This is a genomic window from Pseudooceanicola pacificus (assembly GCF_009789075.1).
In the GTDB taxonomy this organism is placed as follows: Bacteria; Pseudomonadota; Alphaproteobacteria; order Rhodobacterales; family Rhodobacteraceae; genus Pseudooceanicola; species Pseudooceanicola pacificus.
The window spans coordinates 57,672-105,103 of the sequence record NZ_WNXQ01000012.1 but is presented as its reverse complement, the minus strand read 5'-3'; the positions used below and the strand labels follow the sequence as shown (position 1 = coordinate 105,103).

General features: G+C 68.5%; 45 protein-coding genes and 1 pseudogene (1 of these 46 only partly in view). 26 read left to right on the top strand and 20 right to left on the bottom strand.

The window, feature by feature from the left end:
- A pseudogene (locus GLS40_RS16370) lies at nucleotides 1–567 on the top strand (DNA repair protein RecN); the annotation flags it as partial.
- Between the two features lie 334 nt (nucleotides 568–901).
- On the opposite strand, the gene GLS40_RS16365 reads toward GLS40_RS16370, so the two are convergent.
- Both GLS40_RS16365 and GLS40_RS16360 read right to left on the bottom strand, forming a co-directional pair.
- A complete protein-coding gene (locus tag GLS40_RS16365) occupies nucleotides 902–2,719 on the bottom strand; it encodes an alpha/beta fold hydrolase (RefSeq protein WP_160383730.1) in 1,818 nt (605 codons plus the stop codon).
- Between the two features lie 149 nt (nucleotides 2,720–2,868).
- Nucleotides 2,869–4,245, bottom strand: coding sequence for an FAD-binding oxidoreductase (locus GLS40_RS16360; protein WP_160383738.1), 1,377 nt, complete (start codon nucleotides 4,243–4,245; stop codon nucleotides 2,869–2,871).
- A 96-nt stretch (nucleotides 4,246–4,341) separates the two neighbouring features.
- On the opposite strand from GLS40_RS16360, the gene GLS40_RS16355 reads away from it, so the two are divergent.
- The 3 genes from GLS40_RS16355 (at nucleotide 4,342) to GLS40_RS16345 (ending at nucleotide 8,118) form a co-directional block, all read left to right on the top strand.
- Nucleotides 4,342–6,024, top strand: a complete 1,683-nt coding sequence (locus GLS40_RS16355; protein ID WP_160383729.1) for a chloride channel protein — start codon at nucleotides 4,342–4,344, stop codon at nucleotides 6,022–6,024.
- A gap of 155 nt (nucleotides 6,025–6,179) precedes the next feature.
- On the top strand, nucleotides 6,180–6,914 hold the full coding sequence (locus GLS40_RS16350; RefSeq protein ID WP_160383728.1) for an FkbM family methyltransferase: 735 nt from the start codon (nucleotides 6,180–6,182) through the stop codon (nucleotides 6,912–6,914).
- A 10-nt stretch (nucleotides 6,915–6,924) separates the two neighbouring features.
- Nucleotides 6,925–8,118: a glycosyltransferase family 61 protein gene (locus GLS40_RS16345; protein WP_160383727.1), complete on the top strand. Its 1,194-nt coding sequence runs from the start codon at nucleotides 6,925–6,927 to the stop codon at nucleotides 8,116–8,118.
- A 159-nt stretch (nucleotides 8,119–8,277) separates the two neighbouring features.
- Here the strand turns inward: GLS40_RS16345 and GLS40_RS16340 are convergent, their stop codons facing one another.
- The 5 genes from GLS40_RS16340 to GLS40_RS16320 form a co-directional block, all read right to left on the bottom strand.
- On the bottom strand, nucleotides 8,278–9,297 hold the full coding sequence (locus GLS40_RS16340) for an NAD(P)/FAD-dependent oxidoreductase (protein ID WP_160383726.1): 1,020 nt from the start codon (nucleotides 9,295–9,297) through the stop codon (nucleotides 8,278–8,280).
- Nucleotides 9,298–9,312: 15 nt separating this feature from the next.
- Entirely contained in the window at nucleotides 9,313–9,654 is a 342-nt protein-coding gene (locus GLS40_RS16335) for a DUF427 domain-containing protein (protein WP_160383725.1), read from the bottom strand.
- 110 nt (nucleotides 9,655–9,764) lie between these two features.
- Nucleotides 9,765–11,567 carry an aminopeptidase P family protein gene (locus tag GLS40_RS16330; protein ID WP_160383724.1) on the bottom strand — a complete coding sequence of 601 codons (1,803 nt, stop codon included), beginning with the start codon at nucleotides 11,565–11,567 and terminating at the stop codon, nucleotides 9,765–9,767.
- A gap of 610 nt (nucleotides 11,568–12,177) precedes the next feature.
- Nucleotides 12,178–14,055, bottom strand: coding sequence for a cobaltochelatase subunit CobT (gene cobT / locus GLS40_RS16325; protein ID WP_160383723.1), 1,878 nt, complete (start codon nucleotides 14,053–14,055; stop codon nucleotides 12,178–12,180).
- 71 nt (nucleotides 14,056–14,126) lie between these two features.
- The gene (locus GLS40_RS16320) at nucleotides 14,127–14,474 is read right to left on the bottom strand and encodes a winged helix-turn-helix transcriptional regulator (protein WP_202076248.1); all 348 of its coding nucleotides are present in this window, start codon (nucleotides 14,472–14,474) and stop codon (nucleotides 14,127–14,129) included.
- A gap of 196 nt (nucleotides 14,475–14,670) precedes the next feature.
- Here GLS40_RS16320 and GLS40_RS16315 point away from each other — a divergent pair, with 196 nt between their 5' ends.
- Nucleotides 14,671–15,291 (top strand): NADPH-dependent FMN reductase, encoded by a 621-nt coding sequence (locus GLS40_RS16315; RefSeq protein WP_160383721.1) that lies wholly within the window; start codon nucleotides 14,671–14,673, stop codon nucleotides 15,289–15,291.
- 4 nt (nucleotides 15,292–15,295) lie between these two features.
- Here GLS40_RS16315 and GLS40_RS16310 read toward each other — a convergent pair whose 3' ends face one another.
- The 3 genes from GLS40_RS16310 to cobS form a co-directional block, all read right to left on the bottom strand.
- Nucleotides 15,296–15,616 (bottom strand): hypothetical protein, encoded by a 321-nt coding sequence (locus GLS40_RS16310; protein WP_160383720.1) that lies wholly within the window; start codon nucleotides 15,614–15,616, stop codon nucleotides 15,296–15,298.
- Nucleotides 15,595–15,981: a hypothetical protein gene (locus GLS40_RS16305; protein ID WP_160383719.1), complete on the bottom strand. Its 387-nt coding sequence runs from the start codon at nucleotides 15,979–15,981 to the stop codon at nucleotides 15,595–15,597. Before GLS40_RS16305 ends, GLS40_RS16310 begins: the two co-directional genes overlap by 22 nt.
- Before the next feature lie 256 nt (nucleotides 15,982–16,237).
- On the bottom strand, nucleotides 16,238–17,221 hold the full coding sequence (gene cobS / locus GLS40_RS16300) for a cobaltochelatase subunit CobS (protein WP_160383718.1): 984 nt from the start codon (nucleotides 17,219–17,221) through the stop codon (nucleotides 16,238–16,240).
- Nucleotides 17,222–17,355: 134 nt separating this feature from the next.
- On the opposite strand from cobS, the gene GLS40_RS16295 reads away from it, so the two are divergent.
- The 8 genes from GLS40_RS16295 (at nucleotide 17,356) to GLS40_RS17890 (ending at nucleotide 23,534) form a co-directional block, all read left to right on the top strand.
- Complete coding sequence (locus GLS40_RS16295; RefSeq protein WP_160383717.1) at nucleotides 17,356–17,898, top strand: sigma-70 family RNA polymerase sigma factor; 543 nt, start codon at nucleotides 17,356–17,358, stop codon at nucleotides 17,896–17,898.
- Entirely contained in the window at nucleotides 17,895–18,584 is a 690-nt protein-coding gene (locus GLS40_RS16290; RefSeq protein WP_160383716.1) for an anti-sigma factor, read from the top strand. Before GLS40_RS16295 ends, GLS40_RS16290 begins: the two co-directional genes overlap by 4 nt.
- Before the next feature lie 433 nt (nucleotides 18,585–19,017).
- Nucleotides 19,018–19,587 (top strand): fasciclin domain-containing protein, encoded by a 570-nt coding sequence (locus GLS40_RS16285; RefSeq protein WP_160383715.1) that lies wholly within the window; start codon nucleotides 19,018–19,020, stop codon nucleotides 19,585–19,587.
- Nucleotides 19,588–19,695: 108 nt separating this feature from the next.
- Entirely contained in the window at nucleotides 19,696–20,160 is a 465-nt protein-coding gene (gene msrB / locus GLS40_RS16280) for a peptide-methionine (R)-S-oxide reductase MsrB (protein WP_160383714.1), read from the top strand.
- An 87-nt stretch (nucleotides 20,161–20,247) separates the two neighbouring features.
- Nucleotides 20,248–20,670 (top strand): OsmC family protein, encoded by a 423-nt coding sequence (locus GLS40_RS16275; protein ID WP_160383713.1) that lies wholly within the window; start codon nucleotides 20,248–20,250, stop codon nucleotides 20,668–20,670.
- 334 nt (nucleotides 20,671–21,004) lie between these two features.
- Nucleotides 21,005–22,411: a cytochrome ubiquinol oxidase subunit I gene (locus GLS40_RS16270; RefSeq protein WP_160383712.1), complete on the top strand. Its 1,407-nt coding sequence runs from the start codon at nucleotides 21,005–21,007 to the stop codon at nucleotides 22,409–22,411.
- Nucleotides 22,408–23,433 carry a cytochrome d ubiquinol oxidase subunit II gene (gene cydB, locus GLS40_RS16265; RefSeq protein ID WP_160383711.1) on the top strand — a complete coding sequence of 342 codons (1,026 nt, stop codon included), beginning with the start codon at nucleotides 22,408–22,410 and terminating at the stop codon, nucleotides 23,431–23,433. Before GLS40_RS16270 ends, cydB begins: the two co-directional genes overlap by 4 nt.
- Complete coding sequence (locus GLS40_RS17890; RefSeq protein WP_202076243.1) at nucleotides 23,433–23,534, top strand: DUF2474 domain-containing protein; 102 nt, start codon at nucleotides 23,433–23,435, stop codon at nucleotides 23,532–23,534. The genes cydB and GLS40_RS17890 overlap by 1 nt, the downstream gene beginning before the upstream one ends.
- Nucleotides 23,535–23,576: 42 nt before the next feature.
- Here the strand turns inward: GLS40_RS17890 and GLS40_RS16260 are convergent, their stop codons facing one another.
- Nucleotides 23,577–24,206 (bottom strand): J domain-containing protein, encoded by a 630-nt coding sequence (locus tag GLS40_RS16260; RefSeq protein WP_160383710.1) that lies wholly within the window; start codon nucleotides 24,204–24,206, stop codon nucleotides 23,577–23,579.
- A gap of 74 nt (nucleotides 24,207–24,280) precedes the next feature.
- Between GLS40_RS16260 and GLS40_RS16255 the strand changes: the two genes are divergently transcribed.
- Nucleotides 24,281–24,538 (top strand): BolA family protein, encoded by a 258-nt coding sequence (locus tag GLS40_RS16255; protein ID WP_160383709.1) that lies wholly within the window; start codon nucleotides 24,281–24,283, stop codon nucleotides 24,536–24,538.
- 41 nt (nucleotides 24,539–24,579) lie between these two features.
- On the opposite strand, the gene GLS40_RS18240 is transcribed toward GLS40_RS16255, so the two are convergent.
- A complete protein-coding gene (locus tag GLS40_RS18240; protein ID WP_202076242.1) occupies nucleotides 24,580–25,188 on the bottom strand; it encodes a DUF4177 domain-containing protein in 609 nt (202 codons plus the stop codon).
- A 682-nt stretch (nucleotides 25,189–25,870) separates the two neighbouring features.
- Between GLS40_RS18240 and GLS40_RS16245 the strand changes: the two genes are divergently transcribed.
- The 6 genes from GLS40_RS16245 to GLS40_RS16220 all read left to right on the top strand — a co-directional run bounded on the left by GLS40_RS16245 (nucleotide 25,871) and on the right by GLS40_RS16220 (nucleotide 32,688).
- A complete protein-coding gene (locus GLS40_RS16245; RefSeq protein WP_160383737.1) occupies nucleotides 25,871–28,759 on the top strand; it encodes an error-prone DNA polymerase in 2,889 nt (962 codons plus the stop codon).
- Nucleotides 28,760–29,196: 437 nt separating this feature from the next.
- The gene (locus tag GLS40_RS16240; protein WP_160383708.1) at nucleotides 29,197–30,237 is read left to right on the top strand and encodes a cobalt-precorrin-5B (C(1))-methyltransferase; all 1,041 of its coding nucleotides are present in this window, start codon (nucleotides 29,197–29,199) and stop codon (nucleotides 30,235–30,237) included.
- Nucleotides 30,234–31,007, top strand: a complete 774-nt coding sequence (locus GLS40_RS16235) for a cobalt-precorrin-6A reductase (protein ID WP_160383707.1) — start codon at nucleotides 30,234–30,236, stop codon at nucleotides 31,005–31,007. Before GLS40_RS16240 ends, GLS40_RS16235 begins: the two co-directional genes overlap by 4 nt.
- On the top strand, nucleotides 31,004–31,633 hold the full coding sequence (locus tag GLS40_RS16230) for a DNA-3-methyladenine glycosylase family protein (protein ID WP_160383706.1): 630 nt from the start codon (nucleotides 31,004–31,006) through the stop codon (nucleotides 31,631–31,633). The genes GLS40_RS16235 and GLS40_RS16230 overlap by 4 nt, the downstream gene beginning before the upstream one ends.
- Nucleotides 31,630–32,295, top strand: a complete 666-nt coding sequence (locus GLS40_RS16225) for an alpha/beta hydrolase (protein ID WP_160383705.1) — start codon at nucleotides 31,630–31,632, stop codon at nucleotides 32,293–32,295. Before GLS40_RS16230 ends, GLS40_RS16225 begins: the two co-directional genes overlap by 4 nt.
- Before the next feature lie 93 nt (nucleotides 32,296–32,388).
- Nucleotides 32,389–32,688, top strand: a complete 300-nt coding sequence (locus GLS40_RS16220) for a putative quinol monooxygenase (protein WP_160383704.1) — start codon at nucleotides 32,389–32,391, stop codon at nucleotides 32,686–32,688.
- Nucleotides 32,689–33,030: 342 nt separating this feature from the next.
- Here GLS40_RS16220 and GLS40_RS16215 read toward each other — a convergent pair whose 3' ends face one another.
- Nucleotides 33,031–33,471, bottom strand: a complete 441-nt coding sequence (locus GLS40_RS16215; RefSeq protein ID WP_160383703.1) for a VOC family protein — start codon at nucleotides 33,469–33,471, stop codon at nucleotides 33,031–33,033.
- Nucleotides 33,472–33,684: 213 nt separating this feature from the next.
- Between GLS40_RS16215 and GLS40_RS16210 the strand changes: the two genes are divergently transcribed.
- Complete coding sequence (locus GLS40_RS16210; protein ID WP_160383702.1) at nucleotides 33,685–34,269, top strand: HNH endonuclease; 585 nt, start codon at nucleotides 33,685–33,687, stop codon at nucleotides 34,267–34,269.
- A 198-nt stretch (nucleotides 34,270–34,467) separates the two neighbouring features.
- Here GLS40_RS16210 and GLS40_RS16205 read toward each other — a convergent pair whose 3' ends face one another.
- From GLS40_RS16205 to bcp, 4 genes are all read right to left on the bottom strand, one after another.
- Nucleotides 34,468–34,998: a bactofilin family protein gene (locus tag GLS40_RS16205; protein ID WP_160383701.1), complete on the bottom strand. Its 531-nt coding sequence runs from the start codon at nucleotides 34,996–34,998 to the stop codon at nucleotides 34,468–34,470.
- A complete protein-coding gene (locus GLS40_RS16200) occupies nucleotides 34,988–36,322 on the bottom strand; it encodes a DUF5930 domain-containing protein (protein WP_160383700.1) in 1,335 nt (444 codons plus the stop codon). Before GLS40_RS16200 ends, GLS40_RS16205 begins: the two co-directional genes overlap by 11 nt.
- 175 nt (nucleotides 36,323–36,497) lie before the next feature.
- Nucleotides 36,498–37,331, bottom strand: a complete 834-nt coding sequence (locus GLS40_RS16195; RefSeq protein ID WP_160383699.1) for a ferritin-like domain-containing protein — start codon at nucleotides 37,329–37,331, stop codon at nucleotides 36,498–36,500.
- Between the two features lie 73 nt (nucleotides 37,332–37,404).
- Nucleotides 37,405–37,866 carry a thioredoxin-dependent thiol peroxidase gene (gene bcp, locus GLS40_RS16190; RefSeq protein WP_160383698.1) on the bottom strand — a complete coding sequence of 154 codons (462 nt, stop codon included), beginning with the start codon at nucleotides 37,864–37,866 and terminating at the stop codon, nucleotides 37,405–37,407.
- A 132-nt stretch (nucleotides 37,867–37,998) separates the two neighbouring features.
- Here bcp and GLS40_RS16185 point away from each other — a divergent pair, with 132 nt between their 5' ends.
- A complete protein-coding gene (locus GLS40_RS16185) occupies nucleotides 37,999–41,346 on the top strand; it encodes a YhdP family protein (RefSeq protein WP_160383697.1) in 3,348 nt (1,115 codons plus the stop codon).
- A gap of 27 nt (nucleotides 41,347–41,373) precedes the next feature.
- On the opposite strand, the gene GLS40_RS16180 is transcribed toward GLS40_RS16185, so the two are convergent.
- A complete protein-coding gene (locus GLS40_RS16180) occupies nucleotides 41,374–42,294 on the bottom strand; it encodes a LysR family transcriptional regulator (protein ID WP_160383696.1) in 921 nt (306 codons plus the stop codon).
- 117 nt (nucleotides 42,295–42,411) lie between these two features.
- Here GLS40_RS16180 and GLS40_RS16175 point away from each other — a divergent pair, with 117 nt between their 5' ends.
- The 4 genes from GLS40_RS16175 (at nucleotide 42,412) to GLS40_RS16160 (ending at nucleotide 45,475) form a co-directional block, all read left to right on the top strand.
- Nucleotides 42,412–43,344, top strand: a complete 933-nt coding sequence (locus GLS40_RS16175) for a VOC family protein (RefSeq protein ID WP_160383695.1) — start codon at nucleotides 42,412–42,414, stop codon at nucleotides 43,342–43,344.
- 5 nt (nucleotides 43,345–43,349) lie between these two features.
- The gene (locus tag GLS40_RS16170) at nucleotides 43,350–43,955 is read left to right on the top strand and encodes an alpha/beta hydrolase (protein ID WP_160383694.1); all 606 of its coding nucleotides are present in this window, start codon (nucleotides 43,350–43,352) and stop codon (nucleotides 43,953–43,955) included.
- Nucleotides 43,956–44,051: 96 nt separating this feature from the next.
- On the top strand, nucleotides 44,052–44,351 hold the full coding sequence (locus GLS40_RS16165) for a GNAT family N-acetyltransferase (protein ID WP_160383693.1): 300 nt from the start codon (nucleotides 44,052–44,054) through the stop codon (nucleotides 44,349–44,351).
- A 158-nt stretch (nucleotides 44,352–44,509) separates the two neighbouring features.
- Nucleotides 44,510–45,475, top strand: coding sequence for a pirin family protein (locus GLS40_RS16160; protein ID WP_160383692.1), 966 nt, complete (start codon nucleotides 44,510–44,512; stop codon nucleotides 45,473–45,475).
- Nucleotides 45,476–45,657: 182 nt separating this feature from the next.
- On the opposite strand, the gene GLS40_RS16155 is transcribed toward GLS40_RS16160, so the two are convergent.
- A complete protein-coding gene (locus GLS40_RS16155; RefSeq protein WP_160383691.1) occupies nucleotides 45,658–46,887 on the bottom strand; it encodes an MFS transporter in 1,230 nt (409 codons plus the stop codon).
- Nucleotides 46,888–47,023: 136 nt separating this feature from the next.
- A protein-coding gene (locus GLS40_RS16150; protein ID WP_160383690.1) for a cobyrinate a,c-diamide synthase crosses the window boundary here: on the bottom strand, nucleotides 47,024–47,432 show its end. The gene runs 872 nt beyond the window's last position; only the last 409 of its 1,281 coding nucleotides appear in the window; its start codon lies off the right edge, out of view; it ends in the stop codon at nucleotides 47,024–47,026.

Sequence of the window (47,432 nt, the reverse complement as noted above, 5' to 3'; positions counted from 1 at the left end):
GGGCTGAGCGCCGCGCGCAGCCGGTCCGCCGCCGCGCTCGACGCGGCTGTCGAGGCCGAGCTGGCGCCGCTGCGGATGGAGCGGGCGAAGTTCGAGACCCGGGTCACCCCCGGCGAACCCGGCCCCACGGGCGTGGACGAGGTGCAGTTCCAGGTCGCCACGAACCCGGGCGCCCCGGCAGGGCCGCTGGGGCGCATCGCCTCGGGCGGGGAACTGTCGCGCTTCCTGCTGGCGCTGAAGGTCTGCCTGTCGCGCGACCAGCAGGGTGTGACGATGATCTTTGACGAGATCGACCGGGGGGTCGGCGGGGCAACCGCCGATGCCGTGGGCCGCAGGCTGGTGGCGCTGGCCGAGGGCGGGCAGGTGCTGGTGGTGACCCATTCGCCGCAGGTCGCGGCCCTGGGCGCGCATCACTGGCGGGTGGAAAAGCGCGTGACGGGCGGGCAGACCCTGTCCACCGTCGTGGCGCTGGATGCCGAGGCCCGGGTGGACGAGATCGCGCGCATGCTCTCGGGCGACAGCATCACCGCCGAAGCCCGCGCCGCCGCCACGAGCCTGATCGGCTGAGGCCGGGACGGCGCGCTTTTCGGACGGCGTGCTTTTTCCATGTGACGGATGCGGCCGGTTCTCGGTCGCCGGCTGGGGCCGGCGACCGAAGGCGGCAGGTCTGTGTTGTGCGTCTGGTTGGGGGGGGACGCTCGCCGCGGACCCAATAGGGGGGGTAGCCCTGGGTCCGGCGGGTCCGCGGCGGCACACATATTTACCGCTTACACGCTGAAAATTAACAATACGCCATCGCCCGGTCATACCCCCGATAGGGTAGCCCGCATGCAGTGCAAGTCAGTCGCGCAGGGGTCGATTTTGCCGCAATGCCGGGATGATCGCGGGGGCCTGCGCAGGGTCAGACCGTCGCCTGCGCCGCCTTCTGCAACTGGCGGACCAGGAGGATCATTTCGCGCCAGCGGTGGAACAGCACCAGCTGGCCGGCATTCTCGTACTGGTTAAAGATGATCCAGGGATAATCGCGGCGCATCTCGGCCTGAGTGACGGCGGGCACGCGCAGATCCTGTTGCCCGTGCATGGCGATGATGGGCACCTTGCCTTGCATCGCCTTCAGCTCGTTCGTCCAGTCCCATTTCCGGTCCGGCAGCAGCTCGGCCGCAAAGGCGTCGGCGGCGTTGACCGTGTCGGACAGGGTGATCTCGGACCCGGACGACAGCGCATCCATCGCCTCCGGATTGCGGGCAAGCGCGTAATCGGAGGGCGAGCCGTGATAGATCGTCTCGATGAATCCCGGCTTTCCCAGACGCCGTGCCATGGCAAAGCCGGCGCGCACCATGAAGGGCATCAGCGACGGGGTGTAGCGGGCGCCGGTATAGATGAAGCGGTGCCATTTCCCCATCCGGTCGAACTGCACATGGCGGTTCATCGGGGCCATGGCGCTGGCGGCGAGCACGCCCATCAGACGGCCGGGATGGCGCAGGGCAAAGATGACCGCATAGCGCAGGTCGTCGTCCTGGGTGATCATTGGCACGCGGCGCACGCCCAGGTGATCGAGCAGCGCGGCCATGTCGCCGACCACGGTTTCGACCCGGCTTTCGGATCCGCGCAGCGGTGTGGAACAGCCATAGCCCGGGCGGATCGGCACGATCACCCGCAGCCCCTCGCGTTCGGCCAGGGCCTCGGCTTCGGCCATCCAGCGGGTGAGGCCGAACAGACCGGGCAGGTACATGACCGCGCGGCCCTCGGTATCCCCCAGAACCAGGAATTCCACTATGCGGCCATCGGGCCGCTGGATCGACTGCACGGGAATGGGGATCAGCCCGCTGTCGGGCCCGCCGCCATTGTAGCGCCCGCCCTTCGGCCCCGGGCCGGCAGGAGCGGTGAGGCCGGCATCCGACAGGTCCATCGCCGAAAGCGCAAAGCGCAGCAGGTCGCCCTGGCTGCGGGTCTCGGTCTTCTGCTGCAAGGACTTGATCTGTGCCCGCACGGTCTGGATCGAACGGTCGCGCAGATCGGCGATCTCGCGCGGGCTGCGGCTTTCGGTCAGGCTGCGCAGCACCTCGATCTCGGCCTCGGTCAGCCCGAAGCCCCGGCGCAGGGTCTCGTTCAGCCGGTCGGGCCATTTGAGCTCGGAGCTCACCGCGATCACGAAGGGCGCGGCGAAGGGCGGTTCCACCAGGCGCAATTGGAACAGGATCAGCCGCCCGGCGGCCGGGGAATCCTGCGCCCCCCGCATCCGCAGCAGGCCCGAGCGGCGCCCGGGCGCGCGGAACAGGGCCAGCACCCCGTCCTGCAGCAGGGGGATGTCCTCGGGCATCAGCGGCACCCGGTCGAGCCTGCCACCCGTCGCCAGCCCGAACAGCTGATGCGCCGCGTCGTTCACCGCCAGCAGGCGCAATTCGCTGTCGATGCAAAAGGCGGCTGCGCGGCGAAAGGCCGAGAGTTCGATCTCTTCGGGGCGCAGGGACGGGCCAAGGCTGCTGCGGTCCAGCAATTCGGCGAGGCGGCGGAAATGGGCCTGGAAATCGCGCCGGCCCAGGTCGATCGGCGCGACTTCGGGGGCGTTGCGGCGGCGCGGGCCGGTCATCCGCTCCCATGTATCCAGAAGGTCGCCGTAATGGGCGGGGTCGAGCGCAACATCGTAAAGACGCTCAAGGAACTCGTCCTCGATTCCCGTCTCAGCGAAATCGGACGCCGACGTTCGAACCTTCTGCATTCAGTTTGCCTCTTGACCCAGGAGGTTGCTCTGTACTTGCGATATCTAAACGAAATTCAAAGTAACTGGCGCCATTCAGCATCAGCTGAAGGTAATAATTTGTCATACATTAACCAGTCTGTGCACAAGTTGAAAGCGTTTTGATCGTTCTAGCGGCGTGCCGGGACGGTCTTTCCCGGGTTCAGCAGGCCCTGCGGATCCAGCGCGGACTTGATATCCCCCATGATCTGCCAGGATTCGCCATGTTCGCGCTCCATGTAGTCCAGCTTGCCGATACCGATTCCATGTTCGCCGGTGGCCGTGCCGCCCAGGTCGAGCGCCCGGCTCACCATACGTTCTGCAGCGGCCTTGGCGCGGGCGGCCTCGGCCTGATCGGCGGGGTCGAACATCAGGATGGCATGGAAGTTGCCGTCGCCCACATGGCCCAGAATCGGGCCGGACACGTTGTTTTCCTTAAGGTCTTCAATGGTTTCCTCGACCGCGCGGGCCAGGTTGGAAATCGGCACGCAGACATCGGTGACAATCGACCGGCAGCCCGGGCGCGAGGCGAGGATGGCGTAATAGGCATTGTGCCGCATGGTCCAGAGCGCCTTGCGGTCCTCGGCCCGGGCGGCCCATTGAAAGCCCTCTCCGCCATGCTCGGCCACCACCGCGCCAAAGCTTTCGGCCTGTTCGGCCACGGCGCTGTCGGACCCGTGGAATTCGATCAGCAGGTGGGGCATTTCCGGCAGATTGGTATGCGAAAAAGTGTTAACGGCGCAGACGGTTTCCGTGTCGACAAATTCAATCCGGGCCATGGGAATCCCGATCTGGATCGTGTCGATCACCGTGGCAACGGCGTCATGTATGGTGGCAAAGCCGCAGACCGCCGAGGTCACCGCCTCGGGCTGGCCGTGCAGGCGCAGCGTCAGCTCGGTGATCAGGCCCAGCGTGCCCTCGGCCCCGACGAACAGGCCGGTCAGGTCGTAGCCGGCCGAACTTTTGCGCGCGCGGGTGCCGGTGCGGATGACCCGGCCGTCGGCCAGCACGACCTCCAGCCCCAGCACATTGTCGCGCATCGTGCCGTAGCGCACCGCCGTGGTCCCGCTGGCCCGGGTCGAGGCCATGCCGCCGAGCGAGGCATTGGCCCCGGGATCGACCGGGAAGAACAGGCCGGTGGCCCGCAGCTCCTCGTTCAGCGCCTCGCGGGTGACGCCGGGCTGCACGCGCACGTCCATATCGGCCTGGTTGACCTGCAGCACACGGTTCATCCGGGTGAAATCGACACACAGCCCGCCGTGCAGCGCCTGGCTCTGCCCCTCCAGCGAGGTGCCGGTGCCCCAGGCGGTGACCGGGCAGCCGTGGCGCGCGCAGATCTGCACGATCTGCGCCACCTGTTCGGTGGAGTCGGGATAGGCCACCGCGTCGGGTGGCAGATCGGGCAGATAGCTTTCCGAACGGCCATGCAGGTCGAGATCGGACTTGGACCGCGTCAGTGCATCGCCTAAGACGGCGGAGAGTTCGTCGAGTGCGGCTGCAATGGTCATCTTGGCCTCGGTGCTGGACATCTACGGGCTGTCATAAGACATGCGCGACGGGCGCGAAAGGGCACCGGCGCGACAGGAACGGGGCGGAAGGAACGGATGCGGGACGGGCTGTGGCGCCGGACGCTGGACCATGCATGGCGACACGTCAGCCGGGCATGGGCGCTGCTGCTGCTGCGCGGGCCCAGCCAGTTCCAGTTCTGGGTGATCGCGCTGCTGGTGGGCATCGCGGCGGGCGGCGCGGCCCTCGGGTTCCGCCTTGGCATCAACTGGCTCCAGAGCACGGTCTATCGGCTGGAGGACGTGCACCTGCTGCACAGCCACGCCCAGACCCTGCCGTGGTATCTGATCCTCACGATCCCGATTGCCGGCGGGTTCATCGTCGGGCAGATCCTGCACCGTTTCACCCCCGATGCGCGGGTCCGCTCGGTTGCCGATGTGATCGAGGGCGCCGCCCTGCACGAGGGCCGGGTGGAGGGCAGGGCCGGGCTGGCCTCGGCCGCCGCCTCGATGATCACGCTGAGCACCGGGGGCTCCACCGGGCGCGAGGGGCCGGTGGTCCACCTGGCCTCGGTTCTGTCGACCTGGGTGCTGACGCGGATCCGGGCCGATGGCGTCACCGGGCGCGACCTGTTGGGCTGTGCCGTGGCCGCCGCCGTCTCGGCCAGTTTCAACGCGCCGATTGCCGGGGCGCTCTTTGCGCTGGAGGTGGTGCTGCGGCATTTCGCGATCCACGCCTTTGCCCCCATCGTCATCGCCAGCGTGGCGGGCACCGTGATCAACCGGCTGGAATATGGCGGGGTCCCGGAATTTGTCCTGCCCGCGCAATCCTTCCTGGAATTCTACCAGGAACTGCCGGCCTTTCTGATCCTGGGGGTGGTCTGCGGCATCGCCGCCGGGCTGCTGATGCTGGCGATCTTTGCGGCCGAGGATTTTGCCACCGCCGTGCAGGCGCGCACCGGCCTGCCGCGCTGGCTGCGCCCGGTGGCGGCGGGGGCGGTGCTGGGCGCCCTGGCGATCCCGTTTCCGCATATCATCGGCGTGGGCTACGAAACCACCTCGGCCGCGCTGACCGGCCAGCTGGTTCTGGGCCATGCGATCCTGTTCGCGGTGGTCAAGACGGTGGCCGTTTCGGTCACCTTCGGCGGGCGGATGGGGGGCGGGGTCTTTTCGCCCTCGCTGATGGTGGGCGCGCTGATCGGGCTGGCCTACGGGCAGATCGCCACCGGGTTCTTTCCCGATGTCTCGGGCTCGATCACGCTGTATGCTCTGGCCGGCATGGGCGCGGTGTCGGCCGCGGTGCTGGGGGCGCCGATTTCCACCACGCTGATCGTGTTCGAACTGACCGGCGACTGGGAGACCGCGCTGGCGGTGATGGTCACCGTCTCGACCTCCACCGCCATCGGCACGCGGCTGGTCGACCGCTCGTTCTTCCTGACCCAGCTGGAGCGGCGCAACATCCACCTGGCCGCCGGGCCGCAGGCCTATCTGCTGGGCGTCTTTCGCGCCGACACCCTGATGCGCCGCGCCGGAACCGAGGGCGCCGCCCCCGAGGACCGGTGCTGGGCGCTGATCGAGGCGGGCAGCTATGTCGATGCCTCAGCCACGCTGGAGGTCGCGCTGCCCTTGCTGGAACGCACCGGCGAACCCTTTCTGCCCGTCGTCACATTGTCGGCCGGGGCCGACAGACCGCCGGAACTGCTGGGCGCATTGTTTCATGTTGACGCGCTCAAGGTGTACAATCGGGCCCTCGCTGCAACCGCAGCGGAAGAGCACAGTTAATAGGCAACCGGCAAAAAGGTGCCGGAATGCCGCAGCCTGTGGACAATCCCGGGCCGCGCCGAACCCGTGCTGGCGCGATTGGCAACCAGATCTTAGCCTGTCTGCAATAACCTGAAAAAGGGGCAGTACACATGACAGGTAATCTGGCAATCAAGATGAGTCCTCAGTTTAACGCGTTGGACACCGGGTGGTCACCGACCTCCCTGTCCGAACCCGAGGTGGCGGCGACCTGCTACGGGGTGCGGTTTCCCATGTCGCCGATGCTGCATGACAAACGGATCGAACGGCTGAACGCCGGCACCTACGAGGGGCAGGAGATCCGCGGCGCGCTCCACGTCGTCCGCAAGGGCGACCGGGTGCTGGAACTCGGCGCCGGGATCGGCGCTGTCGGGGCCGTGGTGGCCAAGACTGCCGAACCCGCCGTGGTGGCGAGTTTCGAGGCCAATCCCGACCTGATCGAACATGTCGAGGCGCTCTATCGCCTCAACGGGCTGGACGACCGGATCGGCGTCACCAACCGCGTGCTGATGGCCCAGCCCGACCGGCCCGAGACGGTCAGCTTCTACATCGCGAATTCCTACCTCGGCTCTTCGCTGATCGACCGCGCCGACCGCGCCACCCGCAAGGTCAGCGTGCCCACCAGCAGCTTTGCCGACACGGTGGCCGTTCTCAGGCCCAATGTCCTGCTGATGGATATCGAGGGCGGGGAACTGGACATCCTCACCCATGCCGATCTTGGCGGGTTCCGCGCGCTGGTGCTGGAATTCCACCCCGCCGCCTATGGGGTCGAGGGGATGCGCCGCTGCAAGGACATGGTGAAGGAAGCGGGGTTCGAACGGATCGAAGGCCATTCCAGTCGCCTTGTCTGGACCTGCGAGCGGACCGGTTGAGGGCGGAGAGATGAACACCCATTCCCCGGCAGAAGCCGAAGACCAGGACGAAGACTCCGGCGGGTCAGACCTGCACCTGAGTGAACCCGACAACCCTTTGGGCCGGCCCATGCCGGGCGGGGGCTGGTCGGAAAGCATCACCGAACTGCGCGACGCCTATGTGGTGCCCCCGGTTGAAAGCAGCTTTGTCCAAGCCGCCGGCCTGCTGGCCGGCGATGGCAGCTATTGCCCGCAGGGCGCGCTCTGGCGCAAGTGGCGGCCGCTCACAACCGAACCGGCGATGCCCGAGGGCGAACTGCCGGTGCTCAAGGGCAAATGGCTCTGGGGCGGGGTGCTCTGGGCGCATTTCGGGCACTTCCTGGCCGAAAGCACCACGCGGCTCTGGGCGCTGGACAAGCTGGGAGAGGCCGAAGGCATCCTCTACATCCCCAAACGTCCCGCCGTGGGCGAAGAGGTGCGCGGCTTTCAGCTGGATTTCATCCGCCAGATGGGCACCGACCTGCCCGTCAAGGTGGCGAGCGAGCCGATGCGCGTCGAACATCTGGTGGTGCCCGGCCCCGGTTTCGGCCTGGGCGAGATCATCGCCGGCACGCAAAGCTATCGCGACGCGATCCATGCGCGCTACGGCAGCGACATTCCGGCGGAAGGCGGGCCCAAGATCTATATCTCGCGCTCGCTTCTGGGCGTCCAGCGCGGCGGCCTGGTGGGAGAGGAACGGCTGGAGGAACTGCTGACCGCCGAGGGTTACGAGATCTACCACCCGCAGAAATTCTCGATGGCCGAGCAGGTGGCCCGGTACAAGGCCGCGACCCATGTGATCGCCGCCGAAGGCTCGGCCCTGCATCTCTTTGCTATGGTGGCCCGGCCGGATCAGAAGGTTGCGGTGGTGCTGCGGCGGCAGTCCTCGGCTTCCAACTATATCGAACAGCACCTGGCCTCTTTCGGCGGGTCCGAGCCTTTGCCGGTTCAGGCCCTGCGCCGCATCTGGATGCCCGAAGGCACCAAGGCCAAACGGATGGGGCTGGGGGAGCTGGATTTCCCCGCGGTCGAAAAGCTGCTGGCCGAGGGCGGTTTCGTCTCGGGCACCGCGGGCTGGCCCGACATGCGCAAGGTCGAGGTACGCCGCCTGCTGGGCAAGCGCGCGGGCAACCTGCGCCCGATGAACCAGCGCAAGAAGGCCCAGGGCGGCGCGGCCGAGGACTAGCCCGCTGCGGCACTGCCGAACCAGCGGCCGGGCGCTGCCAGCGCCCGGCCTTTTGCATTCAGGACCTGGGTGACGATTCCGCCCCGGACAATCCCGCCCCGGACAGGCCAGCCCCGGACAGGCCCGCACTGGACAGGCCCGCCGCGCGGGGCGCGGGCGTCAGCTGTCCAGCAGGGCCGCGATACGATCCGACAGGAAGGGCGCGTTGATCACGCCCGGGTGCGAGACGGCGGCAAACAGCCCCTCGACCCCCGGAACCGGCCCGGCGATCAGCCCGCCTTGGGGCATCGGGCGGGCGGCGGCTGCGGTGGCCGTGACCCGCAGGTCCCTGAGCCCCGGCATCAGCGCAATCGCATCGGCACGGACACGGGCCGCGATATCGTCCAGCGACATCTGCGGGCCGCTGCCGTCCAGATCCACAGCCGACAACCAGTAGCCGGGGCCTGCGGGCCGGATCTCGACCTTGGGCGTGTCGAGGATGACGGCGGGCGCGGGCCCGGTTGCGGCCAGGCGCACCAGCCCGGCGGGGGAACTGCCGATCCGCAGCGCGCCCGGATCGGGCAGCAGGCGGGGAATGTTCGTGCCCGCGGCCAGCACCACGACATCGGCGGCGATCACGGTTTCGGCCAGCCGCAGCCCGGTGGCACGGCCCTGCGCGACTTCGACGCCCAGCACCGTGTGGCCCATCAGCATCCGCGCGCCGTTCTCGGCCGCGGCCTGGGCCATCAGCCCGGCGGCGAAACCGGCCGAGAGCGCAACGTCGCGCGGGGAATGCAGGGCCAGGGCAGGGGGCCCGGCGACATGCGGGGCGATGCGCTCGATCTCGTCCCGCCCGATCAGGCGCGAGGGGGCGCCCCGGGCCAGGTGCGGGTTGGCCATCGCCTCGGTCGCGCCATCCGTGACGCCCCAGACAAGCGAGCCCGATCCGGCGGCGAAGAGCGCCCCGCCCAGCCGGTCGTTCATCCGGTCGAAACGGTCGCGGGCCGCCAGGCGGCGGTCGAATTCCGCGCTCTCGCCTTCGGGGTCGCAATGGATGTGATTGATCCAGCCGAACGACCGGCCGGACGCGCCGGCCCCGGCCTGCGGCGCCGCATCAACGATGGTGATCCGGTGCCGGGCGGACAGCTCAAAAGCAATCCACGCGCCGACAATCCCGGACCCGACAATGGCGACGCGCATGGCGTGGGCTCCGGTTCAGACCCTCTCGACGGTCACGAACTCGGTCGCGTAAAAGGCGAGGTGGCCGGCAATCTGCTCCATCCCCTCCAACGGAGCCTCATAGCTCCACGCGGCGTTGTCGATGGTCGAGTTCTTGGTTTCGATCGAGTAATAGCTCGCGTCGCCCTTCTTGGGGCACCAGGACGTCTTCTCGGTCTTGTCGAGGAACGCCATGGCGATGTCGCCGCGCGGGAAATAGATGATCGGCGGATACCCGTTCTCGGAAAGTTCGAGCGCATTGCGGCTCTCGCCCAGAACGGCGCCGCCGGCGCGCACCGTCCAGGTGCCCTCTGCCGGCCTGATGGTGATATCGGTCATGTCCTGCCCTCCCCTAGGCTGGTTCTGTCGTGACCTGTCAATGTGACAGGAAAGTGTCGTGATGGCCGTGCTCCGCGGATGCGGACGATTGTGCTGGCTGTGTGGCGGGCTCAGATCGGTTCGGTCGCATGATGCAACCATATCGCAACCTCTCCGTCCAGACGCGGTGCGATACGCGCGCGCACGGAGCGGTGGTAGGCATTGATCCAGTCCCGTTCCGCTGTTGTCAGCAGTTCGGTGTCTATCAGACGGGTTTCTATCGGGACCCAGGTGATGGTTTCGAATTCATACATCTGTCGATGCGCATCGCCCCCGGCGATGGCGCGGGCCTCCTGCACCACGATCAGGTTCTCGATCCGGATGCCAAAGGCGCCCTCGCGGTAATAACCCGGTTCGTTCGACAGGATCATGCCGGCGCGGAAGGGCACGTCGCCGCTGCGGGCCAGGCGCTGTGGCCCCTCGTGCACGCAAAGGTAGGTGCCCACGCCGTGGCCTGTGCCGTGGTCGTAATCCATACCCGCCATCCACAGGTTCTGGCGCGCGATGGCATCCAGATGCATGCCCGCCACGCCCTGCGGAAAGCGCAGACGCGAGATCGCGATCATCCCCTGCAGGACACGGGTATAGGCGGCCTTTTCCGCGGCGCCCGGCTGGCCGACCACCAGCGTGCGGGTGATGTCGGTGGTGCCGTCGTAATACTGCCCGCCGCTGTCCACCACGATCAGCGCGCCATCCGCCAGGGTGCGGTTGGTTTCGGTCGTCACCCGGTAATGGGGCAGGGCGCCGTTCGGTCCGGCCCCCGCGATGGTGTCGAACGAGATGTCGAGCAGCGAATTCGTCTCGCGCCGGAATCCCTCCAGCGCAGTGACCAGGTCGATCTCGGTCAGGGCTGTCTTGTCGGCGCTGTCGAACCAATGCAGGAACCGGCACATGGCGGCGGCGTCGCGCAGATGCGCCTCGCGCGTGCCGTTCAGCTCGGCCTCGGATTTCGAGGCCTTGGGCATGATGCAGGGATCGGAGCCGCGCGCGATGGCGATCCCGTCCTCTTCAAGCTGCAGCTTGACCCAGACGGGGCAGGAGGCCGGGTCGATCCGGACCGGGCCGTCGAGCGATTGCAGCACGGTGGGAAAGGCCTTGGGCCCGTTCAGGTGCACATCCTTGCCCAGATGCGCCTTCAACCCGTCGTCGACCTTGTCCGGCAGGGCCAGCAGATCGACCATGCCGGTGTCGTGCAGGATGGCAAAGCAATGCGGCACCGGGTTCTTGGGAATGTCCGACCCGCGCACGTTCAGCAGCCATGCGATGCTGTCGGGCAGGGTGATGACGGCGGCGCGGTGGCCGGCCTTCTTCAGCTCGGCCGCCAGGCGCTTGCGCTTGCTGTCATGGGGCTCGCCCGCGAATTCGATGGGGTAGGGCTTGATCGCGCCCTTGGGCGGGGCGGGCTGGTCGGCCCAGATCCGGTCCACCAGGTTGCGGTGCGGCACCAGCCCGACGGACGACCCGTCGAGCGCCTGTTCCAGCGCCTCGATCTCGGCCACCGCGTGCAGCCAGGGGTCATAGCCCACGGCGCCGCTGGACAGGTTCTCGCGCAGCCACGGCCCGGGGCGCGTGGCGGGCCAGTCGACCGGCGTGTAGTCGGGCTGGGCGACCTGCGCCTTGACCTGCACGGTGTAGCGCCCGTCGACAAAGACGCCCGCGATCTCGGGCAGGACGATGCAGAACCCGGCCGATCCGGTAAAGCCGGTGAGCCAGGCGAGGCGGTCGTCATGCGGGGCCACGTATTCGCCCTGATGCGCATCGGCACGGGGCACCATGAAACCTGCAAGCCCGTCCTTCGCCATCTCCTTGCGCAGCGCCTTGAGGCGCGGCGGACCGGCCTGGGGCGTGGTCGGGCTGTCGAAGGTCTGGAACATCGGGGTCTCCGCGTCATGTCAGGTGCGCAGGGAACCTTACCGCGCGGTAGAACGCAAGCGGATTGATGCTGCGGCGCGGAATGTTGGAGGGGTACGGGGCGGCGCGGATCGGGGTCCGTCTGCATGATTTTATTTATTTGTCAGATCGTTACATTCCGAAGTTCCACCGTTTGGTGGCCACTATCCGCAGACCGTTCGTCCCGCCACCTGGGGCGAGAGTCGGATGTCTGACACCCCGGCCACCCGACCTGAGCGGGCGAACAGGCGCAAGTCGCCGGTCCCGACACCGCACCGCAAGCCACGCGAAACACGGCCCGAAAGGCGGCGCCGCGACGCCCGGGCGGGTGCGTGATGCGATGCCGTCACACGTCTGTCTCGGGGGGCTGAGCTCGCCCGGACACAGCGCGACACCTCGGGCACGGCGCGGCCGGTTTCCCGGACGATGGCGCGGCAATGGCGGCGGATCGCGCCGCGGCGTGGCCTGGAACCCGAGCGGGCAAGAATGCGGAGATTCTGCGCGGGGGGCAGCGTCTGTGGGCACGTCACAAAGGCCAACGTGCCCGGCCGGAATGACCCGCCCCTGGCCAGGGGCACCACCGTGCCCCGGCCCTCAACCGGCTTTCTTGATCCCGAAAATGCGTGCCCTTGCGCGCGGGTCGTTGTCGAAGAGCGAGGCAAGCTGTTCGGTCATCGCGCCGGCCAGCTGATCCACGTCGGTGATCGTCACCGCCCGATCGTAATAGCGCGTCACGTCATGGCCGATGCCGATGGCGATCAGTTCGACCATCTTCCTTTTCTCGACCATGGCGATCACGTCGCGCAGGTGCTTTTCCAGGAAATTCGCCGGGTTCACCGACAGGGTCGAATCGTCGACCGGCGCGCCGTCGGAAATCACCATCAGGATCTTGCGCGCCTCGCGCCGTCCGGCCATGCGCCGGTGCGCCCATTCCAGCGCCTCGCCGTCGATGTTTTCCTTCAGCAGGCCCTCTTTCATCATCAGGCCCAGGTTCGCACGGGCCCGGCGGAGCGGGGCATCGGCGCTCTTGTAGACGATGTGGCGCAGGTCGTTCAGGCGGCCGGGCTGCTGCGGGCGGCCGTCGGCCAGCCATTTCTCGCGCGCCTGCCCGCCCTTCCAGGCGCGGGTGGTGAACCCCAGGATCTCGACCTTGACGTTGCAACGCTCCAGCGTGCGGGCCAGCACGTCGGCACAGATCGCGGCGATGGAAATCGGCCGGCCCCGCATCGAGCCCGAGTTGTCCAGCAGCAGGGTCACGATGGTGTCGCGGAACTCGGTGTCCTTTTCGACCTTGAAGGACAGCGGCGTCGTCGGGTTGGCCACCACGCGGGCCAGCCGGCCAGCGTCGAGGATGCCTTCCTCGCGGTCGAATTCCCACGAGCGGTTCTGCTGCGCCTGCAACCGCCGCTGCAGCTTGTTGGCCAGACGCGAGACGGCGCCCTTCAGCGGTTCGAGCTGCTGGTCGAGATAGGCGCGCAGGCGTTCCAGCTCCACCGGATCGGCGAGGTCCTCGGCGGACACCTCCTCGTCATTCTCGTTGTTGTAGACGATGTAATTCGGATCGGCCTCAGAGGCGGGCGCGGGGGCGGGCGGCTCCAGCGGGGCCTCGCCTTCGGGCATCTCGGCTTCCTCGCCCATCTCCTGGTCGGCCATCTCGTCCATCGAGACCTGCGCCTCGGAGGGATCCTGCTGTTCGTCCTGGCTCTGTTCGGGGTTGGCCTCGGCCTCGTCGTCCTGTTGGTCGTCGCTGCCGGTGCTGTCGGGCTGTTCCTCTTCCTCGTCGCCCTCCTGGGCGTCATCGGGGCTGTCGTCGTCGGTGCCGTCCGGATCCTCGCCCAGCTGGTCGCCATAGCCCAGGTCGTCGATGATCTTGCGGGCGAATCGGGCGAATTCGGTCTGGTCCGCCAGCTTGTCGTTCAGGTTCTCCAGCGTGCCGCCGGCCTGATCCTCGATGAACCCGCGCCACAGCTCCATCACGTTCTGCGCGCCCTGGGGCATCTCGCGGCCCGTCGCCAGATGGCGCACGAGGTATCCGGCCGCCACGGGCAGGGGGGCGTCGGCGGCCTGGGTGATCTGGTCGTACCCCATGCGCCGCGCCTCGGCGCCGATCTTGGCGTCGATGTTCTTGGCCGTGCCGGGCATGTCGCGCGCGCCCATGGCTTCGCAGCGCGCCGTCTCCATCGCCTCGTAGAGATCGCGGGCCATCTCGCCCGGCGGCACGTATTTGGCGTGGGTCTGGGCGTCGTGATAGCGGTGGTGCAGCGCCAGCGCATCGGCGGTGCCGCGGGCCAGCAGGACCTCGTCCTTGGTCATCCGGCGGCTGACCTGCGGCAGGCGCAGGCTGTCGCCCGACTTGCCCGAAGGGTCGACGGAATAGGTGACGTTCAGGTCCGGGTCGTGGGCCATGACCTTGGTGGCCTCGGCCAGGGCCTTCTTGAACGGATCTGCTGGGTTGTCGGTCGGCTTGCTCATGGTCCCGGTAAAGCACTCCGCCGCGTCCCCGGCAAGTGGATCCGCGCGCGTGAAGGGCTGACCGAGGCCGCTCATTCGCTTGCGGCGGTCCCGCTGCGGGCGTCGTATTCGGCCCGGGCGGCCTCGATCCGTTCGAGGTTCTCCAGCGCCCATCGGGCCAGGCCGCTGACCGGGACCAGCAGGCAGTGGCCGATTTCCGTCAGCTCGTATTCCACCGCGGGCGGACGCGTGGGTGTCACCGTCCGGGTCACCATGCCGTCGCGTTCCAGATTGCGCAGGGTGGTGGTCAGCATCTTCTGACTGATGTTGCCGATCCCCTTGCGCAGCTCGTTGAAACGCATCGGACCCTCGCCGAGATAGCTCACCACAAGCACCGTCCACTTGTCCCCGATGCGCTGCAGCATACCGGACACGGCCATGCAGCTTTTGTCGGCTCCGTGAAATTCCTTCCACTTCTCAGTGGCTTGAACACAATCAGTGTGGTTCTGCACAATGGCTGTGCGTGCATTGACCCCCAGATCCTCAGGTTTCATGAAGGTGCCTCCTTGCGACTCGTGGCGGTGTCTCTTCTATCTGTAGTTACCAAAAGAAACCATATCCCGGACGGAGTGTGCCATGACCAATACCCATTCAAATCCTAACATCGCCGTGATCCTCGGCACGACGCGCCCGACCCGCTGGGGTCACAAGCCCGCTGAATGGATCAAGGACAAGATCATCGCCGATGGCCGGATGACCGCCGATATCCTCGATCTGGCCGACTTCGACCTGCCGATGTTCGATGAGATGGCCTCGAACAAATGGATGCCGTCGAAGGATCCGAAGGCGGTCAAATGGCAGGAGACCCTGGCGCAGTATGACGGATATGTGTTCGTCACCGCCGAGTACAACCATTCCATTTCGGGCGCGCTGAAAAACGCGCTGGATCAGGCGTTCAACGAATGGGCCCGCAAGCCCGCGGCCGTGGTCGGCTATGGCGGTGTCGGCGCGGCCCGTGCGGTGGAGCATCTGCGCGCCATCGCGGTGGAACTGCGCATGGTGAACGTGGCCTCGGCCGTGCATATCGGCGGCGGCGAGTTGATGAAGGTGCATCCGATGGGCGGCAATGCCGATGCCTCGATCGCCGAGATCGACGCCGTGCTGGCCCCCTCGGCCGCCGCGATGCTGGACGAACTCTACTGGTGGGCCGACCTGCTCAAGGGCGCGCGTGCCGCGGAAGAGCGCAAGGCGGCCTGACCCGTCACTTCGGCTGGATCTCGTCGCAGCGCGCGGCGAGCCGGTCAAACAGCCGGATGCTCTGCTCGTCGCCGCCGACATAGGCGCGGAACAGCAGCTCCATCCCCGGGCGTTCCTCAGCGATGAGCGCCCGGGAGCCCGCGCCCGCCGCATCCCCGAACCTGCGGGCGAGGGCCTTTGCATCCGAAGTGTCCTGGATGAAGCCGGGCAGGTCCTCGGCCGCGTCGACCATCCCGTACCAGAGCGCGGCGCAGCGGGCATAATCGTCCGCCGTGGCCGCGGCGGCCGGAGCCGCCAGCAGCATCAGAGCAAGAGCCGTTCGCATTGCGCCAGTTGCAGCGCGGCCAAGCGCCGCGCCGTGGCGGCGCGCCGCGGGTCGGTCGCGAATGTCGCCTGACCCAGCAACGCGGCCTGCGCCATCTTGGCCTCGATCCGGCGATGCAGCACCTCGGCCCCCGCGCCGGGGGGCATCACCGTTTCCAGCAAGCCGATCATGCGGGCGCGGGTCCTGGCGGTTTCTTCGGATTGCGGGCCGTCGGTGAGCCATTGGTGTTCCATCAGGGCCGACAGCCGGCCGGTGCATGTCGCGAACAGGGTCAGGGCATCCTGCTGGCCCGTGCTGTCCACCGCCCCCGCGGCGAGGGGGAGCCATGCAGCCGTGACGGCCAGTGTCAGGCGAAGCTTTGCCATGTGGTGAATAGTAATTCATCGCGATTGCCGATCAATTAAGCGGAATGAAAACTTTTCGCCTGTGGCTTTTGGATGATGCCATGACGTCATGATGCTAAACGTCGCCCGGCAGGGGCGGTTCCGACACTCCCGAAAAGTTGACCGCCCGACTCGGCGCCCCCCGGGGGCCGGGCAAATGCGCGGGGGCGGGAATGGAAAAAGGGGCCGTGTTTCCACGACCCCTTCGATCCTTTGGCATGGCAGGGCGTCCGGCGCCTCAGCTGGCCATCGACGCCGCGCTTTCGGGCAGTTCCTCGTCGAAACAGCGCTGATAGAACTCGGCCACGGTCTGGCGCTCCAGCTCGTCGCATTTGTTCAGGAAGGTCAGGCGGAAGGCATAGCCGATGGAGCGGAAGATCTCGGCGTTCTGCGCCCAGGTGATCACCGTCCGGGGCGACATCACGGTCGAGAGGTCGCCGTTCATAAAGGCGGTCCGGGTCAGATCGGCCACGGTGACCATCTGCTTGACCGTCTTGCGGCCCTTCTCGTTGTTGTAATGCGGCGCCTTGGCCAGCACGATCGCGGTTTCCGCGTCGATCGACAGGTAGTTCAGCGTCGCCACCAGGGACCAGCGGTCCATCTGGGCCTGGTTGATCTGCTGGGTGCCGTGATAAAGGCCGGTCGTGTCGCCCAGACCCACGGTGTTCGAGGTCGCGAACAGGCGGAAATACTTGTTGGGCGTGATGACTTCGTTCTGGTCCAGCAGGGTCAGCTTGCCGTCATGTTCCAGCACGCGCTGGATCACGAACATCACGTCGGCGCGGCCCGCGTCATATTCGTCAAAGACGATGGCGGTCGGGTTGCGCAGGGCCCAGGGCAGGATCCCTTCGTGGAATTCCGTCACCTGCTTGCCGTCGCGCAGCTTGATCGCATCCTTGCCGATCAGGTCGATCCGGCTGATGTGGCTGTCGAGGTTCACCCGCACGCAGGGCCATTTCAGCCGGGCGGCGACCTGTTCGATATGGGTCGACTTGCCGGTGCCGTGGTAGCCCTGGATCATCACCCGGCGGTTGTGGCTGAACCCCGCGAGGATGGCCAGCGTGGTGTCCGGGTCGAACTTGTAGGTGCTGTCGGTCTCGGGCACCCGGTCGGTGATGTTCTCGAAGCCCTTCACGATCATGTCGGTGTCGATACCGAAGACTTCGCGGACCGAAATTTCTTCGGTCGGTTTAGCGTTGATATCGGTCGATCCGTCCGCCATGGTCGACATGTCCTTCTGGTAGGGCCTCGAATTGCACGGACCGTCGTGCCTCATATCGGGGTCGGACACAAGAGGAACAACGGGGTTGGGCACCAGTGTAGCGCACTGGCTCCAGAGAGAGGGCAGAAGCCGGAATGGCCACGCGGGCGGACATCGAAGAGCTCATTGCCCGGACGGCGCTACGCGACCGTGCCGCATTTTCCCGGCTCTATGAACTGACATCCGCGAAACTTTTCGGAATCTGCCTGCGTATATTGAATTCGAGGCCAGAAGCAGAAGATGCGTTGCAAGAGGTCTTCGTCAAGGTCTGGCGCAACGCGGATAGGTACAAGGCAGGTGGATTCAGTCCGATGACGTGGCTGATCACCATCGCACGCAATCATGCCATCGACCGGCTGAGGGCGCGCCGAGCCAAGGGAGAGGGGCTGGACAAGGCCGAGGAGCTGCCGGATGGCGCTCCTGGACCCGAGGCGATGGCGATTGCCTCTTCCGAGAGGGGCCGGCTTGTCGGCTGCCTCGACGAACTGCCCGAAGACCGCGCATCCGCGGTCAGGCTGGCTTACCTGCATGGGGAAACCTATGCGGATCTTGCGGACCGCTTCGGCGTGCCGTTGAACACGATGCGAACATGGCTGCGCCGCAGCCTGTTGAAATTGAGGGAGTGCCTGGAGCGATGAGCATCCCGGCTGACACTGAAGACGATCGCATCCTCGCCGCAGAATACATTCTGGGGCTGCTGGATGACGAGACGTCGCGCGCGCTTGAGGCGCGGATGAACGTGGAGCCCGCGCTTCGCGACAGTGTCGCCGTGTGGGCCGACGACTTCGCCGTGATGACCGACGGCATCCCCGAGGAACTGCCCCCGCCCGGTGTCTTCGTGTCGATCTCGGAGGTGCTGTTCGGCACCGAACGGGCACCCTCGCTGTTGCAGCGCCTGGGGATCGTGCGGATGTTCGTGGGGGCCGTCGCCGCCGCAGGGCTGGCCTTTGTCGTCATTTCCTCGGGCCTGCTGGGTCCGGCGAACCAGCCGGAATTCGTGGCACGGGTCGAGGCGCAGGACAGTTCGCTGCGCTTCCGCGCGGCCTATGACGCCGATACCGGCAGCCTGCATCTGGTGCGGCTGGCGGGGCAGGCCGCGCCCGGGCGCTCGCTGGAATTCTGGCTGATCGCCGGGTCGAACGCGCCGGTGTCCGTCATGGTCTGGCCGACGGGCGCGGATGACGAACGCATCGTCCTACCCGCGCCGATCGCCGCCGGACTGCCGGGCGGAACGCTCGCCATCTCGGACGAGCCCGAGGGCGGTTCGCCCACCGGCGCGCCGACCGGCGATGTGCTGGCCGTGGGCCAGGTCTCGCCCGCCTGAACCGGGCGCGGCCGATCCCGGCAGCGGGTCAGCCGCGCCGGGTATTTTCGGTTTTCTGAAACAGAACAGCGCCGGACGCCGTATGTGCGGATGCCGGTCGCGCCTGTTCCCGTGGCGCGCCGGACCGAACAGGAGTGAACATGCCGCGCAGCCGCCGAATCTGGGTCTGGATTTTTATCGTGATCGTCATCGCCCTGGCGATACTGGCCGAGGTCCTGCTGCGCGCCTGACGGGCCGCACGGCGCAACGAATGGCAGCCGGATCGCCCCCCGCGGGGCGGGTCCGCCTCCGTGCGTTCGGATCAAATTTTATTTTCACATTTAAGTGTTTACCGGGTCCGGATTGTTTTGAAACCATTCGCCGGGGCGCCCCGTAGCTACCAGTAACCCGGGCAGCAAAGCCTGGGCACAAATTTTGACACTGGAGCAATCAAATGTCCTTCAAGACCTTCCTCACCGCCGGCGCGGCATCCATCGCACTCGCCTCCGCAGCCTTTGCTGCGAGCCACTCGATGAACCCGACCGTTGGCGGCGCCGAGATGTCGCCCGAGATGACCATCGCCGAAAACGCCTCGAACGCTCCGAACCTGACCACGCTGGTTGCCGCCGTGAAGGCCGCCGGCCTGGTCGACACCCTGATGGGTGCAGGTCCGTTCACCGTCTTCGCGCCCACCAACGAAGCCTTTGACATGCTGCCCGACGGCACCGTCGCCGAGCTGCTGAAGCCCGAGAACAAGGACCAGCTGACGAAGATCCTGACCTGCCACGTTGTGGCCGCCGACGCGATGTCGGATGCCATCGGCAAGATGATCGCGGATGACGGCGGCGAGCATGACGTGCCGACCGTTGGCGGCTGCACGCTGAAGGCCATGATGGACGGCGACAACATCGTTCTGCAGGACGAGATGGGCAACAAGGCCACCGTCATCGTCGCCGACGTGAAACAGTCGAACGGCGTCGTGCATGTGATCGACCACGTGCTGCTGCCGAAGTCCGACATGTAATCGGCCTCACGCCAAGTTGTGCCGCCCGGGATTGCCCCGCACCCGGGCGGTGCGACACACTTGGCGCAGGGGAGCCCTGCGGACCACCCCCGAACGGGAGGACATGCCATGAACCGCCGCCATTTTGTCGCCGCCGCCACGCTGTTCGCGGGCCTTGCCCCGTTTGCGGCCCGCGCGGCGGACCGTTTCGAAGTCACCCGCACCACGGCCGAATGGAAAGCGATGCTGACCCCCGCGCAGTACAAGGTGATGCGCCAGGAGGGGACGGAACGCGCCGGAACCTCGGATCTGACGCATAACAAGGCCGCCGGCACCTACCTCTGCCGGGGCTGCGATCTGCCGCTCTATTCCAGCAAGACCAAATACGACAGCGGCACCGGCTGGCCGTCGTTCTGGCAGGCCCTGCCAAACGCCGTCGCCACGCGCGAGGACCGCTCGCTGGGCATGGTGCGCACCGAATGCCACTGCCGCCGCTGCGGCTCGCACCTGGGACATATCTTCAACGACGGGCCGCAGCCCACGGGCAAGCGGCACTGCATCAACGGCGTCTCGCTGAAATTTGCCGCCGCCTGAGGCGGAACCCGAAGGCAGGGATGCGCGTTGCGCACAGGGCGGTCACATGGGCCGCCCTTCACTTTTTCCGAACGACAGGAGTCTTTCATGAAACGCAGCGGTTCCGCCGTCTGGTCCGGCGACCTCAAGACCGGCAAGGGCACGGTTTCGGCGCAGTCGGGCATTCTCGACAAGGCGCAATACGGCTTCAACACCCGGTTCGAGGACGGCCCCGGCACCAATCCTGAAGAGCTGATCGGCGCGGCCCATGCGGGCTGCTTCTCGATGGCCCTGTCCAATATCCTGGGCGAGTACGACCTGGTTGCCGACGAGATCGCGACCAAGGCCACCGTCTCGCTGGAGCAGAAGGACGGCGGGTTCACCATCACCAAGGTTCACCTGGAGGTCACCGCCAGGATCCCCGGGGCCACCGCCGAGACCTTTGCCGAGGCGGCAGGCAAGGCCAAGGCGGGCTGCCCCGTCTCGAAACTGCTGACCGCCGAGATCACGATGAACGCCACCCTGGCCTGAGCGCCGGGCCCGACCCTGTGGCCAGTTCCATTGGCCCGATCCAGAGGAAAGGCCGCGATGCGGCCTTGCTCGATGCTCCGGTCCCCGCCTCCGGCAGGGACCGGCTGCCGCCACCCGGTGACGCCGAAAGTCGCGGCTCTGCCCACCGTCTGCGTTGATCTGTCGCAATGGCGCGCGCGATCCGCCGAACACCCGTTTCCCCTGTGTTTTTCCCCTGCGTTTCGGCGCCTCCCGGCCATCTCCGGCCCAGGGGCGAGCGGATTGTCGCAGAGCCGTGATCCAGCCGCCCGTGTGACTATGTCAGGGATAGGGAACACGGACAGCGGGGCGCGAGATGGACACATTCCTGGGGTTTGATGCGGTCACGCTGGCGCGAATCCAGTTCGGCTTTACCGTTGCCTTCCATTTCATCTTTCCCGCCTTCTCGATCGGGCTGGCCTCGTTCCTGGCGGTGCTGAACGCCATGTGGCTGAGGACGCGGCAGGAAACCTATCTGCGCCTCTTCAACTACTGGATCAAGATCTTCGCCGTGACCTTTGCCATGGGCGTCGTCTCGGGCATCGTGATGTCCTACCAGTTCGGCACCAACTGGTCGGTCTTCTCGGACAGGGCGGGGCCGGTGATCGGGCCGCTGATGGCCTATGAGGTGCTCACCGCCTTCTTCCTGGAAGCGGGGTTCCTGGGCATCATGCTCTTCGGGCGCGACAAGGTCGGCGACGGGCTGCATATGGCGGCGACCGCGCTGGTGGCCGTGGGCACCGCGATCTCGGCCACCTGGATCATCTCGGTCAATTCCTGGATGCACACGCCGCAGGGCCACCTGATCGGCGAGAACGGCCAGTTCCTGCCCGCCGACTGGATGGCCATCGTCTTTACCCCCAGCTTTCCCTACCGGCTGGCCCATGCGCTGACGGGGGCCTATCTGACCACCGCGCTGATCGTGGGCGGGGTCGGGGCCTGGCACCTGCTGCGCGGCGAGCATGACAACCGGGGCGTGCGGCGCATGTTCTCGATGGCGATGTGGATGGCGGCCATCGTCGCCCCGCTGCAGATCGTCATCGGCGATGCGCACGGGCTGAACACGCTGGAACACCAGCCGGTCAAGGTCATGGCGATGGAGGGGCATTTCGAAAGCTACCCCGACGGCGCCCCGCTGATCCTGTTCGGCATCCCGGATCAGGACGCGGGCGAGATGCGCCATGCGATCGAGATCCCCAAACTGTCGTCGCTGATCCTGAAACACGACCTGAACGCGCCGCTGGACGGGCTCGACACCGTGCCGGACGAGGACGAGCCGCCGGTGGCCATCGTCTTCTGGTCCTTCCGCGTGATGGTGGCTCTGGGCTTTGCCATGCTGGGGTTGGGGCTCTGGTCGCTCTGGGCCCGGGCGCGCGGGCGGCTGTTCTATTCGCCCTGGCTGCACCGGGCGGCGGTGCTGATGGGGCCGTCGGGTCTGATCGCCGTGACGGCGGGCTGGATCACCACCGAGGTCGGGCGCCAGCCCTGGACGGTCTACGGGCTGATGCGCACGGAAGACAGCGCCTCGCCGCTGGATGCGCTGGCCGTGGGCACCTCGCTGATCGCCTTTATCGTGGTCTATTTCGCGGTCTTCGGGGCAGGGGTCATCTACCTGCTGCGCCTGATGGCCAAGGCCCCGCAGCGGGGCGAGGACGGCCCCAAGCAGGATGAGGGCCCGACCCACGCCGCCGGACGCCACGCCATGCAGGAGGACGCGACATGAGCCTTGCGGTAAACCTCGACCTGACGCTTGTCTGGGCCGTTCTGCTGGCCATGTCGGTCTATATCTACGTGGTGCTCGACGGGTTCGACCTGGGCATCGGCATCCTTTACCCGTTTTTCCCGGAAAAGCGGTCGCGCGACCTGATGATGAACTCGGTCGCGCCGGTCTGGGACGGGAACGAAACCTGGCTGGTCCTGGGCGGCGGCGGGCTGATGGCGGCCTTTCCGATGGCCTATGCGATCCTGATGCCCGCGCTCTACCCGCCGGTGATCGCGATGCTGCTGGCGCTGATCTTTCGCGGCGTCGCCTTCGAATTCCGCTGGCGGGCCGAAACCCTGCGGGGCCGCACCCTCTGGGACAGGGCCTTCTTTGGCGGGTCCTTCGTGGCGGCCCTGTCCCAGGGCATCATGCTGGGCGCCCTGGTGCAGGGGATCGAGGTCGAGGGCCGCGCCTATGCCGGCGGCTGGTGGGACTGGCTGACGCCCTTCACCCTGCTCTGCGGGGCGGCGGTGGTCACCGGCTATGCCTTCCTGGGCGCCTGCTGGCTGGTGCTGAAGCTGGAGGGCGAGGACCAGCGCCCCTTCCGCCACCTGGCGCGCGGCATCGGGCTGGCGACGGTGGGCTTCGTCATCGCGATCTCGATCGCCACGCCGTTCCTTGAGGCCGAATACTACCTGCGCTGGTTCACCTGGCCGTCGATGCTGATCGCCGCCCCGGTGCCCGTGGGGGTCGCGGCGATCGTGGTGCTGCTTGCGCGATCGCTGCAGCACAGGGGGCGCGACTGGCTGCCCTTCGTGCTGGGGCTGGCGCTTTTCGGCATGTGTTTTGTCGGGCTGGGCCTGTCGATGTGGCCCCATATCGTGCCGCCCGACGTGACGCTCTACGACGCCGCCGCGCCCGAGAAGAGCCAGGCCTTCATGCTGGCGGGCGCCGTGGTGCTGCTGCCGATGATCCTGGGCTACACCGCCTATGCCTATTGGGTGTTCCGGGGCAAGCTGGACCCGGAGAAGGGGTACCACTGATGTGGGGCCGCCGCGCACTGTGGTTCCTGCTGCTGTGGCTGGCGGGCGTCGGGGCCGTCACCCTTGTCGCGATGGCGATCCGGGCCGCCCTGGGCCTTTAGGGGGCGGCAACGGGGCGCCCCGTCCAGCGGGGCGCCGGTTGCTCACTTGAAGTTGCGGCTGTCCTTGATCTGGTCCCAGGCCCAGACGACAAGCTGCAGCTGCTCCTCCTGGCTGCGGTCGCCGCCGTTCATGTCGGGGTGCAGCACCTTGATCAGCGACTTGTAGGCCTTGCGCACCTCGGCCTTGGACCAGTGGTCCTTGGCCTCCAGCACCTCGATCGCGCGCCGTTCGGTCGGCGGCAGGCGGCGGGTCTGCGCGGCGGCCGTGTTGCGCCCGGGGTTGCGGGTCGCATTGTCGCCCAGCACCTGGTGCGGGTCCTCGATGCCCAGGCGTGCCCAGGCCCTGGCCTCGGGATCGCCCATCGGCCGGGTCTGGCGTTCCCATACCCTGTCCTTCGAGGCCTGGGCGTTCAGCTCGGCCTCGGTCGTTCCGTCAAAGAAGTTCCATTTCAGATTGTACTCGCGCACATGGTCGCGGCAGAACCAGAAATAGTCGTCCAGCACGTCTGGCGCCTTGGGCGCACGGTATTTTCCCGCTTCCTCGCAGCCCGGGTGTTCGCAGACACGGGTCGAGGTCTCGGACGCACCGGTCATGCCGCGCCGCCCCTTGGTCGACTTCTTCTTGGCCGAGGAGACGGACATGTCGAATCCGAATGGATCAGTCTTGGCCATACGCAATCCTTTCCGAGTCAGGGGATGCAGTTTAGACTGTCTGCGTCGAGATTGAAGAGGCCCGGAGAAAAAAGATGAGTGTTACGGCAGAGATCCGCGCCCGGCTGGAGCAGGCCTTTGCGCCCCGCGAACTGGATGTGCTGGACGAGAGCGAAAGCCACCGCGGCCATGCCGGGTTCCAGGAGGGCGGAGAGAGCCATTTCCGCGTCCGCATGCGCGCGCCCGCGCTGGCCGGGCAAAGCCGCATCGCGCGGCACCGTTCGGTGCATGCGGCGCTTGGCCCCGAGATCATCGGCCGAATCCACGCGCTGGCGCTGGACCTCGACGCCTGAAACCGGGGCAGGGCGCCTGGCTGCGCCCCGCGCGGTCCGTGTCAGCCTTCGGTGGCGGGGCCAGGCGCGGCCGATCCGTTGACGCGGGGGGCAGGGCCGTTCTGCGGTGCCTCCGGCGTGGTCGCTGCGCCATCGGATGTGCCGTCCGTGCCAGTGCCAGTGCCAGTGCCAGTGCCAGTGCCAGTGCTGGTGTCTGTGCCGGTGTCCGCGGCAGGGGCGGTGTCGGGGAGGGTGGCATCGGCGGGTTTGCGCCCCAGCAGCTGTGCGGCACGGCGGCGCAGGGTCTCGGCAAAGCTGTCGTCCAGCAGGTCGGTATCCTCGACCCCGTTGTCGACCCGGCGCGGTTCGGGCAGGGCCAGGGGGCGGGCCTCGGCGGGCTGTTCCAGCAGGCGCGGCTGGTAGGGCGCGGGATCGCTGGCGCGGGGGCGGCGGAACACCAGAACGTTGCGGAATGTCGTGGTGGTCGAGGTCAGCCCGCTGCGCTCTTCCGAGGGCAGCGTCTCGGCTCGCTGGTATTCCCAGCCCTCGGCGGCCATCTCGTTCATGACGTCCTCGAGCGCATTGGCAAAGCGTCCATCGGGGCCCTTGATGCCCTGTCCCTTCAACCCACGCGTCGGTGCCGGGACAACCCGGTATTCAAAGCTCGCCATCTCGCCTCTCTCTTGCACGGCCACGTCGGACAGCGCAAGCGGGAGGCCCCGTCCGCGCGGCTCTTGCCGGAACTCTCGCCTGCTATCGCGGCATAAGCGTGACAGGCACCCGGCAGGTTGTGGACCTTTTCTGGCAACCGGCCAACCGCCGCGCCCGCGCCCCCGGCAGCAGGGGGCAGCCGGTCCTGTCGCCGCGGGTCCCCCGCGGGGGCCGGGCGCGGATCGAGGCGTCACGCGGGTCCGCCTCCGGCGGGAGTATTTTGGACGAGATGAAGCCTGGTGCCGGTTCCCCGGCTTCCTCTGGCCCGAAATATCCCGGGGGAGTCCGCGCGCAGCGCGGGCGGGGGCAGCGCCCCCTGCCGCCTTCGTCAATTGCGCTGTCCCCGGACAACGGGGGCGATGTCTCACCCGGCCGCCGCGTCTCGCGTCGGGGGCACTGCGAATAACGGTTGGCCTGGGCCCCCTCCGCCCTCGTCAGTTGCGCAAGGCCCGTGCTGTCGTCTCGATGTCCGGCCTTGCCGTCTCCCCGTCCGGGCCGCGACTCCTGTCCGGGGGACAGGGTCCTGCCCGCCAGCCACCCCGCACTCTGGCGGGGATGTGGGCCTCTGTGAGCGCAGGGGCGGAGGTCGGGGCCGCAGCAACGGACTCCCAATGAGAACAAAACATGAATATACTCTCCGTCATGTTCGCCGAACTCTGCGCCACCTCGAACTTTTCCTTCCTCACCGGGGCCTCCCACCCCGAGGAGTACATCCTGCGCGCCGCCGAGCTGGGCATGCCCGCCCTGGCCGTGGCCGACGAGAATTCGGTCGCGGGCATCGTGCGGGCCCATGCCGCCGCGCGCGAGGTCGCCCGCAAGGTCAGGGAACGGCTGGATTTCGACGCGGCACATGGCCTCATCGGCCCCCCCGCGCCGCCCGGCACCCCGCCGCCGCCGCCGCTGGCCACGCCCCGGCTGATCCCCGCCGCGCGGATGACCTTTGCCGACGGGCCCGACCTGACCCTGCTGCCCGAGACGCGGGCCGGCTGGGGGCGGCTCTGCCGGCTGATCTCGCGCGGGCGGCTCAGGGCCGGAAAGGGGCGCTGCGATCTGACGCTGGGCGACCTGATCGAAACCGGGACCGAAGGGTTGCAGGCCCTGCTGCATCCGGCCCGGCGCGGCGAGGCGGCCCGCGACTGGCGCCGCGCCGCGGCCCGCGTCACCCGCGCCATGCCCGGCCGGGTGCATCTGCTGATGGCCCCGGCCTATGACGGGCGCGACGCCGCGCGCTTTGCCGCGCTGGCCCGGCTGGCCGAGGAGATGGGCCTGCCCACGCTCGCCTCGGCCCGGCCGCTGATGCACCATGCCCGCCGCCGCCGGATGGCCGATGTGCTGACCGCGATCCGCACCGGCACGCGGGTCGACGTGCTGGGCCGCGCGGCGCTGGCCAATGCCGAACAGCGCCTGCGCTCGGAGGCCGAGATGCGCCGCATCTTTGTCCGCCACGAAGACGCGGTGGAGCGCGCCGGCGCGCTGGCCGCCCGGCTGGGATTCTCGCTCGACGAGCTGCGCTATGAATATCCCTCCGAGATCGCGGGGGGCGAGACGCCCTCGGGCCGGTTGACGCGTCTCGCCCGGGCGGGGCTGAAATGGCGCTATCCGCATGGCGCGCCCGACCGGGTGAAGGCGCTGATGGAGCATGAGCTGGCCCTGATCGCCAAGCTGAAATACGAACCCTATTTCCTGACCGTGCATGACATCGTGCAATATGCCCGCTCGCGCGAGATCCTGTGCCAGGGGCGCGGATCGGCGGCCAATTCGGTGGTCTGCTACTGCCTGGGCGTGACCGAGGTCTCGCCCGAGATCGGCACCATGGTCTTTGAACGTTTCGTCAGCGAGGCGCGCGACGAGCCCCCCGACATCGACGTGGATTTCGAACACGAGCGGCGCGAGGAGGTGATCCAGCACATCTACGAACGCTATGGCCGCCACCGCGCGGGCCTCTGCGCCACGGTGATCCATTACCGCGGCAAGCGGGCGATCCGCGAGGTCGGCAAGGTCATGGGCCTGACCGAGGACACCATTTCGGCGATTTCCTCGCAGCTCTGGGGCTTCTTCTCCTCCGAGGCGATGCAGCACGAGCGGATGCGCGAGATCGGGCTTGACCCGACCGACCCGCGCCTGGCCCAGACGATGGATCTGGTGCACGAGATCGAGGGCTTTCCCCGCCACCTCAGCCAGCATGTCGGCGGCTTCGTCATCACCGAGGGCCGGCTGGACGAGCTGGTCCCGATCGAGAATGCCACGATGGAGGACCGCACCGTCATCTGCTGGGACAAGGACGATATCGACACGCTGGGCATCCTCAAGGTCGATGTGCTGGCGCTTGGCATGCTGTCCTGCCTGCGCAAGGCGATGGACCTGCTGGAGCGGCACGAAGGGCTGCGCCATTCGCTTGCCACCATCCCGCCCGAGGATCCGCAGGTCTACGACATGCTCTGCCGGGCCGACACGATCGGGGTCTTCCAGGTGGAAAGCCGGGCGCAGATGAACTTCCTGCCCCGGATGCGGCCGCGCAACTTCTACGACCTGGTGATCGAGGTGGCGATCATCCGCCCCGGGCCGATCCAGGGCGATATGGTGCATCCCTATATCCGCCGCCGCAATGGCGAGGAGACGGTGCAGTTCCCCTCGGACGAGCTGGGCAAGGTGCTGGCCAAGACGCTGGGCGTGCCGCTGTTTCAGGAGCAGGCGATGCAGATCGCGATCATCGGCGCGGGCTTCACCCCGGACGAGGCCGACCGGCTGCGCCGCTCGCTCGCGACCTTCAAGAAGCACGGCAACGTGTCGGATTTCCGCACGCGGTTCATGAAGGGCATGGCGCGCAACGGCTATGACGAGGCCTTCGCCGACCGCTGTTTCAGCCAGATCGAGGGCTTCGGCAGCTACGGCTTTCCCGAAAGCCACGCGGCCAGTTTCGCGCTGCTGGTCTATGCCTCGGCCTGGATCAAGCGGCATTACCCCGCCATCTTCGCCTGCGCGCTCCTGAACTCTCAGCCGATGGGCTTCTACGCCCCGGCGCAGATCGTGCGGGACGCGCGCGAACACGGGGTCGAGGTGCTGCCGGTGGATGTGAACGCCTCGTACTGGGACAATGTGATGGAACGTTCGGACAGCGGGGCGCTGGCCCTGCGGCTGGGGTTCCGCCAGGTGCGCGGGCTGTCCTCGGCGGAATGCGACTGGATCTCGGCCGCGCGCGGCAACGGGTACCGCTCGGTCGGCGATGTCTGGCGTCGCGCCGGGGTGCCGCCCGCGATGCTGGAGCGGCTGGCCGAGGCGGATGCCTTTGCCGGGCTGGGCCTGACCCGGCGCGCGGCACTGTGGGAGGCCAAGGCCCTGGCCCCGGGGCGCGAGCTGCCGCTCTTTGCCGGTGACATGGATGGCGAGGGCATCGCCGAACCCGCCGCGCTGCTGCCGCAGATGACCCTGGGAGAGGAGGTGGTGGAGGATTTTGTCGCCACCCGCCTGACGCTGAAGGCCCATCCCCTGGCCCTGCTGCGCCCGATGCTGACGCCGGCGACGGGGGAGTAGCGCGGGCCGCCCCGCCAGAACCCTCTCGCCCGGGGCAAGAGGCGGCGGCATCGGGTTCGGCGGCGCGCCCTGGGCGCCGAACCCGCCAGAAGACGACAGACCCTCCCCACAGCCTTTACCCCCGGAGGCGGGCGGGTGAGACATCGCCCGCGTTATCCGGGGAAAGGGCAAATGACGGGGGTGGTGGGGGCCCAGTCCAACCGTCGTTTGCAGTGCCCCCGACGCGGGACGCGGCGGCCCGGTGAGACATCGCCTCCGGTGTCCGGGGACAGCGCAATTGACCGCGGTGGTGGGGGCGCTGCCCCCGCACGCGCTGCGCGCGGACTCCCCCGGAGTATTCCGGACGAGATGAAGCCGGGGAGGAGGCGCGGAACGGCTGAGGCGCGTGGGGTGGAAATCGCTGGCGCGCCGGGCGGCGGCGCGTATGCTCGGGCGCGATGAGCCGCATGCCTGACAAAGAACTGCGCCGTGGCTGGACCACGGGCGCCTGCGCCACCGCCGCCGTGCGGGCGGCGCTGATGCTGCTGTGGGGCGAAGGGCGGCCGGACCGGGTGCGCATCACCCTGCCGCGCGGCGAACGCCCGGTCTTTGCCGTGGCCGAGCTGGCGGGCGGCGAGGGCTGGGCCGCGGCGGGAATCGTGAAGGATGCCGGTGACGACCCCGACGTGACCCACGGCGCGCTGATCCGCGCCCGGGTCGAAGCGGCGCCCGGCGGCGTGAGCTTTGCCGCGGGCGAGGGCGTGGGGACGGTGACAAGGCCCGGCCTGCCGATCCCGCCGGGAGAGCCCGCGATAAACCCCGTGCCCCGCCAGATGATGCGCGAGACGGTCGAGGAGATGGCCGCCCGGCTGGGCCGCTCCCCCGACATCCGCATCACCGTTTCGGTGCCCGGCGGCGCGGCGCTGGCCGCCCAAACCTGGAACCCGAGGCTGGGCATCACCGGAGGGCTGTCGATCCTTGGCACCACCGGCATCGTGCGGCCGTTTTCCTGCGCGGCCTGGATCGCCTCGATCCACCGCGGGGTCGACGTGGCCCGCGCTGTCGGGCTGGAGCACGTGGCCGGCTGCACCGGCGCGACCTCAGAGAGGGTGGTGCAGGGGCTGCACGCCCTGCCGGATCACGCGATGCTGGACATGGGCGATTTCGCCGGCGGCATGCTGAAGTACATCCGCGCCCACCCGCTGCCGCGGGTGAGCCTGGGCGGGGGCATCGGCAAGCTGACCAAGCTGGCGCAGGGGGCGGGCGACCTGCATTCCGGGCGCAGCCAGGTGGATTTTGCCGCGCTGGCCGCGCTCTTCGGCCGCGCGTCGGTGGCCTCGGCCAACACCACCACGCAGGTGCTGCAGGAGGTCGGCCCGGATTTCCCCGCCTGGGTTGCCGAGACCGCCCTGGCGCAGGTTCGCGCGCGCCTCGGCCCGGGGATCGCCGCCGATGTGGTGGTGATCGACCGCGCCGGCGCCGTTCTGGCCCGGGCATGATCCTGGTGCTGGCAGGCACCGCCGAAGGGCGCGCCGTGGCCTCGGCGCTTGCGGCCGAAGGGGCCGATGCCATGGCCTCGCTCGCCGGGGTGACCCGCGCGCCGCTGCGGCCCGAGGGGCGGCTGCGCATCGGCGGGTTTGGCGGCGACGCGGGATTCCGCAGCTTCCTGCGCGACCACGCCGTGCGGGCCGTACTGGACGCGACACATCCCTTCGCCGCCCGCGTGAGTGCGCGGACCGCGCGCATCTGCGCCGAGATGGCGCTGCCCCACGCGATCCTGGACCGCCCCGCCTGGCAGCCCGGCCCCGGCGACCGCTGGAGCGGTGTCGCCTCGCCCGAGGCGCTGGAGGGCGTGATCCCGGCAGAGGCGCGCGTCTTCCTCGCCGTCGGGCGGCAGGACCTGCCGCGTTACGCCGCGCTGCGCCGCAACCCGGTGGTCATCCGCGCGATAGAGCCTGTCGCGGCCCCCGGTTTCCCCCGGGCGGAAATGCTCACCTCCCGCCCGCCGTGGGAGGTTGCGGAGGACCTCGCCCTGCTGCGCGACCGGCGGATCGACTGGATTGTCACCAAGAACGCGGGCGGGCAGGGAGCATCGGCCAAGCTGGAGGCCGCCCGCATCCTGGGCCTGCCCGTCGCGATGATCGCCCGTCCGCCGCTGCCGCAGGGGGCCAGTGTCCTCTCCTCCGTCGCCGCCGCGCTGACCTGGGCGCGGGCCACGGCCGCCGGGTCCGGCGCGCAGGCGGCCCGGGACCCGGGAGAGAGCCGATGACCGGCCGCATCATCGCAACCATGGACTGCGTCGCCGAGGGCGCCAGCTGGCTGGCCGAGCACGATCCGCGCATGGCCCATGCGCTCGACCGCTGCGGCCTGCCGCCCCTGCGCCGCCGCCCGGACGGTTTCGCCACCTTGCTGCAGGCGGTGGTGGGCCAGCAGGTCTCCACCGCCTCGGCCGCCGCGATCTGGGCGCGGATGGAGTCGGCGGGCCTGACCTCCGCCCCCGCCATCGCCGCCGCGACCGAGGGCGACCTCAAGGCCGTCGGCCTGTCGCGCCCCAAGATGAAATACGCCCGAGGCCTCGCCGCCTCGGGTCTCGACTTTGCCGCCCTGCGCGGCATGCCGGATGCCGAGGTGCTGGCCCGGCTTGTCGCCCTGCCGGGGATCGGCCCCTGGACGGCCGAGATTTACGCGCTGACCGCCCTCGGGCGGGCCGATGTCTTCCCGCCGGGCGATCTGGCCTTGCAGGAGGCGGCGCGGATCCTCTACGCCTTGCCCGGACGGCCCGCACCGGCAGAGTTCCGCGTCATGGCCGAGAGATGGAGCCCGTGGCGCGCGGTTGCGGCACGCATGCTCTGGGCCTTCTACCGGGCCGAGAAGACGAGGGAGGGGATCGCATGACACGGGTTCTGAACGCAGGCCGCAGGGAACCGCAATCGGGGGAGGTGCGCTCGATCGTCGTCTTCCTGCACGGCTATGGCGCCAACGGGGCCGATCTGCTTGGCATTGCCGACGTGCTGGCCGAGCATCTGCCCGACACGCTGTTCATTGCCCCCGACGCGCCGGAAACGGTCCCGGGCGCGCCCTTCGGCTTCCAGTGGTTCCCGATCCCCTGGCTCGACGGCTCCTCCGAAGAGGAGGCCGAGCGCGGCATGACCCAGGCGGTGGAGGATGTGAACGCCTTCCTCGACGCGCTGATGGTGGACGAGGACGTGCTGCCGGAACAGGTCGTGCTCTTCGGGTTCTCGCAGGGCACGATGATGTCGCTGCATGTGGCACCCCGGCGCGAGGATCCGGTGGCGGGCATCGTGGCCTTCTCGGGCCGGCTGCTGCGCCCCGAGACGCTGGAGGACGAGGTGGTCAGCCGGATGCCGGTGCTGCTGGTGCATGGCGATGCCGACGAGGTCGTGCCGCCGCAATCGCTGCCCGCCGCCGCCGAGGCGCTGCAGGGCGCCGGGTTCAAGGAGGTCTTTGCACATGTGATGAAGGGCACCGGCCACGGGATCGCGCCGGACGGGCTGTCGGTTGCGCTGGCCTTCATGCGCGACAAGCTCGGCCTCTGAGTCCGCGAATGTGCGATCGGCGGCGCCGCGCCTCGACAGGGGCGGCGGGGTCGGGCATGTCTGGTCGCGACTGATGAACGGAGGAGACATCGCATGATCATCATCACCGGCACGATGGAAGTGGCCGCCGACCAGGTGGAGCTTGCCAAGAAGAACTTCGCGCTCGCCCAGGAGGCCACGAAGTCCGAAGACGGCTGCATCACCTACCGCTTCTTCCAGAGCGTCGACCAGCCCACGCTGTTCCGGGTCTACGAGGAATGGGAGAGCAAGGAGGCGCTGCGCGCCCACGGCGCCCATCCCAACATGACCGCGCATCGCGAACGGATGGAGCCCTGCGGCGTCACCAACCGCGCCCTCAAGATGATCGAACCCGAGCGCATCCGCGACCTCTGACACCGCGCTGCCCTGCCGCTTCACCCGGCCCCGGCCTTCCTCTGGCCAAAAATATCCTCGGGGGGACTCGGCCGCATGGCCGATGGGGGGCAGACAGCCCCCCTCCCGCGCCGGGGCCCCCGGACACGGCCCGCCGGTTCTCCCCGAACCTCAAAGACGATCCTCCCCGCGCCCCCGGGCGAGAGCCTGCGCAACTTCCCCCGGCCCCGGCCTTCCTCTGGCCGAAAATATCCTCGGGGGGACTCGGCTGCATGGCCGATGGGGGGCAGACAGCCCCCCTCCCGCGCCGAGGCCCCCGGACACGGCCCGCCGGTTCATCCCGAACCCCGGCGGCGCGCGCGATCACCCCGCGTCGAACCAGAGCCGCGGCTCGGCGATCTCCAGTGAGTTCATCGCCGGATCGCGGAAATAGATCGAGCGCGCCCCGCCCGGCCAGTGGAAATCCGCCTCCAGCGGGACGCCTGCCGCCTCCAGGCGCTCCACCCAGGCGGCCAGTGACTGCGCATCGGCGGCCAGGCACAGGTGTCCCGGCCCTTCGGCCCCGTGCGGCGGCACCGGAATCTCGGGGTTGGAACCGCCCTCGCGCGTGCGGGCGGGGTTGAAGAGCAGCAGCACCGTGTGCCCGACCCGGTAGAACACGTGCCGGTCGGCCACCCGGGTGATCCGCTCCAGCCCCAGGATCCCGCCATAGAAGGCCTCGGCGGCATCCAGGTCGGGGCAGTAGAGCGCGGCTTCGAGGAGGCCGGGAAACGCGGGGGCGGGGGGCAGGGGCAGATCATCCATGCGGCAATGATAGCACGCCCGCGCGCGAGTCCCAGCCCGTGCCGGTCGGGCACTGTCATGCCAGCGTTACGCACTTGTTTTAGGCACTTGGGCGTGAACTGCATATCGTGGGACTTGTCAGCGGAAAGCCGCGATATATAGTAAACCCAGGCTGGGGCGGGGTGTCCCGCTCCGGTTCCACCTCGGGCAGACAGCGCAGGGGACGAGTCGCAGATGGACGGAGATTTCAGGACGGAATTCGTGCGGGAACCGGCGGCGCTGAGACAGCACCCGGCCTTGGTTCTGAACGCGGATTACCGGCCGCTTTCCTACTACCCCCTCAGTCTCTGGCCCTGGCAGGAGGCGGTCAAGGCGGCCTTCCTGCAAAGGGTGGACATCGTAGCCGAGTACGACGCCTGGGTCCGAAGCCCGAGTACCGAGATACGGATACCCTCGGTGGTGGTACTGAAAGATTACGTAAAACCTCAGAAGCGCGTGGCCTTCACGCGCTTCAATCTTTTTCTGAGGGATGAATTCTGCTGCCAGTACTGCGGGGCCAAGGGCGATCTGACCTTCGACCATGTGGTGCCGCGCGCCAGCGGGGGCATCACCAGCTGGGAAAACGTGGTGGCGGCCTGTTCGCCCTGCAATCTGCACAAGGGATCGAAAAGCCTGCGCCGCGCCGGCATGTCCCTGCGCAAGCCGCCCCGCGCCCCGGGCGCGGAAGAGCTGCGCAACATGGGCCGCAAGTTCCCGCCCAACCACCTGCATGAAAGCTGGATGGACTACCTCTACTGGGATGCCGAGCTGGAGGCCTAGGCCAACCGGCGCGCGGATCGCCCGTCATCGTCACGGAGAGCGCCGGTCAGGTCGCTTCGGGCCGCCTGTGCCCGGCGGCGGGCGTTGTGCTGTGCACCGGGCGGGCCGCGCGCCACCCCGGGGCAGGGCGCCCCGCAGCAACGGAAACGGGCCGCCCCGATGGGACGGCCCGTGAAATCCGGGACGCGATGGTGCGGATCAGCTGCCGGAGCTGTTCGCGGCCGGTGCAGAAGCCGCGGCGGCGGAACCGGGTGCGGACAGCTGCTTGGCCTTGCCGCTCAGCGGATCGTCCTGGCGCTGCACGGAGCCTTCGAAATGGGCGCCGCTTTCGATCGCGATGGTCTTGTGGATGATGTCGCCTTCGACCCGCGCGGTCGAGGTCAGGCGCACCTTCAGCCCGCGCACGCGGCCCACGATGCGGCCGTTGATCACGACGTCATCGGCGGTCACCTCGCCCTTGACCGTGGCGCCTTCGCCGATGGTCAGCAGATGCGCGCGGATGTCGCCCTCGATGGTGCCTTCGATCTGGATGTCGCCGGTCGTCTTGATGTTGCCGGTGATATGCAGATCCGAGGACAGGACCGATGCGGGCGGCTTGGCCTTGGGGGCCGAGGGTTTGAAATCGCTGCCGGTCATGGAGGGCTTGGGTGCTGGCGTTTCCGAAGCGGCCGGAGCGGGGGTTTCGCTGGCCTTCGGGCCGGGCTCATTGATTTTGCTTTTAGAAAACATCTTTTCCAGCCTTGATGTAGATCATGGGGTTCACGGCCTGGCCGCCCACGCGCACTTCGTAGTGCAGATGCGGCCCGGTCACACGTCCGGATGCCCCCATATCACCGATCCGGTCCCCGCGCGAGACCCTTTGGCCCACCTTCACGCGAATGCGCGACATATGGGCATAGCGGGTCTCGATGCCGAACTCGTGCTGGATTTTCACCAGCCGGCCATAGCCCGACAGCCAGCCCGCATGGGTGACGACGCCGTCGCCCGTGGCGAAAAGCGGTGTGCCCACGGGACCGGCGAAATCGACGCCGGCATGCATGCGGCGGCCGCCGGTCTTGGGATCGCGGCGATAACCGAATCCGCTGGTGAAACGGTAGGAGGAGTGAACAGGCAGGGCAAACGGCGCCTTTTCGGCGGCGATGCGGTAGAGGTTCAGCTTGTCCATCTGGTTGAGGATGCGGTTCGCGCGGCTTTCATCCGCCGAGGGTTCGCTGCCCATTGTGGAGAGCGAGATCGGCATCAGAGGGCCGCCCTGGCCGGAATAGCCCCGGCGCACCTGGTTCAGCAGGCTGTCGGTGTTCATGCCGGCGGCGCGGAACATCTTGTCGAGCGGGGCGACCGAGACGGTCATCGCCTCTTCCAGCTGGCGGAAGATCTGGTCGTTCTGGTCTTTCATCAGGGCGACCTGGCTGGCCATCTCGTCGGCCTGCAGCAGGGCGTCCTTGGCGTCGGCGCTGATCTGGTCGCGCTGGTTCGCGGTGTCCGACAGGGCTGCGGTCAGCATGCCGACCGTCGCGTCCGAGGCGGCGGCCTCGCCGGGCCCGGCCACGGTGCCCGCATCGGCCATTTCCTGTTTCAGGGTGCCCACTTCCTTGCGGGCCTTGTCGCGCTCGGTCATCGTCCGGCGCAGGGTCGACTGGATCACGTCGATCCCGGTCTCAAGTTCGCCGCGCCGGGTTTCCGAGGCCAGCAGTTCCGACTGCATCGACGAAATCCGCTGCAGCGCCGAGTTGAAGCGCTCCTGCGCCGCCAGCGCCTCGTCGGCCCGGGCGTCGCGCTCGGAGGCCAGGGCGTTCAGGCGCGTCTGATAGACCATCTGGTCCCGCTTGGCCTGTTCGCGGAAGTTGCCCGATCCGATGCTGTCCATCAGCAGGATCGCGGTGGCGATGATCGACCAGGCGACGATGGCGCTGCCGCCGGCAAAAGCCGCCAGTTGCATGCCGGGCCGCAGCCTGATGAAGCGAGTGTCCGTATCCGACCGAAGAAACAGCCGACGTTCAGGAAAGTGCCGCTCGAGTAGAGCGTGCATGCGCATGGCAAGCCGTGTTCTCACGAAAAGGTGTCCCTTTGTCCCATCCCAGTAGCGCCCCGTTCCCCAACTGGCGCTCCGACTTTTGTTATCGGGACGTTACACGCCCGGCAAGGCGTTTGGGTGGCCGATTCGCCGCACCTCCCGAATTTCCGCCGATTTGGCAAGAAATCGCCGATTCTCCGGGGGGCAGCGTTGCTCAGCCGCCACGCTCTTCGGCAAGGGGCCAGTAAAAGTCGAGCGGCAGCCCGGCTTCTGCGCGTTTTTCATCGTTGAACGGCGGCTTGAGCGCGCCGTGAAAGTATTTGCGCACCAACTCGTGAAAAAAGGGTTTCGGATCGGTGTCGTGCCGCCCGCACAGGTAATGGAACCACTTGGATCCATAGGCGACATGGCCGACCTCTTCGGCATAGATCGTCTGCAGCGCCGCGACCGCCTGATCGGCGCCCGCCTTGCGGAACACCTCGATCATGCCGGGGGTCACGTCCAGGCCGCGCGCCTCCAGAACCATCGGCACCACGGCGAGGCGGCCAAAGATGTCTTCGGCGGTGTCCTCGGCGGCGCGCCACATGCCGGCATGGGCGGGCAGGGCGCCGTAATGCGATCCCGCCGCCTCCAGACAGTCGCACATCAGGTTGAAGTGTTTCGATTCCTCGTCCGCCGCCTTGACCCAGTCGTCATAGAACCCGGGCGGCATCGGCACATGGGTGAACCGGGCGACGATATCCCAGTGCAGGTCCACCGCGTTCAGCTCGATATGCGCAACGGCGTGCAGCAGCGCGATGCGGCCCTGCTCCGACCCGGGGCGGCGGCGCGGCACGTCGCGCGGGTCCAGCAGGTCGGGCCTGTCGGGCCGGGCCGGGCGCAGTGGCGGCGCGGCCTGTCCCACCGGGATCGGCGTCGCCCCGTCCTCGCGCGCGGCGCGCCAGGCGGCGGCGCAGCGGTGCGACAGGGCGGTCTTGGCGCGCCCGTCGGCAGTGGTCAGCACGGCGACGGCCATTTCGGCCAGCGTCGCGGGCAGGGTATCGGTCATCGGGGGCCCCGTCTGAGATGCGTGCGGAACACGCCCGGCACGTCGCAACGGCCGGGCGCGGCGTGAAGCGGGGTCAGAGCGCCTTGACGGCCTCCAGCACCTCGTCGACATGGCCGGGCACCTTCACCTTGCGCCAGGTCCGGGCGATGGTCCCGTCCGGCGCGATGAGGAAGGTCGCCCGCTCGATCCCCATGAAGGTCTTGCCGTACATCTTCTTCTCGCCCCAGACGCCGTAGCGTTCGCAGACGTCGCTGTCCTCGTCCGACAGCAGCGTCACCGACAGCCCGTGCTTGTCGCGGAACTTGTCGTGGCTGGCGACGCTGTCCTTGCTGACCCCCAGCACCCTGGCCCCGGCGGCGGCAAAGTCATCGGCGGCGCCGGTGAAATCCTTGCCCTCGGTCGTGCAGCCCGGCGTGTCGTCGCGCGGGTAGAAGTAGAGCACAACCGGCTTTCCGCGCAGCTCTGACAGGGCGACGGTGCCGCCGCCATCGCTGGGCAGGGTGAAATCGGGGGCCATGTCTCCGGTATCTGTCATCGGTGCGCCTTTCCTGTGCCGCAAAATGTGAGTTTCATCTTAATGCGGTTCCGGCGAGAATAAAGGCAATGGCAGGTGCCTGGGGCAGGGGATGGCCCGCACCGCAAAGAGAGCAGGGCCGCAGGGCCGGGAATGACAGACAAGGACAAGGACATTGCGGCGGGGGACAAAGCGCCCCGGCCCGACGTGACGCAGCGCAAGGCGCGGCGGCGGTGGCCGCATCGTGTCTGGCACGGCTGTGCCTGGGCCCTGTCGGGCCTGACGCTGATCACCGTGGCGCTGGCCGTGGTGGTGCTGGCCCTGCGGGATCAGCCGCTGGTGGCGCCACGCTGGCTGCACGACCGGCTGGAGGCGCGGCTGGACAGTTCGATGCCCGGCCTGTCGGTGCAGTTCGGCGAGGTCTCGGTGATCCTGGGCGACAGCTGGAAACCGCGCCTGCGCCTGCGCGATCTTCAGGTGCAGCGCGTCGGCAGCCCGGCCCGCGTCTCGCTGTCCGATATCGAGGGCACCATCGCGCTGGAGCCCCTGCTGCAGGGCAAGGTGCAGCCGCATTCGATCTACCTGACCGGCGCGCAGCTGCGCCTCAGACGCAATGCCGAGGGGGGATTCGACCTGGCCCTGGGCGACAACGGCGCCGCGCGGAGCGAGGGGGCGGTACGCCAGACCACCTCGGGTGCCGACATCGCCGCGCTGGCGGATGCGGTGGAGCAGCTGCTGGACCTGCCCGACCTTGCCGCGCTGGACCGGATCGAGGCCAACGCGCTCACACTGTTTTACGAAGACGCCCGCTCGGGCCGGGCCTGGACCATCGACGGTGGCCGCGTCGCGCTGGAACGTCAGGGCGAAGAGCTGCGCCTGCGGGGCGATTTCGCCCTGCTGGGGGGCGGCGATTCCGTGGCCACCCTGGCGGTGAATTACGATAGCCGGATCGGCAACCGGGCGGCAAACCTGGGGCTGAACTTCGCGGATATGCCGGCGGCGGACATCGCCACCCAGGGCGCGGCGCTGGCCTGGCTGGGCGTGCTCGACGCGCCGATTTCCGGGGCGCTGCGGGTGTCGGTGGACAGCGAGGGCCAGCTTGGCCCGCTCAACGCGACGCTGCAGATCGGCGCGGGGGCGCTGCGGCCGACCGACGATATCCGCCCGATCCGCTTCCGCTCGGCCCGCAGCTATTTCACCTACGATCCGAACACCATGGCCCTGCGGTTCGACGAGCTGTCGGTGGACAGTGCCTTTGTCACCGCGCGGGCCGAGGGCGAGGTGCGCCTGACCGGCACGCGCGACGGCCTGCCGCAGGAAATGGTCGGCCAGATGCGGATGACGCATATGGTGGCCAACCCGGGCCGCATCTACCCCAAGCCGCTGGAATTCGAGGATGTGCGCGCCGACCTGCGCCTGCAGCTTGCCCCGTTCCGGCTGAGCCTTGGCCAACTGCGCCTGGCCGAGGCCGGCGGCGCGCTGCTGCTGTCGGGCGAGGTGAACGCCCGCCCCGAGGGATGGGATCTGACGCTGGACGGCGCGGCCGAGGCGATGCCCTCGGAGGCGCTGCTGGCGCTCTGGCCCGAGGATCTGGGGCAGAAGACCCGGACCTGGGTGTCCGAGAATGTCCACCGGGGCGAGCTGAGCAACCTGCAGCTGGGGGTCCGTTCGCTGCCGGGGCACAAGCCGGATGTCTATCTGGGCTTCGAATTCCGCGAGGCCGAGGTGACCTTTATCAAGGATGTGCCGCCGCTCAAGGACCTGGCGGGGCATGCGACGCTCTACCAGAACCGGTTCGCGGTGCTTGCCAACGCCGGGCATGTCGACGCGCCGCAGGGCGGGCGGGTTTCTGTCGCGGGCACCAGTTTCGTGGTGCTGGCCACGAACGAGAAACCGGCCCCCGCCCGGGTCAGCCTGCAGACCGACAGCACGATCACCGCCGCGCTGGCCCTGCTGAACACCCCGCCGTTCCGGTTCATGGAAAAGGCCGGGCAGCGGGTCGACATGGCGGACGGGCGCGCTTCGGTCACCGGGACCATCGACCTGAAGCTGATGAAGGACCCGCCGCCCGAGACGATCCAGGTGGCGGCGCGCGCGACGCTGCGCGACCTGCGCAGCACCGTGCTGGTGCCGGGGCGGACCCTGGCCGCGTCGGAAATGACGGTGACCGCCAGCAACGAACATCTGCTTATCGAGGGGCCGGGCCGGATCGGCGCCGTGCCCTTCGACGGCAGGTTCGAGACCGGGCTGGGCAAGGCCGCCACCGGCGAAAGCCGCGTCACCGGCTGGGTCGAGCTGTCCGAGCGGTTCATGGATGAATTCCGCATCGGCCTGCCCGCGGGCAGCGTTTCGGGCAAGGGGCAGGCGGAGGTCGAGATCGTGCTGGCCAAGGGCAAGGCGCCCGCGTTTTCCATGACCTCGGATCTCAGCGGCGTGGGCCTGCGGCTGACCGCGCTCGACTGGTCGCTGCCCCGCGCCGCGCGGGGCCGCATCTCGGTCAGCGGCGCGATGGCAAGCCCGCCCCGGATCGACCGGATCGAGGTCGACGCCCCGGGCCTCAAGGCCAGCGGCGCGGTCGAGCTGACGGCGGCCGGGCAGTTGCAGCGCGCGCTCTTCAGCCGGGTGCAGGTCGGCCAGTGGCTGGACGCGCCGGTGGAGCTGACGGGGCGCGGGGCAGGCGCCGCACCGGCGGTGGCGGTGACCGGGGGCACGGTGGACCTGCGCCGCGCCAAGATCGACGGCGGCGGCAGCGGGTCCGGCGGCGGGCCGATCCGGCTGGCGCTCGACCGGCTGCAGATATCGGATTCGCTGGCGCTGACCGCCTTTCGCGGCGATTTCACCACCAGCGGCGGGATGAGCGGCAATTTTACCGGCATGCTGAACGGCGCCGCGCCGGTCCGGGGTCAGATGATCGGCGGCGGGCGGGCCAGCACGATCCGGCTGTCGTCGGACAATGCGGGGGCGGTGATCGCGGCGGGCGGGCTGCTGAAACAGGGGCGCGGGGGCAAGCTGGACCTGGTGCTGGTGCCCACCGGGGCCGCGGGCACCTATGACGGCACCCTGGCGGTGCGGGGGCTCTGGATCACCGACGCCCCGGCGATGGCCGACCTGCTGAGCGCGATTTCGGTGGTCGGCCTGCTGGAGCAGATGTCGGGCAACGGTATCCAGTTCAGCGAGGTCGACGCCCGGTTCCGGCTGACCCCGACACAGGTGGTGCTGGCCGAAAGCAGCGCGGTCGGCGTCTCCATCGGGATCTCGATGGACGGGACCTATGATCTGGGCGCCAGCAGGCTGGACATGCAGGGGGTGATCTCGCCGATCTACCTGCTGAACGGCATCGGCTCGGTCCTGACGCGCAAGGGCGAGGGGCTGATCGGGTTCAACTTCAACCTCACCGGGCCGTCCTCGGCGCCGCAGGTCTCGGTCAACCCGCTGTCGATCTTTACCCCCGGCATGTTCCGCGAACTGTTCCGCCGCCCGCCGCCCAAGCTGTCGCAATAGGCGCGGGGGCGGGGCGGGGGCGCGGGGTCAGCCCGGCGCGGCGCCGAAATCGAAACTGTCGACCTCGCGGATATAGGCCTCGAAGAACTCGGTGAAGGTGGCGACGAGCGGCGGCAGCCTGTCGTAAGGCGGGTAATAGAGCATCAGGTTCAGGGCCGGGACCTGCCAGTCGGGCAGCACCACCTCGACCGCGCCGCTGGCCAGCCCGTCGCGCACCAGGAACTCCGGCAGGTTCACCACGCCATTGCCCGCAACCGCCATCTCGTACAGGAATTCGCCGTTGTTCGACACGATCCCGGTGCCCGCGCGGAGGCTGCGCCGCACCCCGGCGCGGGCCAGCGTCCAGGTCTCGGCCCCGCCCCGGTGGCCGTAGGACAGGCACAGCTCGCCCGGCAGGTCATCCGGGCCCTCTGGCCGGGCGACGCGGTCGAACAGGGACGGCGCGGCCACGATCTGGCGGGGCACCTGGCAGATGCGGCGCCAGATGGTGGACTTGTCGCCCGGCGGGTCCGAAATGCGGATCGCCAGGTCGCAATGGGTGTCGAGGATATCGACCAGCACATCGGTCAGCTGCAAATCGACGTCGATATTGGGATAGGCCAGCCGGAAACTGCCCAGCAATCCCGGCATCAGCCGCATGCCAAAGGACATCGGCGCGTTGATCGCCAGCCGCCCCCGGTCGGGGCGGGTGGTGCGGGCGATCTCGTCGCTCACCCGGTCGAATTCCTCGATCACCGGGCGGTAGCGGGCGGCCACCATCGCCCCGGCCCCGGTGAGCGAGACCTGCCGCGTGGTGCGCAGCAGCAACTGCTGGCCCAGATCGCCCTCCAGCTGCGCGATGATCCGGGTGACCGAGGCCGGCGTCATCCGCAATGCCCGCGCGGCCCCGGCAAAGCTGCCCTCGGCCACCACGGCGAGGAAGACACGGATCGGTTTCAGGGTCTGCATCGGCGCCTCATTGTTATCATCGGTGATAACAGTAAATGCCGTATACTTTCTATTCCTGGCAATGGCCCTGGCACCTATCTTGGTCGCAACCGAATGCAACACGCGACGGAGAACGCCATGATCAAGGACATCAAGGGCCTGCACCACGTCACCTCGATGGCGGCGGACGCGGCCGAGAACAACCGCTTCTTTACCGACACCCTGGGCCTGCGCCGGGTGAAGAAGACCGTGAATTTCGACGCGCCCGAGGTCTATCACCTGTATTACGGCGACGAGATCGGCACCCCCGGTTCGGTGATGACCTATTTCCCCTTTGGCCGGATGCCCAAGGGCCGCCGCGGCACCGGAGAGGTCGGCGTGACCGAATTCGCCGTGCCCGAGGGCGCGCTGCCCTACTGGCGCGACAGGCTGGGCGCGCAGGGCGCGACCGGGCTGCGCGAAGGCAGCTTCCTGGGTGAGGCACGCCTGGAATTCGACGGGCCGGATGGCGACAGCTTTGCCCTGGTGGAAAGCGCCGATCGCGGGCGCACCGCCTGGACCGGCAACGGCGTATCGGGCGATGCGGGCATCCTGGGCTTCAACGGCGCCCGGCTGCGGCTGCGCGATGCCGCGGGCACCGACGAGCTGCTGCGCTTCATGGGCTATCAGAAGGACGAGAGCGACGGCGCGGTGACCCGCTACCGGATCGAGGGCGGCAATGCCGCCGACACCATCGACCTTGAGGCGATGCCCGGTGGCAAGCCCGCCGCGCAGGGCGCCGGTTCGGTGCACCACATCGCCTTTGCGGTCGAGGACCGCGCGGCACAGGCCCGGGTGCGCGAGGCACTGCTGGCCACCGGCTATCAGGTGACCCCGGTGATCGACCGCGATTATTTCTGGGCGATCTACTTCCGCACGCCCGGCGGCGTCCTGTTCGAGATCGCCACCAACGAACCCGGTTTCGACCGGGACGAGGACACCGCCCATCTGGGCGAGGCGCTGAAACTGCCCGAGCGCTACGAGCCCTACCGCAGCCGGATCGAGGCGCAGCTGCCCGGGATCGGGGCGTGACGGCCATGACCGATACGCCCGGCTACACCGCGCGCACCCGGGCGCCCGATCCGGGGGCGCCGATCATCCTTGCCCTGCATGGCACCGGCGGGGACGAGCACCAGTTCTTCGACCTGGTGCGCCAGATCAACCCGGGGGCGGGCATCGTTTCGCCCCGGGGCGATGTCAGCGAACAGGGCGCCGCGCGCTTCTTTCGCCGCACGAGCGAGGGGGTCTATGACATGGACGACCTCGCGCTGCGGACCGGGCGGATGGCGGAATATGTCGCGGATGTCCGGGCCGCGCACCCGGGCGTGTCGCTTTACGGGTTCGGCTATTCCAACGGGGCGAATATCCTGGCCTCGGTGGTGATGGCGCGCCCGGACCTGTTCGACCGGGTCGGGCTGCTGCATCCGCTGATCCCCTGGGATCCGGTGCCGGTGGCGCTGTCCGGGCGGCGGGTTCTGATCTCTGCCGGGCGGCGCGACCCGATCTGCCCCTGGCCACGGACCGAACGGCTGGTGGCCTGGTTCGCCGCGCAGGGCGCCGGGGTCGAAACCTCGGTCCATGACGGCGGGCACGAAATGCGGCAGGGCGAGATCGCGGCCCTGGCCGGGTTGCTGACCGGCTGACCGCCCTTCGCCCGGGGGCGGCACGACAGGGGCAGGGGGCGCGATCCGCGCCCCGCCCGGAGCAGACCAACACAGCGATTGCAAGGAGCACCGCTCATGTCCGACCCCGTCATCACCTATAGCGAGACCGAGACCAAGGCCCGATACGCCGCCACTGTCGAAGGCGTGGAAGGCGAGGGCGAGCTGACCCTGTCCAAGGTCTCTCAAACCCTGATCATCGCCGATCACACCGGCGTCCCCGACAGCATGCGCGGCATGGGCGTGGCGCAGGCGCTGGTCCGGCGGCTGATCGCCGACGCGCGGCAGCGCGGGCAGCGGATCGTCCCGCTCTGCCCCTTCGTGCGCGCCTATGCCGAACGGCACCGGGACGAGACCGCCGATGTCATCCAGTGGTAAGACGGGCTGGGCGCGGGGCGCGGCCCCTCTGCGCCGCCGCCCCACAGGCGCCTCGCCCCCGGCGCCGCCGCTTTTTTGCGCCACCGCGCCAAACGCATTCCTGCGGGCCTGGCCCCCCCGCGCAACGGCCCCACAGGCCCCCTGCAAGGACACCTGACATGAGCTGGAACCCCACACAGGATCCCGAAAACCCCGCCTTCGGCTGCGATGCGCTGGAAACGCTGATCATCCCGCGGGCCCGCGACATCGGCGGCTTTGACGTGCGCCGCGCGCTGCCCTCGCCGCAGCGCCAGATGGTCGGGCCGTTCATCTTCTTCGACCAGATGGGCCCGGCGGAATTCATCACCGAGGGCGGCATCGACGTGCGCCCGCATCCGCATATCGGCCTGGGCACCGTGACCTATCTGTACCAGGGCGAGTTCGAGCATCGCGACAGCATCGGCAGCCACCAGATGATCTATCCGGGCGAGGTGAACTGGATGACCGCCGGGCGCGGCGTCACCCATTCCGAGCGCACCAGCGCACAGACGCGGGGCACGCGGCACAGCCTGTTCGGCGTGCAGACCTGGATCGCCCTGCCGGAGCACCTGGAGGAGACCGACCCGGGCTTCGAGCATCACGGCAAGGAGGCGCTGCCGGTGATTTCGGACGGCGGCGCCGAGGCGCGGCTGATCCTGGGTTCGGCCTATGGCGAGACCAGCCCGGTGAGCATGCCGAGCGAGACCTTCTACCTCGACGTGGTGCTGGCCCCGGGCGCGTCCTTCCCGCTGCCAGACAACCACGAGGATCGCGGCATCTACGTGAGCGAGGGCGCGATCGACGTGGCGGGCGACAGGTTCGAGACCGGGCGCATGATGGTCTTTCGCCCCGGCGACGGCATTTCGGTCAAGGCCGGGCCGCAGGGTGCGCGGCTGATGGTGCTGGGCGGGGCGACGATGAACGGCCCGCGCTACATCTGGTGGAACTTCGTGTCCTCGTCGAAGGAGCGGATCGAACAGGCCAAGCAGGACTGGAACGCCGCCGACTGGGAGGGCGGACCCTTCCGCCTGCCGCCGGGCGACGATGCCGAGTTCATCTCGATCCCGCCCGAGCTGGAGCGCACCCGCCCGAAGGAGTGGAAATAGGGGCGGACGGGGAGCGCCCGGCAGACATATGCGGTTTTCCCGGATCGGGACGTGGCAGCACGGCCCGGGGCAGGGGCAGGGGCGCAACTCTCGGCAGTGCCGGGGGCGCTGCCCACACGCAGCGGTCCGGACAGGCGCCCGAAATTTCGTCGAAATTTCGTGCAGGCCGGCCCCGCAGATGCTCAGCTCGTGGCGCGGCCCGGTTCCGGGCGCAGGACCAGCCAGATCAGCGCGCCCCCCGCAAGCGCAAGGAAGGGGATCATCGCGATGCTGACGGCGGCCCAGCCCTGCACCGGGCTGCCGCCCGAGCAGTTCATCAGCCCGCCCGAGGCCAGCGAGGCCGCGGTCACGCCGCCAAAGACGATCAGGTCGTTCAGCCCCTGCATCCGGCCCCGTTCATGCGGCGCATGGGCCGAGGCCAGCATCGTCGTCGCCCCGATGAAGCCGAAGTTCCAGCCCAGCCCCAGCAGCACCATCGCGCCGAAGAAGTTCATCAGGTCGACCCCCTGCAGCGCCACCGCCCCGGCGGCGGCCAGGATCAGCAGGCCGGTGGCCATCACCTTCTCGACCCCGAACCGGGCAATCAGGTGGCCGGTGAAGAACGAGGGCACGAACATCGCCAGCACGTGGCTCGACACCACATCGGCGGCCGCGGATTTGGTGAAGCCGCAGCCGACCACGGCCAGCGGGGCCGAGGTCATCATCAGGTTCATCAGCGCATAGCTGACCATCGCGCAGATGATCGCCACGGCGATGCGCGGGGTGGTCAGCAGCTCCAGCCGCGTCCGGCCCCGGGGCGCATCGGCGGCGGGCACCGGCGGGCGCGGGATGTCGATCAGCACGAAGAGCAGCGATCCGCCGAGGTTCAGCGCGATCACCGCCAGGTAGGTGCCCAGGAAGGGCACCACCATCGCATCGCTGGTCACCTTGACCAGCTGCGGCCCGATGATGGCCGAGACGAGCCCCCCCGCCATGACATAGGAAATCGCCTTGGGCCGGTAGGCGTCGCTGGCCGTATCGGCGGCGGCGAAGCGGTAAAAGCCCTGGGCGGACATGTAGACGCCGGTGCAGAGCGAGCCGAGCAGGAAGACCGGGAAAGAGGCGAGGTAAAGCCCGTAGGCCCCGATTGTCCCGCCAAGCGCGCCGCCGATGGCCCCGGCGAAGAAACCCGCCCGGCGGCCAAAGCGCTGCATCAGCCACGAGATCGGCGTCGCCGTCATCATAGAGCCGAGCACGATCATGGTGATCGGCAGCGTGGCGAGGCAGGGGTTGGAGGCCAGCGACTGCCCGGCCAGCCCGCCAATGGTGAAGATCATCGGCATCTGCGAGCCGAGGATCGCCTGCGCCATCACCAGAACGATGACGTTGCGCCGGGCCTTGGCATTGTCGGGGAGGGGCGTCGTGGCGGTCATTCCCAATCTGCTACGCCTGCGCGCGGGGGCGCGCAAGACGGCGCGCTGCAGGTCGGCCTGTGCAGGTTTGCAGGTTCGGATCCGCCACTTGCGCGTATCGGCCCTCGGCGGGGTCGCGGGGCGGCGGGCAGGATTTTCAGCGCCGCCGTTCGATCACATGGGCAAAGCTGCCGCTGACCCGCCCGCGCCGCAGGCCCATCGGGGGCAGGATGTTGCCCTCGGCATCCCTGGCCTCGTAAAGCGGCGCGCCATCGGCCCTGAGGGTCGTGGCATAGTGGAATTCATGCCCCGCCAGCCGCCCGCCGAAGGGACCGCCCAGGTCGGTCAGCTCGCGGTAGCCCAGGTGCAGCTTGCGGGACTGGAACGAGGTGTCCAGCTCCAGCAGTCCCGCCATTGCGTGGCTCTGCCCCTCGGCATCGACCAGCCGTTGCCCCAGCACCATGTAGCCGCCGCATTCGCCATGCACCGGCCCGGCCTCGGCCGCCTTGCGCAGGCTGTCGAGGAAACGCGCATTGCCGGCGATCCGGCCGGCGTGCAATTCGGGA

Coding starts and splice junctions, on each gene's coding strand:
- GLS40_RS16175 (WP_160383695.1), top strand. CDS start 42,412: ATGATCAAGGACATCAAGGGCCTGCACCACGTCACCTCGATGGCGGCG.
- GLS40_RS16320 (WP_202076248.1), bottom strand. CDS start 14,474: ATGGCCGTGTCCGGTATGCTGCAGCGCATCGGGGACAAGTGGACGGTG.
- GLS40_RS16210 (WP_160383702.1), top strand. CDS start 33,685: ATGGACGGAGATTTCAGGACGGAATTCGTGCGGGAACCGGCGGCGCTG.
- GLS40_RS16355 (WP_160383729.1), top strand. CDS start 4,342: ATGCGGGACGGGCTGTGGCGCCGGACGCTGGACCATGCATGGCGACAC.
- GLS40_RS16165 (WP_160383693.1), top strand. CDS start 44,052: ATGTCCGACCCCGTCATCACCTATAGCGAGACCGAGACCAAGGCCCGA.
- bcp (WP_160383698.1), bottom strand. CDS start 37,866: ATGACAGATACCGGAGACATGGCCCCCGATTTCACCCTGCCCAGCGAT.
- GLS40_RS16330 (WP_160383724.1), bottom strand. CDS start 11,567: ATGTTCCAGACCTTCGACAGCCCGACCACGCCCCAGGCCGGTCCGCCG.
- GLS40_RS16360 (WP_160383738.1), bottom strand. CDS start 4,245: ATGACCATTGCAGCCGCACTCGACGAACTCTCCGCCGTCTTAGGCGAT.
- GLS40_RS16240 (WP_160383708.1), top strand. CDS start 29,197: ATGAGCCGCATGCCTGACAAAGAACTGCGCCGTGGCTGGACCACGGGC.
- GLS40_RS16285 (WP_160383715.1), top strand. CDS start 19,018: ATGTCCTTCAAGACCTTCCTCACCGCCGGCGCGGCATCCATCGCACTC.
- GLS40_RS16220 (WP_160383704.1), top strand. CDS start 32,389: ATGATCATCATCACCGGCACGATGGAAGTGGCCGCCGACCAGGTGGAG.
- GLS40_RS16340 (WP_160383726.1), bottom strand. CDS start 9,297: ATGCGCGTCGCCATTGTCGGGTCCGGGATTGTCGGCGCGTGGATTGCT.
- GLS40_RS16315 (WP_160383721.1), top strand. CDS start 14,671: ATGACCAATACCCATTCAAATCCTAACATCGCCGTGATCCTCGGCACG.
- GLS40_RS16345 (WP_160383727.1), top strand. CDS start 6,925: ATGAACACCCATTCCCCGGCAGAAGCCGAAGACCAGGACGAAGACTCC.
- GLS40_RS16365 (WP_160383730.1), bottom strand. CDS start 2,719: ATGCAGAAGGTTCGAACGTCGGCGTCCGATTTCGCTGAGACGGGAATC.
- GLS40_RS16245 (WP_160383737.1), top strand. CDS start 25,871: ATGTTCGCCGAACTCTGCGCCACCTCGAACTTTTCCTTCCTCACCGGG.
- GLS40_RS16335 (WP_160383725.1), bottom strand. CDS start 9,654: ATGACCGATATCACCATCAGGCCGGCAGAGGGCACCTGGACGGTGCGC.
- GLS40_RS17890 (WP_202076243.1), top strand. CDS start 23,433: ATGTGGGGCCGCCGCGCACTGTGGTTCCTGCTGCTGTGGCTGGCGGGC.
- GLS40_RS16180 (WP_160383696.1), bottom strand. CDS start 42,294: ATGCAGACCCTGAAACCGATCCGTGTCTTCCTCGCCGTGGTGGCCGAG.
- GLS40_RS16195 (WP_160383699.1), bottom strand. CDS start 37,331: ATGACCGATACCCTGCCCGCGACGCTGGCCGAAATGGCCGTCGCCGTG.
- cobT (WP_160383723.1), bottom strand. CDS start 14,055: ATGAGCAAGCCGACCGACAACCCAGCAGATCCGTTCAAGAAGGCCCTG.
- GLS40_RS16305 (WP_160383719.1), bottom strand. CDS start 15,981: ATGGCAAAGCTTCGCCTGACACTGGCCGTCACGGCTGCATGGCTCCCC.
- GLS40_RS16225 (WP_160383705.1), top strand. CDS start 31,630: ATGACACGGGTTCTGAACGCAGGCCGCAGGGAACCGCAATCGGGGGAG.
- GLS40_RS16230 (WP_160383706.1), top strand. CDS start 31,004: ATGACCGGCCGCATCATCGCAACCATGGACTGCGTCGCCGAGGGCGCC.
- GLS40_RS16170 (WP_160383694.1), top strand. CDS start 43,350: ATGACCGATACGCCCGGCTACACCGCGCGCACCCGGGCGCCCGATCCG.
- GLS40_RS16185 (WP_160383697.1), top strand. CDS start 37,999: ATGACAGACAAGGACAAGGACATTGCGGCGGGGGACAAAGCGCCCCGG.
- GLS40_RS16155 (WP_160383691.1), bottom strand. CDS start 46,887: ATGACCGCCACGACGCCCCTCCCCGACAATGCCAAGGCCCGGCGCAAC.
- GLS40_RS16205 (WP_160383701.1), bottom strand. CDS start 34,998: ATGTTTTCTAAAAGCAAAATCAATGAGCCCGGCCCGAAGGCCAGCGAA.
- GLS40_RS16260 (WP_160383710.1), bottom strand. CDS start 24,206: ATGGCCAAGACTGATCCATTCGGATTCGACATGTCCGTCTCCTCGGCC.
- GLS40_RS16310 (WP_160383720.1), bottom strand. CDS start 15,616: ATGCGAACGGCTCTTGCTCTGATGCTGCTGGCGGCTCCGGCCGCCGCG.
- GLS40_RS16255 (WP_160383709.1), top strand. CDS start 24,281: ATGAGTGTTACGGCAGAGATCCGCGCCCGGCTGGAGCAGGCCTTTGCG.
- cobS (WP_160383718.1), bottom strand. CDS start 17,221: ATGGCGGACGGATCGACCGATATCAACGCTAAACCGACCGAAGAAATT.
- GLS40_RS16160 (WP_160383692.1), top strand. CDS start 44,510: ATGAGCTGGAACCCCACACAGGATCCCGAAAACCCCGCCTTCGGCTGC.
- GLS40_RS16290 (WP_160383716.1), top strand. CDS start 17,895: ATGAGCATCCCGGCTGACACTGAAGACGATCGCATCCTCGCCGCAGAA.
- GLS40_RS18240 (WP_202076242.1), bottom strand. CDS start 25,188: ATGGCGAGCTTTGAATACCGGGTTGTCCCGGCACCGACGCGTGGGTTG.
- msrB (WP_160383714.1), top strand. CDS start 19,696: ATGAACCGCCGCCATTTTGTCGCCGCCGCCACGCTGTTCGCGGGCCTT.
- GLS40_RS16215 (WP_160383703.1), bottom strand. CDS start 33,471: ATGGATGATCTGCCCCTGCCCCCCGCCCCCGCGTTTCCCGGCCTCCTC.
- GLS40_RS16275 (WP_160383713.1), top strand. CDS start 20,248: ATGAAACGCAGCGGTTCCGCCGTCTGGTCCGGCGACCTCAAGACCGGC.
- GLS40_RS16350 (WP_160383728.1), top strand. CDS start 6,180: ATGAGTCCTCAGTTTAACGCGTTGGACACCGGGTGGTCACCGACCTCC.
- GLS40_RS16270 (WP_160383712.1), top strand. CDS start 21,005: ATGGACACATTCCTGGGGTTTGATGCGGTCACGCTGGCGCGAATCCAG.
- cydB (WP_160383711.1), top strand. CDS start 22,408: ATGAGCCTTGCGGTAAACCTCGACCTGACGCTTGTCTGGGCCGTTCTG.
- GLS40_RS16235 (WP_160383707.1), top strand. CDS start 30,234: ATGATCCTGGTGCTGGCAGGCACCGCCGAAGGGCGCGCCGTGGCCTCG.
- GLS40_RS16295 (WP_160383717.1), top strand. CDS start 17,356: ATGGCCACGCGGGCGGACATCGAAGAGCTCATTGCCCGGACGGCGCTA.